The organism is Streptomyces sp. CS113, from assembly GCF_002188365.1.
Taxonomy (GTDB): Bacteria; Actinomycetota; Actinomycetes; order Streptomycetales; family Streptomycetaceae; genus Streptomyces; species Streptomyces tendae.
In genome coordinates this window covers 4,458,817-4,515,132 of record NZ_KZ195574.1, presented here as the reverse complement: position 1 = coordinate 4,515,132, position 56,316 = coordinate 4,458,817, and the positions used below count along the sequence as shown (strand labels likewise).

Below are 56,316 nucleotides of genomic sequence, written 5' to 3'. Positions count from 1 at the left end.
GTGGCGGAAGCCGCTGTAGAGCAGCAGGTAGACGAGGGTGGACAGGGCGCCTACCACGCAGAAGCCGACGAGTTGCCGGGCCAGCTCCTGCGGTACGCCGGTCAGGTCGCGGTCGCGCGGGTCGTCGCCGAAGGGACGGGCCAGCCGGTCCAGCGGCAGCGACCCGGTGGCCAGGGCCTTGCCGACCCGCCACACGCCCTTGAGGTCCTCGGTCGCCGTCCGCACGATGTGCACGGTGGAGTCCGGGTCGTCGACCCAGTCGACCGGCACCTCGTGGATCCGGCACCCGGCGCGCTCGGCGAGCACCAGCATCTCGGTGTCGAAGAACCAGCCGGTGTCCTCCACCAGCGGCAGCAGCACCTGGGCCACGTCCCGGCGGATCGCCTTGAAGCCGCACTGGGCGTCGGAGAAGCGGGCCTGGAGGGAACCGCGCAGGATGAGGTTGTAGCCGCGGGAGATGAACTCCCGTTTGGCGCCGCGCACCACCCGCGAGCTGCGGGCCAGCCGGGAGCCGATGGCGAGGTCCGAGTGGCCGGAGATCAGCGGTGCCACCAGGGGCAGCAGCGCGTTGAGGTCGGTGGAGAGGTCGACGTCCATGTAGGCGAGGACCGGGGCGTCCGAGGCCGACCAGACGGTCCTGAGGGCCCGGCCGCGCCCCTTCTGCTCCAGCCGGACCGACCGGACCGCCGCGAGGTCGGCCGCCAGCCGGGCCGCGGCCTGCGGGGTGCCGTCCGTGGAGGCGTTGTCCGCGACCGTGATGCGGAAGGCGTACGGGAACGTCCGGGTGAGGTGCTCGTGCAGTCTCCGGACGCACGGCCCGAGGTCCTTCTCCTCGTTGTAGACGGGGACCACTACGTCCAGGACAGGCGTACCGGCTCCTGCGGCCGGGAGGTGCTCCCGCGCCGGCAGGGAGCCGGGAGAAGAGTCGGTTCGCATGGGAACGACTCTTCTCAACTCCCCTGTCGCACCCGTGTGGTGAGACTGTGCTGTGCCTGTGAGCGCACCGGTGCATCCGAACGGTCGTGCGCCGCGGACAGGTCCCGGCTGTGCGCCGCGGGCAGCCGCCGGTCGTGCGCCGCGGGCAGCCGCCGGTCGTGCGCGGCGGGCAGACAAACGGTGAAGACCGTCCGGCCCGGCGCGCTGTCGACCGTCACGCCACCGCCGTGCGCGGTCGTCACGGCCTGCACGATGGCGAGTCCGAGGCCCGTCGAGCCGGTCGCGCGGGACCGCGCGGAGTCCCCGCGTGCGAAGCGTTCGAAGACGCGCGGCAGCAACTCGGCCGGGATGCCCGGTCCGTTGTCCGCCACGTCCACGCACAGCCACGGGCCGTCGCGCCGCACGCGCGCGGTGACGGTCGTACCCGGCGGGGTGTGGCTGCGGGCGTTGCCCAGCAGGTTGACCAGCACCTGCTGGAGCCGGGCCGGGTCCGCCCGCACCAGGGCCGGTTCGTCGGGCAGGTCGAGCCGCCAGGTGTGGCCGAGACCGGCCGCGCGGGCATCGCTGACGGTGTCCACGACGAGCGGTACGAGGTCGGTCGGCCCGAATTCCAGCGGGCGCCCGGCATCCAGGCGGGCGAGCAGCAGCAGGTCCTCGACCAGCAGGGTCATACGGCCGGCCTCGGACTCGATGCGGCCCAGCGCGTGCCGGGTGTCGGGGCCGACCTGCTCGCGTCCCCGGCGGGTGAGCTCGGCGTAGCCGCGGATGGAGGCGAGCGGGGTGCGCAGCTCGTGGCTGGCGTCGGCGACGAACTGCCGTACCCGCGTCTCGCTCTGCTGGCGGGCGTGCAGCGCGCCGTGGACGTGGTTCAGCATGCGGTTGAGCGCGGAGCCGACCCGGCCGACCTCGGTGTGCGGGTCGCACTCGGACTCCGGGACCCGTTCGTCGAGGTTCACCTCGCCCGCGTGCAGCGGGAGTTCGGAGACCCGGGTCGCGGTGGCGGCGACCCGGCGCAGGGGACGGGTGGCGACGCCGACGATGACGGCCCCGGCGAGGGAGGCGGCGACGAGACCGGCGGCGGTGACGCTGGCCTCCACGAGGATCAGGGTGCTGATGGTCTCGGTGACGTCGTCGGTGGGCAGGGCGGCGTAGTAGCCGTCGTGGTACTCGACGCGGTAGTCGCCGAGGCCGGGGATCTCGACGGTGTGCGCCCCGCCGTCCTGGGGGACGGTGGCCAGCGCGGTGCGCTGGGCGTCGTCCAGGGAGACCGCCGTCGTCCCGCTGGGATCCGTGCTCTCGTCGTCCTTCTCGCCGTACTTGGCGTCGACGACGGCACCGTCCCGCGTCTCGGCGACGATCGTGTCGCGCGGCTGCGGTCCGCCGTGCGTGACGAACTCGTCGAGGTCCATCCGCTGCTTCACCCCGCCGCCGGGCCCCCGTTCGCCCGGCGGCCCGAAGCCGGAGACCCGGGCCGCGACCTCGCGCACCTGCCCGTCCAGCTGCTCGTACAGGTGGGAGCGCAGCGCCACCGTCGTCACCGTGCCGATCACCGCGCACACCACCGCGATCAGCGCCACGGACGCGACGACGAGCCGCGTCCGCAGGGTCCGCGGCCGCGGTCGTCGCCGCCGGCTCATGACACCGCGGGCTTGATCAGGTATCCGGCGCCGCGCCGGGTGTGGATCATCGGCTCGCGGCCCGCGTCGATCTTCCGGCGCAGGTAGGAGATGTACAGCTCCACGACGTTGGCCTGGCCGCCGAAGTCGTAGGACCACACGCGGTCCAGGATCTGCGCCTTGCTCAGCACCCGGCGCGGGTTGCGCATGAGGAAGCGCAGCAGTTCGAACTCGGTGGCGGTGAGGTGGATGCCGTCGCCGCCGCGGGTGACCTCGTGGCTGTCCTCGTCGAGGGTCAGGTCGCCGACGACGAGTACGGAGTCGGAGCGCCGGTCGGCGGCACCGGAGCGGCGGATCAGTCCGCGCAGCCGGGCCACGACCTCCTCCAGGCTGAACGGCTTGGTGACGTAGTCGTCGCCGCCCGCGGTCAGGCCGGCGATCCGGTCCTCCACGGCGTCCTTGGCGGTCAGGAAGAGCACCGGCACGTCCGGCAGGTCGCGGCGCAGCCGGCCCAGCACGCTCAGGCCGTCCATGTCGGGCAGCATCATGTCCAGTACGACGGCGTCGGGCCGGAAGTCGCGCGCGGTCCGGACGGCACCGTGGCCGTCACCCGCGCTGCGGATCTGCCAGCCCTCGTAGCGCAGGGCCATGGACAGCAGCTCGGTGATGGACTGCTCGTCGTCCACTACAAGCACCCGGACGGGGCTCCCGTCCGGCCTCAGCAGTTCGGTGCGCCCCTGGGGCGAGGTCGTGGTCATGGCGGACACGATGTCGGGGCGCTCTGAGAAGGCCCTTTCCCCAAGCTGTGATTTCTCTGAGAAACCCACAGGCGCCGTTCGGGCACGCCGTCGGGCCCCCGCCCGGGGGTCCCCTTCAGGCTTCCCCGGTCAGCCCTTCCGCCGTGAGGGTGAGGTGCCTGACCAGCACTTTCACCGCGGTGTCGGCGTCACGGGCGAGCGCCGCCTCCTCCAGCCGGCGGTGCTCCTCGACGCCGTCCCGGCCGGGATTGCGGTGCGTGGACCAGCGTCGGGCCAGTTCGCTCGCCGTCCACAGCCGGTCGAAGGTCTCCAGCAGTACGGGGTTGCCGCAGCCCTCCATCAGGGCGCGGTGGAAGAGCCGGTGCGCCTCGGACCACGCCTCGCTGTAGTACTCGCCCTCGTCCGGTGTGTACGGGGGCGTGCGGGACAGCCGGTGGTGGGCGGCGCGCACCCGGGCCTCCCAGTCGACGTCGCCGCGCTCGACGGACATGCGCAGCAGGACCGGCTCGATGGTGCGGCGGGCCTCCGCGATCTCCTGCCAGCGGCGGTCGGAGTAGGCCGGGACGGCGAAGCCGCGGTTGGGCAGCCGGTCGGCGAGCCCGTCGCCGACCACCCGCACGAGGGCCTCGCGCACCACGGCCAGGCTCACGCCCTGCTCCCTGGCGAGGTCCTGCGGCTTGAGGGCGGCGCCGGGCGCGTGATCGCCGCGCATGATCGCGTCCCGCAGGCGTGCGTAGACCTGCTCGGAGAGCATCCGCTTGCCCGTCGGCGGGGACGACGAGGGAGGCGGCGGGGGCGACGAGGGCGGTGGCGGTGGCGCGGTGGGGCCGGTCTGAGTCATGGGGGCAGCATAGACGATCCCTTGAATAATCGATTATCAGTGTTATGGTCGATTGCAGTGGCCGACACGGCCGCACCTCACAGCACCGGCTCGGCCCGACCCGGCCCGCAGGGGCCCGGCCTGCCCGAAAGGAACGACGCGATGAGCGCCAACAACCCGTTCGCCCGCCTCCCCGAGGCGGTCTCCTTCACCCTCACCAGCACCACCGTCACCGACGGCGCCCGCTGGCCGGACGCCCAGCACTCCTCCGGCGTCCCCGGCGGCAAGGACCTCTCCCCGCAGTTGTCGTGGAGCGGCGCGCCGGAAGGCACCAGGAGCTACGCCGTCACCGTCTACGACCCCGACGCCCCCACCGGGTCCGGCTTCTGGCACTGGGCGGTCGCAGACATCCCCGCCGCCGTCACCGAGCTGCCCGAGGGCGCCGGCGACGACACCGGCTCGGGCCTGCCCGAGGGCGCCTTCCAGCTCCCCAATGACGCCCGCGCCGCCCGCTACATCGGCGCCGCCCCGCCGGCCGGGCACGGTCCGCACCGGTACTTCGTCGTGGTGCACGCCCTCGACGTCGAGTCGATCGGCGTCCCGGCCGACGCCACCCCGGCCGTCCTCGGCTTCACCATGGCCGGGCACATCCTCGGCCGCGCGGTCCTGACCGCCACCGCCGAGACCCGCGCCTGACCCACCCCGTGTCCAGACTCATCGACACCACGGAGATGTACCTCCGCACCGTCCTGGAGCTGGAGGAGGAGGGCGTGGTCCCGTTGCGCGCCCGGATCGCCGAGCACCTGGACCAGAGCGGCCCCACCGTGAGCCAGACCGTCGCCCGCATGGAACGCGACGGACTGCTGCGGATCGCCGCCGACCGGCGCCTGGAGCTGACCGACACGGGCAGGCGGCTGGCCACCCGCGTGATGCGCAAGCACCGGCTCGCGGAGTGCCTGCTCGTCGACGTGATCGGCCTGGAGTGGGAGCAGGTCCACGCCGAGGCCTGCCGCTGGGAGCACGTGATGAGCGAGGCCGTCGAACGCCGCCTGCTGCGGCTGCTGCGGCACCCGACCGAGTCGCCCTACGGCAACCCGATCCCGGGCCTGGAGGAGCTGGGCGGGACGGACGGGGCCGGCCCGCGCCGGCCGCCCGCCGGGAGCACGGTCAGCCTCGGTGACCTGCGCCCCGGGCCGGACGGCGCCGGCGCGGTCGTCCGGCGCATCGGGGAGCCGGTCCAGGCCGACCCCGGCCTGCTGTCCGCCCTGCGGCGGGCCGGGGTGCGGCCGGGCGCGGTGGTGAGCGTCCGGCCCTGGCCCGGCGGCGTGACGGTCGGCAGCGGCGACCCCACCGCCCGGCTCCCGGCACGCAGCGCCGCGCACGTCTTCGTCGCCCCGCTCTGAGCCCGCGCGTCAGCTGCCCTGGTCCTCCCGGATGCCCGGCAGCCCGAACAGCCGGGCCGCGTTGTCGTGGCACACCCCGCGCAGCCACGCGTCCCCCAACTCCAGCCGCTCCAGGGCGTGCAGCTGGTGCAGGTAGGGATAGGGGATGTTGGGGAAGTCGGTGCCGAGCAGCACCCGGTCGCCCAGGTCGGCAAGCCGGGGCAGCGCCCGGCGCGGGAAGGGCGCGAGGCGCTCGCTGAAGTCGGTGAACGCCATGGTCGTGTCCAGCCGCACCTCCCCGTACCGCTCGGCGAGGTCCAGGAAGTCCTCGTACTCGGGCATCCCGAGGTGCGCGACGACCAGCCGCAGCCGCGGGTGGCGTGCCAGGACCCGGGCGATCGGCTCGGGCCCGGTGTGCTTGCCGGGCGCCGGGCCCGAACCGCAGTGGACGACGACCGGGACCCCCGCCTCGGCGAGCACGCCCCACGCCGGGTCGAGCAGCTCGTCGGCCGGGTCGTACGCCCCCACCTGCACATGCGCCTTGAAGACCCGCGCCCCGGCCTCGACGGCCCGGCGGACATACGTCTCGACGCCCGGCTCGGGGAAGAGGGTGGAGGTGTGCAGGCAGTCGGGGGTGCGGCGGGCGAAGTCCACCGCCCAGTCGTTCAGCCACTGGGCCATGCCCGCCTTGTGCGGGTAGAGCATGGCGGTGAAGGCCCGCACCCCGAACGCGCGCAGCAGCTCCGCGCGTTCGTCCTCCTCCTGCCGGTAGGTGATCGGCCACTCGACCCCGCCGGTCAGCGGTCCGAGGGCGTCGAAGTAGGCCCAGACCTTGCGCAGCACCCGCTCGGGCATGAAGTGCGTGTGCACGTCGACCAGCCCGGGCAGCCCGAGCCCCTCCCAGAACCGGCGGACCTGCCCGGCTTCGTGATCACTCATACGCCCACGATGGCGCTCCGCACTCCCCCCGAACAAGAGGACGACGGGGCCGGGCCCTCCGCGAGGCGCGGCACCGCGAGGCGAGGCGAGGTCAGAACAGGCCCTCCTGCACCCCGGCCGCTCGTCTCAACTCACGCACGGGCACCGCGCAGGGCTCGCCCTCCGCCGCCAGCAGCTCCCACCCCGTCATCAGCCGGGTGTCGAGCACGACGACCCCGCGCTCCGTCGCCAGATGCAGATCCGGCCCGGCGGCGGCCACCAGCTCGCCCCCGATCGCCCCGCCCGCCACCAGCTCGGCCACCTCCGCCACGGCGGCAGACCCGCGCTCCGCCCCATCGATCCCGAACACGGCCGCGTGGTCGACGCCATGGAACGGCTCCGGCGTCAGCGCCTCGGGCCAGCCGCCGAGCGCCACCGCCCGCGCGTGCAGCCCGGCGATCTCGGCCGCCCGCTCCGCCGCGGACTCGGGCAGGGCCGCCCGGACGGCGCGCTTGTGGGCGTACGGGATGCGGTCGGGCACGCCCAGCGCGGCCCGCAGCAGCTCCTCGGTCCGGCGCGCGGCCATCAGCGGACCGCACCCCAGCCAGCTGAAGCACACGGCCCCCTGCTCGAGCAGCCGGGCGGACCCCCGTTCGTATGCGGTGATCCCCACCTTGACGAGGCCGGGACCGAACCACGCCAGATAGACCCGGTACGGCCGCGGATCGTCGGCCATGGTGTCGGCGGCCACGGAGTGGGCCCGGTCCAGGCGCGCGCACTCCTCGCACCGCGCCCCCGTGCTCCGCCCCGGCACACCGGCCCGCACCGGACACGCGTTCCCCCGTGCTCCCACACACGTCCGCACACCCCCCTCGGCGACCCCGAAGGCCACCCGCTTCCCCCGCGCCAGCACACTGCGCCGGCCCCCGACCCACGTCAGCACGGGACCGTCCGCCGACCACCGCAGCCCCGCGCACTTCCATGCCTGTGCCATCCCCACCGACAGTAGAGGGCACCACTGACAACGGGCGGGCACTCACTCATGGTGAGCGCCCGCCCGGACGTACCGTATGACCATGGCAGAAAGTGAACCGATGTGCCCCGAGCGCCTGCTCATGGAGCACGTCACCAGCCGCTGGGGCACCCTCGCCCTGATCGCCCTGCTCGACCGCCCCTACCGCTTCGGCGAACTGCGCCGGGAGATCGGCTCGGTCAGCGAGAAGATGCTGACCCAGACCCTGCGGACCCTGGAGCGCGACGGCCTGGTGTACCGGGACGCCAGGCCCGTGATCCCGCCCCGCGTGGACTACTCCCTCACCGAACTCGGCCGCGAGGCCGCCGAACAGGTCCGGGACCTCGCGCGCTGGACGGAGCGCCGGATGACGGCCGTCGAGCGGGCCCGGGGGGCGTACGACACGGCCAAGGCGTGACGCGCCGCCGCCCCCGACGGCGTCACGACTTCAGGACCGCCTTCATGACGCTCTTGGCGATGGGCGCGCCGAGCCCGCCACCGGAGATGTCCTCGCGGGAGATGTCCATGTCGGTCGGGTCGATGAACACGGCCACCGCGACGGAGGACCCGTCGTCCTTCTTGCCGTAGGACACGAACCAGCCGTACGGCACCTCGTCGTCGACGTTGACACCGCGCTGCGCGGTACCGGTCTTGCCGCCGACCGTGATGCCGTCGATCTGGGCGCGGCGGGCGCTGCCCTCCTTGGCGGTGAACTCCATCATCTCCTGGACCTTCTGCGCGGTCTCGGCGGAGACCGCCTCGCTCATCACCGCCGGCTCGGTCTTCTCCAGGGTGTCGAGGTCGGGGCCCTTGACCTCGTCGACGACGTAGGGCTGCATCACCTTTCCGTCGTTGGCGATCCCGGCGGTGACCAGGGCCATCTGCATCGGCGTACTGGTGAGGCTGCCCTGTCCCATGCCGGTGAGCGCGGTGCCGGGCTTGTCGAGGTCCTCGGGGTAGAGGCTCTTGGTGGCGAGCAGGTCGCCGAAGTCGTCGGAGTAGACGTCCTCGTTGAAGCCGAACTTCTCGGCCGTCTCGCGCATCTTGTCCTGCCCCAGCTTGGAGGCGGCGTCGAGGAAGACGTTGTTGCAGGAGTACTGCATCGCGGTCTTCATCGAGGCCTTGTTGCAGACCGCGTCACCGGCCTCGCTGCCGATCTTGTTGCTGGACTGCGGCAGCGGGTACGGGGAGACGGCGTCCGTGCGGGCGTCGACGTCGGTGACGACGTTGTGCTCCAGCGCGGCGGCCGCGGTGAGGATCTTGAACGTGGAGCCCGGCGGGTAGGTCTCCCGCAGCGCGCGGTTGGCCAGCGGCTTGTTCTTCTTCTTGTCCAGCGCGACGAAGCGGTCGGACTCCTTGAAGGTGCTGCCCGCGAACGTGGACGGGTCGTAGGAGGGCGCCGAGACCATCGCCAGCACCTTGCCGGTCTGCGGGTCGAGCGCGACCACGGCCCCCCGGGCGCCCTTAAGGTCGGTCAGCCCGTCCCAGGCGGCCTTCTGCGCCTTCGGGTCGATGGTGGTGACCACCGAGCCGGGCCGCCGCCCCTCACCGCTGACGACGTCGGCGAACCGCTGGAAGGCCAGCCGGTCGTCCTTGCCGGTCAGAATGGAGTCGTAGGTCTTCTCCAGCAGCGTCATGCCCTGCGCCTGCGACGCGTACCCGGTCACCGGCGCGTACATCGGACCGTCGGCGTAAGTGCGCTTGTACTTGAGGTCGGTGCTCTCGGTCTCCTTGGACCCGGTGACGGCCCGGCCGCCGACGACGATGTCACCGCGCGGGGTGGCGAACTGCTCGATCTGCACCCGCCGGTTCTTGGTGTCGGAGGCCAGCTCCGGAGCCCGGACGTACTGCAGCCAGTTCGCGCGGATCAGCAGACCGAGCACCAGCAGCCCGCAGAAGATCGCCACGGCCCTCAGCGGCTTGTTCACCGTGGGCCTCCGTCGAGGCTCGGCCGGTCGGATATCGTCCGGTCGGATATGAAGACTGGTCCTCTCAACATGGGCACACCCTAGACACAGTTGCGGGCCGTACTCACGTCCGGTCGGCCGCCGCCTCGGCCGTGTCGCCCGACTCCCGGGGCCCGTGGCCGTCGAGACCCCCGGCGACAATCCGTCGGAACCTGTCACTCACGCCCCTGGGACACCACCCGTGCCCTGCATAGCGTGCCCGCATGAACCCCGCCGGCCTCCTCCCGTACGTCATGCCGATCGGCATCGGCCTCCTCGTCGTCCTGCTGCTGTCCCTGGTCCCGGACCCGCACCGCCGGCCCCTGAACGCCCTCGGCATCGCCGGGGCCGGGGGCGTCTACTTCTCGGGCGGCGGCCTGGGCGCCTGGGAGCTCCCGTTCGGCGCGCTCATGCTGTACGTCGCCTACCGGGGCCTGACGTCCTGGACGTTCATCGGCATCGGCTGGCTGCTGCACACCGCGTGGGACGTCGTCCACCACCTGAAGGGCAACCCGATCCTGCCCTTCGCCCACGACTCGTCCCTGGGCTGCGCGATCTGCGACCCGGTCATCGCCCTGTGGTGCCTGCGCGGCGGCCCGCCCCTGCGCGAACTGCTCCCGGTCCGTCGTGCTGCCCACGAACGGGTCCTCACGACTGGTTGCAGTCGCGATACCGAAGGATCGCGGTGATCCTGGCAGTGGAGCGTCGCCGGCGCCGCAGCGTCGTGCGTCGGCGACCGTGCCGCAGTACAGGAAGGTGGCGACCATGGCAGCGATACCGAGCGAGACACGGCGAGGGCGTGGCGGGCCGGGCGACAGCGGAGGGCTCAGCGGCGCGTCCGTCTTCGCCGGCGCCGTGATGATGCTCAGCGGGCCGCTCAGCATTCTCATGGGGGCATCCGGCATCGCGAGAGACAACTTGTTCGCCGCCTCCCAGTACGCCTACCGGTTCGACCTGACCGCCTGGGGCTGGATCCACATCGTGGTCGGGCTGGCACTCGTCATCGCCGGCATGGGAGTCGTGACGAACAAGAGCTGGGGGCGCGGGGCCGGTGCGGCGGTGGCGGGCATCAGCCTGATCACCCAGTTCATGTTCGTCCCCTATTACCCACTGTGGGCCATCCCCGTGATGGCACTCGACCTCTTCATCATCTTTGCCCTCACCAGGTTCCAGGTCCGAACCGACGGCGGTGGCTGAAGGCGGATCGCGTCTGTGTGCCGTACTTCGCTGCTGTACGGCGATGAAACGACGGCCGTGAAACGACGGCCGTGAAACGCCAAAGGCCCCGGATTGCTCCGGGGCCTTCAACCTGTGTGCACTCGGCAGGATTCGAACCTGCAACCTTCTGATCCGTAGTCAGATGCTCTATCCGTTAAGCTACGAGTGCTTGTCTTGTTCAGTTTTACCGCCGCTCCCGTTCCTTCCGGCCCGTTCGCGGCGACAGGAAGAACATTACATGACTGCCGCCGTCATGTGAAATCCATTGGCCGCACCCCTTGTGACCTGGGCAAACACCTGTCTGGGCGGGCCGTCGGCAAACGCGGAAGCCCCGGCCGTGCGGGCCGGGGCTTCCGTGATCGTGCGGAGGCGGAGGGATTTGAACCCTCGATGGGGTGTAAGCCCCAAACCGCATTAGCAGTGCGGCGCCATAGACCGGACTAGGCGACGCCTCCAGACAACATCACCACCTCGCGTGCGAGCGCGAGTGGCGCGTGCCGATGATGACACAGTTGAGCGCGCTGTCACCAATCGGCCCCTACGGTACTAGGCGGGCGGGCCGCAGAGCAAAGCCCTTACGGCGTAGTCCGCGGCCCGTCGCGCAACGTCCGGGCGGCCCGCGCGTTGGTCAGGTCATGTTCCAGGTCACCCGCACCCCCGCCGCCCGCCTCCTCGGCGCCGCCGCCCTGTCGGCAGCCGCCCTCGCCTCCGTCTGCGCCGTGCCCTCGGCCGCGGCCGCCGGTCCCGGCGCTCCGGACGGCGACCACCTCACGGTCACCGTCCGCGACGCCGGCCCGGGCATGGACGGCACCTACGAGCTGTACTGCCACCCCGCCGCCGGCGACCATCCCGACGCGGCGGGCGCCTGCGCCGTCGTCGACGGCGACACCCGGTGGGGGCAGGAGGTCTTCGCGCCGGTGCCCGAGGGCAGCGCCTGCACCATGCAGTACGGCGGCCCCGCCACCGCGCACGTCACCGGCACCTGGGCCGGGCGCCCCGTCGACGCGACGTACGACCGCCGCGACGGCTGCGAGATCTCCCGCTGGGACCGCATGGTGCCGCTGCTGCCCGACCTCGGAAACCAGGCCCGGCCCTAGGGGACGGACGACGGCACGGGCTCGGCCCGACGGTCACCGGTCACACGTTCTACGTCACTTCCTCGTGCGACCTCCGTCCCATCCCACGCCGCCCGGCGGGCCCCAACCCTTAGACTCCCTCGCGTGACACGCTGCGGGCCGATTGGCAAGATGGCCCAGGCGGTCGGCAAGTGCGGTAACAGGAGGGAAGCGTCTCGTGAGCAGCAGGCCATCCCGAGGCGCTGCTCGCCTCGCAGCCATACTGGACGCGCTGCCGGACGCGTTGGTCCTGGTCAACGCCAACGGCACCGTGGTCAACGCGAACACCATCGCGCTGGAGGCGTTCGAGACGCCGGGCACCGCGCTGGTCGGGCGCGGGCTGCTCGACCTGCTGCCGCAGTTCGACTCGCGGCTCATCCCCGGCTCCATGCGGCGCCCCGACCACATCGATCCGCGGGCTCGCACCAAGCCGACGCGGATGGTCGCGCGGCGCACCGACGGCTCCGAGTTCCCCGTCGAGGTCACCAGCGCCAACCTGGAGACCGGCCAGCAGGCCTACGACACCTACGGCTACACCGGCGACGAGCTGCTGATGCTGGTCGTCCGCGACCTCTCCGGCACCGTCGACACCGAGGCCGAGCTGGCCCGTTCACAGCGGCAGACCGAGATGATCCTGCGGGCCGCCTCCGAGGGCGTCGTGGGCACCGACACCGACGGGCGGATCGTCCTCGTCAACCCGGCCGCCGCCCAGATCCTGGGCTACCGCGCCGGTGAACTGGGCGGCCGGGAGCTGCACACCCTCGTCCTGCACTCGCGCGCCGACGGCTCGCCCTTCCCGTACGACGAGTCCCCGCTCGCCGACACCCTGCGCTCCGGACGCAAGCACCGGGTGCGCGGGCAGGTGGTGTTCGCCAAGAGCGGGGACCAGCTGCCGGTCGACCTGACGACCGCGCCCGTGCGCGACGGCGACCAGCTCGTCGGCGCCGTGATGACCTTCACCGACCGGCGCCCCTACGACGCCCTCGTCAAGGAGCACGAGGAGGCGGAGCGGCGGCACGCCGAGGAACTGGAGCGGCTCGCCGAGGAGCACGCCGCCGAGCTGACCGCGCTGCGGCAGCGGCACGTCGCCGAGCTGGAGGAGCTCCAGGAGAAGCACGCGGAGGAGATCGCCGCGGACGCCGACCGCTACGCCGCCCTCGGTGAGCGGGAGAAGGACCGGTACGAGGCGATCGCCGGACGGCACGAGCAGCTGCTCACCCTCCTCGGCGACTCCCTGCGCGGCCCCCTGGACGAACTGCGCCGGGAGCTGGCCGCGCTGGCGTCGGACGACGCCGGCCAGTTGTGGCCCGAGGCCAACCAGGTGCTGCACCACCTGTCGGCCGGCTACTCGCGCATCACCACCCTCATCGACAACGTCCTCGGCTACCAGCGCCTCGACGTCGGCACCGAACAGGTCGCCCGTACGAAGGTGATGCTCGACGCCGTCGTCGCCGCGGGTGTCGACGGGGCCGTGGAGCTGATCGGGCCGGGGCGGGTCCAGTTCGCCGTGCACGCGCCGCCGATCGAGGCCGAGGTCGACGCCCGGCTGCTGGCCACCGCGCTCGCGCACCTCGTCGCGGACGTCGCGGGCGTCGACGCCACCGGCAACTCGCCCGTGTCGGCGACGGGCGGGTACCTGGACAACACCGTCGTGGTCGCGGCGGCGCAGCGCGGCGAGGTCGTGCGCATCGAGGTGCGCGGGCCGTACGCCGGGGGAGACCCGGTGCACGAGCCGATCGTCCGCGGGATCGTGCGGGCGCACGGCGGCGTACTTCAGACACACGAGGTGCCGGGCATGAGCGGCAGCGCGTACGTGCTCGAGGTGCCGATCGGGGGCGGGGCGGGTGCCGTCGCGGTCCCGGGCACCGAGCTCGCCCAGCTCGCGCCCGCCGCACCGGACGCCCAGGCCGGCGCGGCCGGTGTCGCGGGCGCGGAGACCGCGGTGGCCGTACGCGAGCCGGCTCCCGGGGGCGGGCGGCGGCGGGCGCGCCGTGCCTCCGTCGACGCGTTCCTGGAGAGCGGGGTCCCCGGGGCGCCGGGCGAGGGCGGTACCGGGCCCGAGGCGGAGAACGCCGCACCGACCGGGCGGCGCAGGCGACGTGCGGCCCAGGCCGGGAGCGAGGCGGGCGCCGGGGCAGGGACTCCGCAGCCGGGGCAGGGCGATCCGTCGGCTCCGCTGCCCGTGCCGGCGCAGTCCGGCCCCGCGCAGGCAGGGCCCGGCGAAGGCGCCGGGGCCGGTGGTACCGGGCGCCGGCGCGGACGGCCCGCGGAGGGTGCGGGCGCCGAGGTCACCGGAGTGCCCCAGGGGGAGCCCGGCGGGGTGTCCGAGGGTGCCGTCGTCATGGCCGGCGAACACGGTGGCGGGGCCGCCGCGTCCAACACCGGTCTGGGCGGGACCGTACCGCCGCAGGGCGTGCCCGCGCCCAGCGGACGCCGGGGCGGGCAGGACGGCGGCGAGCAGCACGCGCTGCCCCCGGCGCTGCCCGTGCAGGCCGGCGAGTCGGACCCCGCGGACGCGGACCGGCCGACGGGGCGCCGACGCCGTGCCCTGGCCTCGGCCAACGAGCGCGCCGCGGCGCAGGAGGCGGCTCCGCGCCAGGTGTTCGCCCTGCCGCCCGCCGAGGTCGACCGTCCGTCCGACGAGGCGGCGGAGGCGACGGCACTCGGTCACGCGCAGGGACAGGTCCAGGCACCGGTACAGGCACCCGTCCTGGGACAGGGACAGGTCCAGGCGCAGGCGCAGGTCCAGGCGCAGGGGCAAGTCCAGGCGCAGGCACAGGTCCAGGCACAGGCACAGACGCACGGTCAGGCACAGGGGCAAGGAGAACCCGGTCGGGTCCAGCTGCCCGGTCCCACCGCTCCCGGTGACGCCCGGACCGACGAGGGCCGGCACGACGCCGTACCGCACGACCAGGCGGCGGACCACACGCCGCCGCAGCCCCACCCGGCCGAGGCGCCCACGGGACGCCGCCGCCGCGCCGGAGCCGCCCGCGCGGCCGACGAACCGGCGCCGGTTCCGACGCAGAGCGCGCCCGCGCAGAGCATCCCGGTGCAAGGTGCGCCGCCGGTGCACGGAGCGCCGCCGGTGCACGGTGCGCCGCCGGTGCACGGAGCCCCCGCGCCCGCCCCGGGCGCCGCCCGCGACGAGGCGCGGGCACCCCGGACCGCCGAGCCCGGCGCCGACGCCGCCCGCCCCGGCACCGCGGCCCCCGCGGCCGTCGGTCGACCCGCCCCCGCGGCGCAGCCGTGGCCGGCCGCCGGGGACACCCAGGGTGCGGGCACCCCCGTACCGCCGGGCACCCCCGCGCCTGCGGCCCCGGCGGCCCCTTCCGTCCCGGCCGCCCCGGCCGCCCCTGCCGCCCCGCAGGGCGTTCCCGCTTCCACGCCGAGCCGGGGTACGCCGCTGCCGCCCGAGAACGCGCCCGCTCCGCGCGCGGCGCAGCCGCTGCCCGCCGAGGCGTCGGCGCCCGTCGACCCCAACTCGACGCAGGGACGGGCGATCAGCGTGCGGACCCTGGGCCAGGGGCTGCCGTTCAACCGGCAGGCGGTCCAGGTGCAGCAGCCGTCGGCCACCCCCGCCCCGCACCAGCCGGGCGGCGGCGGCCGGCGCCGCAAGCTGGGCACGCCGCCCGACCCGGCCGTGCCCCGCGCGGAGCAGCCGGCCCGCCCGCACCCGCCCGCCGAGCAGCCGCCGAGCACGCCGCCCCGCACCGCGCAGCCGCCCACCGGGCAGCCGAAGCAGCAGGTTCCGCCGCAGTCCCAGGAGCAGCCGTCCCTGGCCGGCGGTCAAGGACGGCTCGCGCCCGTCACCGAGGGTGCCGGACGGTCGTACGCCATAGGGGCGCCGGACCGGAACGCCGCCGAGGGGCCGGAGCCGCTGGACGGGCCCGGCGGGGCCGTCGAGGTGGCCGACCCGCCGCGTCCGCAGCCGATGGACGACGAGCTGCCGCCGGAGCCGCTGGACAATCCGCGCCGGCTGCTCGTGTGGCCCGCGCCGGACGTCTCCACGCAGCAGGCGCTCAGCGACCGCGGCTACCGGCCGGTGATCGTGCACTCGCGCGAGGAGGTCGACGCGCAGATCGCGGCGTTCCCGGCCGCCCTGTTCGTGGACCCGCTGACCGGGCCGATCACCCGTACGGCGCTCCAGTCGCTGCGGCAGGCGGCGGTGGCGGCCGAGGTGCCGGTGCTGGTCACGGCCGGACTCGGACAGGCCTCGCGGGACGCCGCCTACGGTGCCGATCCGGCCGTCCTGCTGAAGGCGCTCGCGCCCCGCGACAGCGAGCAGCACCCGCCGCGCGTGCTGCTGATCGAGGAGCACGCGGAGATCGCGCTGGCGCTGACCTCGACGCTGGAGCGGCGCGGGATGCAGGTGGCACGGGCGGCGAGCGACGCCGACGCGGTGACGCTGGCCGGGCAGTTCCGGCCGAACCTGGTCGTGATGGACCTGATGCGGGTGCAGCGGGGTCAGCAGGGGTCCGCCGGGATCGTCGACTGGCTGCGTGCCAACGGGCAGCTCAACCGCACCCCGCTGGTCGTCTACACCGCCGCCGTCGACCAGGACGACCTGCCGCGGCTGGCCTCGGGCGAGACGGTGCTGTTCCTGGCGGAGCGTTCCACCAGCGGTGAGGTGCAGTCCCGGATCGTCGAGCTGCTCTCGCGGATCGGGACCAACTGACGTCCGGTGTCCGCGGCGGCACCGGCCGACGACGCCCTCCGGGTCAGCGGTCGACGATCCGCCGGGCCGCCTGCTTGATCGAGTCGCGCAACCGGTCGGCGTCGCCGTCCCCGCCGCCGACCAGGATGCGTTTCATCTGCGGCACGACGACCGCCCAGTTCGCCATGGCGACCAGCAGGAACAGAAGGTCCGGCGCCGGGATGGCGTCGGTGATCACGCCGCGCTCCTGGCCGTCCCGCACGGCGGCGACCTTGCGGGCGTAGTGCGCCTGGCGTTCCGCCTCGTGGGGCAGCTCGGCGGTGCCGTACTCCATGCCCTCCCAGAAGAGCAGGCGCAGCAGCTCGGGGTGGGCGGCGTGGTAGTCCAGCAGTCGGTCTATCCAGCCCTCGATGTCGTCCGGGTCGACGGGGACGGAGATCGCGAGGTCGAGCATCTTCTTCTCGAGGACGGACGCGAACAGCTCGCCCTTGTTGCCGTAGTAGGCGTAGATCAGCTGCTTGTTGGCCTTTGCCTCGGCCGCGATGCGGTCGATGCGCGCGCCGGCGATGCCGTGGCGGGCGAACTCCGCCACCGCCGCCTCGAAGATCCGGGCCTTGGTGGCCTCGGGGTCCCTTGCTGCCATGGGGCAAGGGTAGCGGGGCGGGGAGGTAACCAACTGTTTGGTTGACAGGCTTGGGGAATGGGGGCCAGACTCCCGGAGTTACTCCCAACCAACCAGTTAGTTACTTGTGTGCGTCGCTCGAAGGGGTCGCTCCGCTCATGCCGTCATCGCCGTCCGCTTCCGCAACCACCCCGCAGGCCGGGCTCGAACCCGGTCCCGTGCATCCGCCCGCGCGCACGGCGCCCGGGACCGGCCCGTCCGGGGCCGCCGCCCGCCTCTTCCTCCCCCTGATCGCGCTGTGCACCGCCGTGACGGCCGCCAACATCTACCTCGCGGCGCCGCTGCTCCCCCTCATCGCGCACGACATGGGCTCCACCCCGTCGGCGGTCGCCTGGCTCGCCTCGGTCGCGCAGCTGGGCTATGCGGCCGGCCTGCTCTTCTTCGCCCCGCTCGGGGACAGCGTGAACCGGCGCCGGCTGGTCGCCGGCCTCTCGCTGGTCGCCACGGCCGCCCTGCTCGCCGCCGCCGCGTCGGCCGGGACCGGCGCACTCGCGGGCGCCGTCCTGGTCGCCTCGGCCGCGACCGTCGTACCGCAGCTGCTCGTCCCGCTGGTCGCCGAGCGCGCCCCCGCCGACCGCCGGGCCCGGCACGTCGCCGCCGTCATCGCGGGCCTGTTCACCGGCGTCGTCGCGGCCCGGGTGCTCGGCGGTCTCGCCGGGCAGGCCTTCGGCTGGCGCGCGGTGTTCGTGGGCGCCGCCGTCCTGACCGCCGTACTGGGGCTGGCGACCGCGTACATCCTGCCCGTGGAGCGGCGGCAGCGGCGGGGCCCGCTGTTCGCGGGGCTCGTCGCGATACCCGGCCTGGTGCGCCGCTCGCCCGACCTGTGGCGGGCGTGCGTGCGACAGGCGGGGATGTACGGCGCCTGGAGCGCCCTGTGGACCTCGCTCGCGCTGCTGCTCACGGAGGACGAGGGGTACGGCATGACCACCGCCGCGGCCGGGCTGTTCGGCCTGTTCGGGCTGGCGGCGAGTGTCGTCGCGCCGCTCGCCGGCGGCCTGGTCGACCGGTTCGGCGCCGCGAAGGTCGTACGGTCCGCGTACGGGCTGGCCGCCCTTTCGGTACCGCTGTTCTGGCTGGGCGGCCAGGCGATGGCGGCCCTGTGCGCGGCGGCCGTCCTGGTGCACGCCGCCCTGGTCGCCTCCCACGTCGCCAACCAGACGCTGGCCCTGACCACCACCTCGGCACCGGCCACCGCCAACACGGCGTACGTCGTCGCCGGTTTCGCGGGCGGCGCGCTGGCCTCGGCCCTCGCGGGGCCCGCCTTCGGCCACTGGGGCTGGGGCGGCGTGTGCGCGGTGGCGGGGGCCTGGCTGGTGCTGGGGTGGACGGCCACGGCCGTACGCCGGGCGCGGTGAGACGCACCGCCACGGCTGTACGCCGGGTGCGGTGAGGCGCCCCGCGCCGGCCGTACGCCCGGTGCCGGGGGGGCGGCCACGGCCGTACGCCCCGGTGCGGGGCGGAGCTACGACCGCACGCCGGTGCGAGGCGGCAGCCACGGCCGTACGCCCGGTGCGGTGAGGCCTCAGGGGGCGCCGGGAGGGATGGAGGCCGTGACGCCCGCCGCCCGGCATCGTCGAGGGGCGGGCATCGTCGGGGGGCGGGCTTCGTCGGGTTCGCCCCGGTCAGAGCCGGGTGACGTCGAGACCGCCGTCGGCGTACTGCCGGCGCAGCACCTTCTTGTCGAACTTGCCGACACTCGTCTTCGGCACCGTCTCGATGACCGTCCAGCGCTCCGGGAGCTGCCACTTGGCGATCTTGCCGTCCTCGGCGAGGAAGGTGCGCAGGGCGGCGAAGTCGACGCCGGCCCCCTCCCTGAGGACGACGGTGGCCAGCGGACGCTCGCCCCACTTGTCGTCCGGAACGGCGACGACGGCGGCCTCGGCGACGTCCGGGTGGGACATGAGCGCGTTCTCCAGCTCCACGGAGGAGATCCACTCGCCGCCGGACTTGATGACGTCCTTGGCCCGGTCGGTGAGGGTGAGGAAGCCGTCGGGGGAGATCGTGCCGACGTCGCCCGTCTTCAGCCAGCCGTCCTCGCTGAACTTGTCCTCGGGACGCAGCGGCTCGACGCCGGGACCGTTGTAGTAGGCACCGGCGATCCAGTTGCCGCGCACCTCCAGCTCACCGGCGGACTCGCCGTCCCAGGGCAGGCGCTCGCCGCCGGGACCGGTGAGGCGGGCCTCGACGCCGGCCGGGAAACGGCCCTGGGTGAGGCGGTAGGCGAACTCGTCCGGCGTCCCGACGGCGTGGGCCGGCGGCCGGGCGACCGTGCCGAGCGGTGAGGTCTCCGTCATGCCCCAGGCGTGGCAGACCCGCATGCCGAGCGCGTCGAACGCCTCCATCAGCGAGGGGGGACAGGCCGAGCCGCCGATGGTGACCTGGGTGAGGGAGGAGACGTCGCGGGGCTTGGCGGTCAGCTCGGCGAGCAGGCCCTGCCAGATGGTGGGGACGGCGGCGGCGTGCGTCGGCCGCTCCCCCTCGATCATCGCGGCGAGGGGCGCGGGCTGAAGGAAGCGGTCCGGCATCAGCATGTTCACGCCGGTCATGAAGGTGGCGTGCGGCAGTCCCCAGGCGTTGACGTGGAACTGCGGGACCACGACCAGTGAGGTGTCCTGGTCGGTCAGGCCCATCGACTGGGTCATGTTGACCTGCATGGAGTGCAGGTAGACGGAGCGGTGGCTGTAGACCACGCCCTTGGGGTCGCCGGTGGTGCCGGAGGTGTAGCACATGGCGGCCGCGGCCCGCTCGTCCAGCTCGGGCCAGTCGTAGGACGTCGGCTTCCCGGCGATCAGGTCCTCGTACTCGTGCACCCGGACGGACGCCTCGGCCAGCAGGGAGCGGTCGCCCGGCCCGCTCACGACGACGTGCTCGACCGTCTTGAGGTGCGGCAGCAGCGGGGCGAGCAGCGGCAGCAGCGATCCGTTGGCGATCACCACCCGGTCGGCGGCGTGGTTCACGATCCAGGCCAGCTGCTCGGGCGGGAGGCGGAGGTTGAGGGTGTGGAGGACCGCGCCCATGGAGGGGATCGCGAAGTAGGCCTCGACGTGCTCGGCGTTGTTCCACATCAGGGTCGCCACGCGTTCGTCGTCGCCGACGGCGAGGTCCTCGCGCAGTGCGTGCGCCAGCTGGGCGGCGCGGGCGCCGATCTCGGCGAAGGAGCGGCGGTGCGGCTCGTCCTCACCGGTCCAGGTGGTCACCTGCGAGCTGCCGTGGATGGTCGACCCGTGGGTCAGGATCCTCGATATCAGCAGCGGTACGTCCTGCATCGTGCTCAGCACGGTGTCCTCCCGGGGCGACATTGCCTACGCGGCGGTAAGGGTTGCGCTGATTCTGCGCACATACCGCGCGGTATGTCACTACTCCCGGGTGATCGATCAGTGGGCGGGTCCGCCCGCGCGACCCGACCGGGGGTTCACGTACCGGCTCATTACCGGACGAACCCCAGCTCAGGATCCTCGCGGAGCTTGCCGAGGGCCCGGGAGACCGCCGACTTCACGGTGCCCACGGAAACTCCGAGCACTTCGGCCGTCTGGGCCTCGCTGAGGTCCTCGTAGTACCTGAGGACGACCATCGCGCGCTGCCGCGCGGGCAGCTTCATGATCGCCCGCCACATCGCGTCGTGCAGGGCCTGCCGCTCGGCCGGGTCGTCACCGCCGGGCACCGGCTCGGGTTCGGGCAGCTCGTCGCAGGCGAACTCGTCGACCTTGCGCTTGCGCCACTGCGAAGTCCGGGTGTTCAGCAGCGCCCGGCGCACATAGCCGTCCAGGGCGCGGTGGTCCTCGATGCGCTCCCAGGCCACGTACGTCTTGGTGAGCGCGGTCTGGAGCAGGTCCTCCGCGTCACTCGGGTTCGCGGTGAGCGACCGGGCGGTACGCAGCAACACCGGCTGGCGGGCCTTCACGTAGGACGAGAACGACGGGTACGGAAAGGTCTGCGTCCGTGCGGTGGCCGTGGCCGGCGCGGCGGCCCTCGCCGTGGCCGGCGCCATGGCTGTGGCGGCGTTCGAAGCGCTGGTGCAGACGGGTGTGGTCATGTCTCAACGCTATGAGCGAGGGGGTGCCCGGCGGATCGGCCGCAGGTCCCGAAGCAGAGTCCGCCTCAGGTTGTAGGGGTGGTGGTGGCCCCACCTCCTGTAGGTGGAGTGGGGGAGGAGAGGTACTGCGGGATGACCCCTGCGGGTCTCCGCGAGACCGGGCCCTTCCGGTGCCGGAGCACCGCCGCCCGGAAACGGCCGGACGACGATACCGAAGCACCACCACCCGAAAACGGCCGGACGACAGTACCGAAGCACCCGCCACCCGAAAACGGCCGGGCGACGGTACCGAAGTACCGCCGCCCGGACGCACTGCGACCCCATGAAGCAATCCCGCACAAGGAACCGAGGGGCCGGCCGCGGCAGCGCACCCGCGCCGGCCCCTCAGCTCACCACCACAGCGGCGAGAAGGTGACGGCCACGTTGTCGTTGCCCTGGTTGATCGACGTGAAGGCGGAGCCGTCCACCTGCGCGGTGTTGCTCTGGTTCGAGGCCCCCGAGCCGACGGCCTGCTGCTGCGTGGTGGACGAGTTGCCGTTGTTGTCGTCGCCGACACCGCTGCCGAGGATGCCGGCGTTGGCGCTGGCGGCGGTCGCGCTCGATCCGTCGTCCGCGAAGGCGCCGTTGTCCGCCGTCGCCACCCCGCCGAAGAGCGCGGCGGCGAGCGGAAGGGCGACGACGGCGGCGACGACACGGGCGGTACGGATGCTTGCCATGTTGTTCCTCCAGAACAAGTGCGCACCGGCTTCCAGCCGACAACGCGAGAAGTATGTGAACTAGGGCTTATGCCAAGGCAGTTGGCCGACCGCCTCGACGCTGTGCACGACGTCGCGTGATCAGAATTGCCCACCGAATCCCCGGCGAACCACCCCGGAAGCCCTGATTCGCCCTCAAGCGTGAGGACAAGTCGATAAACCCCTTTGCTGCCCTTCCGCCCCACCACGGGACAGCACGGACGACTCCCCCTCAAGCCCCGCAAGGGGTGAAGCGTTCCGCCACTTTTTCCCGCCGCCCCCGCCTCCCCGGCGTGTCGCACCCCCGCCCTTCCCTTTCTCGAACATACGTACGAACATAGACCCATGGCCACCACCGACCGGCAGGCCACGACGCTGGCCCTCGCACACGCCCTGTCAGCCGCGGAACGCGGGCTGGCCGTCATCCCGCTGGCCCGGACCAAGCTCCCCGCCCTGCGCTCCCCCCACCGCGACGCCCCGACGGCGGAGCCGTTCACCTGCCACGGCGAGTGCGGCCGCTTCGGCCACGGCGTCCACGACGCCTCCACCGACCCGGCCCGCGTCCGCGCGCTCTTCGCCGCCGCGCCCTGGGCCACCGGCTACGGCATCGCCTGCGGCCTGCCGCCGCACCACCTGATCGGCATCGACCTGGACACGAAGCCGGAGACGGACTCCTCGGCCGCCCTGCGCGAACTGGCCCTGCGCCACCTGTTCACGATCCCGCCCACGGTCGTCGTCCTGACCCCGAGCGGAGGCCGCCACCTCTGGCTGACCGGCCCGCCCGACCACGTCGTCCCCAACTCGGCCGGCCGCCTCGCCCCCGGGATCGACGTCCGGGGCGCCGGCGGCTACCTGGTCGGCCCCGGCTCCCGCACCCGGCACGGCGCCTACACCACCGCCAACGGCACGGCCCACCTAGCCCCGGCCCCTTGCCCGCCCGCCCTCCTGCGCCTGCTGCTGCCGCCCCCCGTGCGGCGTGCGAGGGCCGGAACGACGGGCGGCGACGGCCGGGGCCTGGTCCAGTTCGTCCTCGCTGCGCACCGCGGCCAGCGCAACACCCGCCTCTTCTGGGCGGCCTGCCGCGCCTACGAGAACGGCATCGCCGCGGCCCTGCTGCCCGCCCTGCTGGACGCCGCCCGGACCACCGGCCTGACCGAACGCGAGGCCCGCGCGACGATCGCGTCGGCGGCCCGCATGACCGGCGGACACCCCGCATGACCGGCTGGCGAACGCCCCGAGTGACCGGCCGGGCGGCGCCCCGCACGACCGAACGGCGAACACCCCGCGTGACCGAGCGGCAGGCGCACCGCAGGCCGGGCCGACGCCCCCACGCGACCGCCCGACGCCCCAGATGACCGGCCAACGCTCCACGTCACCGCCTCCCCCTCTCTCCTTTCCCCTCCCTCCCCGGCCACCTGGGTGCCTGCCCCACCCGGCACGAAACCGAAAGACGCCGATGCACGACCGTCCCAGAGTGCCGACACTGTCGCTGACCCGGATCGTCCTGACCTGCGGCCGCAACGTCGACCTGACCGAACTTCGCCTGACCCCGACCTACGACGCGATGTCGGAGAGCTACCCGTGCCGCCCCGTCAACGACCTGCGCATCCGGGCCCTCCTGCACACCGCCGCCCGGATGTCCCCCACCGTGCCGGTCCACCTGATCCCGCCGCCGCGCGCATACCCGGACCAGTACGCGGGCGCGTTCGGCCCGGTCGAGACACTGCCGCGCGTCGCCTGCGTCGGCCGTTTCTCCTCGATGCCGCTGACCCCCGCCAACGACCCCGTCGCCTACCGCTCCGGCCTGACCGTCATCTGGTTCCAGCCGACGACCCGGATCCCGGACCCGTACGACACGGACCCCGCCCTGCTCGACGTCGACTGGGCGGCCCTGGCCCTGGACTACGAACTGCGGGACCCGTCAGCCGGGCCCCACAATCCGTCAGCCAGGCCCCGGAACCCGCCCGCCGGATGCTAGGAGCCGGGCCGCCCGGCCCCCGTTCCGCTCTCGTCCTTCCGCCACGCCCGGACACCGAGTTCACCGGTGGTGCCGAGGTCGAGGTGCGGCGCGACCATCACGGGGTCGGAACCGGCCTCGGCCCGGACCCTGACGTAGGGCACGGTCACCGCCTCGCCGAACTCGGTGGTGTTGCGCCACGCCAGCCCCGACACGGCGGCCTCGCCGGGCCGCAGCGTCACCGGCCGGGGCGCCCCGCCGTCCCCGCCCGCCATCGGGATGCCCTCGGTACCGCGCAGGATCTCGACCCCGTCCACCGCCTGGTGCTCCGCATCGAGCAACTGCAGTACGGGATACCCCTCCAGGGAGTACGTGCGGCTCCCGCAGTTCTCCAGGTGGAGGCCCACGACACGCAGCCCCATGGCCGCGTCACCCTGGTCGGCGGTCAGCCGCAGCCCGGACGCCGGACACGTACCGGCGGGCACCGGAGCCTCGTCGGAGGGCACCCGCTCCACGTCGAGAATCCGCACCCGCCCGGCGTCGACGGCCCCGCCGCCCGCGTACGTCCCGGGCTCGAGAGTCCGCCGCACGGTCTTCCCCGCCCCCACGGACGCGACCCTCTCCTCGACGTTGGACATCGCCCGGCCCTGCTCGTCCATCAGGGAGAAGGTGATGGTGTACGTGAACGGCTCGGACTCCGGGTTGGTCACGTCGTACTGGACGACACACGGCCCCGCCGATGCCCCGAACCCCGGCAGGCTGTCCGCCGTGACCGACACCCCGGGCCGCTCACTCGCCCGCCCGCTGGGCGACGCGCTTTCCCGGGCCCCGGCCCGCTCCACCACCCCGACGACCCGAACCCCGTCCCGCTCGGCACCGCTGCCGGCGGTGCCGCCGGAAACCCCGCCACCGGTGGGAGCGCCCGCACAAGGCCCCTTCGTCTCCTCATCGCCGCCCGCCTCCGAGGCGGCGGTCTGCGTCCCGCAGCCACCCAGCACGAGACCGGCCACAAGAGCACTGGATACCGCCAACGACAAGCGGAACGGGGGGATTCGCATCGCCCCACCCCACCAGCCCCACCCCATTCCGACCGTGGCGGAAGCCACACCTCCGGTCACAGCCCTGTCACAGCCGGAACGACGAAACCGTTCTGCGACCACCGACCACCGACCACCAGGCAACGCCTGGTCAGCCGACCATTGCACCGCGCGATCGTTCAAGAGAACAAGGCACCCACCACGAGCGCGCCGTAGTGCAGGCACTGGTGCCATCGCTTGCAGTAGCGCTTCGCCCGCCACATCGAACGGCCAGGGCCGGCCCGTCGAGACGGCGGACATCGTGGTGCCCACCGCGCACTACGAGATCTTGTACGGGATTCCGATCAGCCGCGCGTAGGTGACGGCGTGGCCGGTAGGTCGCTCACGCGGTAGACCGCCGTCACTCACCCGGGCGAGTTCTGACCCGCGCCACCAGGCAACGAGCGTTGAAGCCCCGCATGCTGATGGAGCCCCCACGTACCTTGCGGACGGACGAGCGCCCGCTCTCCCCTGGCACGGTCCGACAACGCGACCGAAGAACGGAGCCCGACTCATGCAAGCAACTGTCGGCGACAGAATCCGAATGCGCAGCCAGTCGGGCGCCTCAGCGGACGGTGAGATCGCGAGGTGAAAGGGCAGAACGGCGAACCGCCGTACCTGGTGATGTTCGATGACGGTCACCAAAGCCTGATTTACCCCGGGCCCAACTCCGACTGGGAAATCAACCCCGAGGCTTAAAGATCGACCGGGCACGCCCCAGGCGGCAGGCCCCTCAGAGCATGCCCCAGCCGTGCCCCTTCCGTGCCCGAACGGCCGGGAAGTCGCGGGGAACGGCGGGGTTCGGCGGGTAGCGCGTACGGCGACGGCCCCTGACCGTCGTACCTGGTCAGGGGCCGTCAACACCTGCGGTGGGTGTGGGATTTGAACCCACGGTGACTCGCGCCACGACGGTTTTCAAGACCGTTCCCTTAGGCCGCTCGGGCAACCCACCCCCGCGCCGTCCCGCCTGGGGCGGAGCGGGTACAGCCTACCGGCCCCGTCCGGCGGGCGGGGGTCACGTGGGGTGTGGAGGGCGGGCCGCGGCCCAGGCGGCCTCGATCATCGGGAAGATCTCGTCTAGGGCGGCCTCGGGATCGGGGGACTCGCGGGACAGGGAGTAGGCGTCGATCACGAACCTCGCGAGGGTGCGGGCGACGGTTTCGCTCCGGGTCAGGGCGGGGTCGGCGGCGATGGCCGTGGCCAGGGCTTCCGCGTGGCGCAGGCGGACCGACTCGTCGTACTTCCGCAGGGCGGGAGACCCGTCGATCATGCGCCAGATCGGGGCGGCGCTGTCCGCGGTGCAGTGCCGGACCAGGGCCAGGACCTCGCGGCGCAGCGCGGGGATGAGCGGCTCGTGCGGGGCGCGGTCGGTGACCGCGCGCGTGAGGCGGTGCTCGAAGTCCTCGTCCTGCTCGAAGACCAGGGCCTCTTTCGAGGCGAAGTGGGAGAAGAGCGTGGTGACGGCCACGTCGGCCTCGGCGGCCACGTCACGGATGCCCACCGCGTCGTATCCGCGTTCCAGGAAGAGCCGCAGCGCGGTGTCGGCGATCTTCTGGCGGGTCGCGGCCTTCTTGCGCTCACGGCGACCCGACTGCTGCACGGTCATGAGCCGCAGGCTAGCAGGTACAAAACAATAACCGTTATGAAACACTATCCGTTAGTGCTACGTTCGGCGGCATGAGGAAAGTGAGCTTCGCCGAGTTCGGCGGTCCGGACGTTCTGAAGTTGGTCGACGCCGAGGAGCCCCACGCCGGGCCCGGCCGCATACGCATCGCCGTGCGGGCGGCGGGCGTGAATCCCGTCGACTGGCGGGTCAGGGAAGGGCAGGTGCTGGGGGCCCACCCGATCGAGTTGCCCTCCGGGGTCGGGCTGGACGCCGCCGGAGTGGTGGACGAGGTCGGCGAGGGGGTCACCGGGGTCGAGGTCGGGGACCGGGTCTTCGGGGAGGGATCCGACACCTACGCCGAGTTCGCCGTGCTCGGGGCCTGGGCGCGGATGCCCGAGGGGCTGACCTTCGAGGAAGCCGCCGGGTACCCCTCCGTGGTGGAGACCGCGCTGCGCATCCTTCGCGAGGTCGGCGTGCGGCCGGGGCAGACGCTGCTGGTCAGCGGGGCATCGGGAGGAGTCGGGTCGGCGGTGCTGCAAATCGCCCGCGACCGGGGCATCAGGGTGATCGGTACGGCCGGTGCCGCCAACCAGGAGTACCTGCGCGGACTCGGTGCCGTCGCCACGACGTACGGCGAAGGCTGGGTCGAGCGGGTGCGGCGGCTCGGCGAGGTCGACGCCGCTCTCGATCTGGCCGGCTCGGGGGTGATCCGCGAGTTGGTCGAGCTGGCCGGGGCGCCGGAGAAGGTCGTCAGCATCGCCGACCTCGGGGCGCCCGAGTTCGGCGTCCGCTTCTCCGGTGTGGCCGGGAGCGTGCCGGCGGCGCTCGCCGAGGCCGTCGACCTGATCGCGCGGGGGAAGCTGCACATCCCGGTCGAGAAGTCGTACGCGCTCACCGAGGCCGCGGCCGCGCACGTCGACAGCCAGGCCGGTCACACGCGCGGGCGCCGGGTCGTCGTCATCTGAACATCTGAACCGGTGGCCCGAGTCGGGATCCCCGCCTCCCCGAACGCACTTCGCCACCGGGCTGTCCCCGGTGGCGAAGTGGGCCGTTCCTGACGTGCGTCCTGACGGGCGTCCTGACGGGCATGCCGCCAGGCGTCCCGACGGGCGCGGCAGCGAGGATCAGTCGTCGCCGAGCTTCGAGCCCAGGGTGACCTCGGTCGTGTGCTGCTTGCCGCCGCGCTCGTAGGTGACGGTGACCTCGTCGCCGGGCTTGTGGGTCCAGATCTCGCCGATCAGGGTCGGACCGCTGTCGATCACCCGGTCGTCGAGCTTGGTGATGACGTCACCGGGCTTGAGGCCCGCGTCGGCGGCGGGGCCGCCCTTCTCGACCGGGTCGGAACCGCCCACGCCCTGCTCGGTGAGCTTGGCGCCGTTCGTCGTCTCCTCCAGGGAGACGGAGGCACCGATCTTCGCGTACACCGGCTTGCCGGTCTTGATCAGCTGCTGGGCGACGAACTTCGCCTGGTTGACCGGGATCGCGAAGCCCAGGCCGATGGAGCCGGCCTGGCCGGTGCCGAAGCTGCCGTTGCTGCTCGACTGGATCGCGGAGTTGATGCCGATGACGTTGCCCTGCGCATCCAGCAGCGGGCCGCCGGAGTTGCCCGGGTTGATCGACGCGTCGGTCTGCAGGGCGCTCATGTAGGACGCCTTGCTGTCGGCGCTGCCGTCGCTGGAGGCCACGGGGCGGTTCTTGGCGCTGATGATGCCCGTGGTCACCGTGTTGGACAGGCCGAAGGGGGCGCCGATGGCGATCGTCGAGTCGCCCACGGCGACCTTGTCGGAGTCGCCGAGGGGGAGGGGGTTCAGGTCCGAGGGGGCGTTCTCGAGCTTGATGACCGCGACGTCGTAGCCCTGGGCGTGGCCGACCACCTCGGCGTCGTACTTCTTGCCGTTGGGGAAGGTCGCGCTGAGCTTGCCGCCGTCGACCGCCTCCGCCACCACGTGGTTGTTGGTGACGATGTGGCCTTCCTTGTCGAAGACGAACCCGGTGCCGGTGCCGCCCTCGCCGTTGCTTCCCTCGGCCTGGATGGTGACCGTGCTCGGCAGCGCCTTGCCGGCCACACCGGCGACGGTGCCCGCGTCGCGCTTGACGGAGCCACCGGTGTCGGAGGCGGAGACCGTGGTGGAACCGCCCCCGTCGTTGTTCTTGGCCAGGGTGTAGCCGAGACCGCCGCCCAGACCGCCCGCGACCAGCGCGGCGATCAGGACACCGGCGACCAGACCGCCCCGCCCGCGGCCCGGCTTCGGCGCGGGCTGCTGGTACGAGGCACCCCAGCCGCCCGCTCCGCCACCGGCCCCGTCACCGGGACCTTCACCGAAACCGCCGCCGTAGCCATTGCTGTTGCCGGGGCCGCTGCCATAGCCGTAGCCGTTGCCGTTGCCGAAGTCGTTGCCGAAGTCGCTGCCGGTGCCGTTGGGGCCGCTTCCGCCGTACGTCGGGGTCTGGGCGGCCGTCGGAGCCTGGGCGGCCGGGGTGCCCGGCGGCGCGGGCGGGGGCCACGAGGCGTCGGGAGCCGTGGAGCCCTGCGGGACCGCACCGCCGCCCTGGGGTGCCTGGTGGCTGTGCGGCGACGCGTCCTGCGGCGCCGCCGGGGCCTGGGCGGGGGGAGCCGCCGCGGCCTCGGGAGTGGCGGCGGGTGCCTGGTCCGGGGAGGGCGGCGCGGGAGGCTGGGCGGAGGCAGCGGGAGCATCCACCGGCACGGGAGGTGCGGACGGGGCCGGGGGTACCGCGGTGCCCTCGTTCTCGGTGCTCACAGCTTCTCTCCTAGTTCCACGGCTGTTGGTCGCTCACCCTGGTCGCGCTCAGCGACGCTCCCGCGCTGCTCCACGGTCCGGCGCGATGCGGATGTGCTGGTGATTTTGTATGCCATCAGCTTTTCCCACGGGCCGTCAGAGCACCATAAGCGGTAGCTGTGGGTCCCCGACCGTCCTTTACACAGGTCATCCAAGACTAAACGGACACGTTGCCGTTTCCGCCGATGGCACGTCTACCCGCCCACGGTGGCACCATGACGCGGTGACCCACGCACGACAGCACCGGATTCAGGTCGTCGCCCACCGGGGCGCCTCCGAGGACGCCCCCGAGCACACCCTGGCCGCGTACCGGAAGGCGATCGAGGACGGGGCGGACGCCCTGGAGTGCGATGTGCGCCTGACCGCCGACGGCCACCTGGTCTGCGTCCACGACTGGCGCGTCAACCGTACGTCGAACGGCCGCGGCGCGGTGTCGGCGCTGGAGCTCGCCGACCTCGCCGCGCTGGACTTCGGCGCCCGCCGGACCCGGGAGTTCTGGCGCACGCGCGACGAGCAGCCCGACTGGGAGCACCGGCCCGAGGACCGGGAGGAGACCTCCGTCCTGACCCTGGAGCGGTTGCTGCAACTGGTCGCCGACGCGGGGCGGCGCGTCGAGCTGGCCATCGAGACCAAGCACCCGACGCGCTGGGCGGGGCAGGTGGAGGAGCGGCTGCTGCTGCTCCTGAAGCGGTTCGGACTCGACGCCCCGGCCTCGGCCGAGGAGTCCCCGGTGCGCGTGATGAGCTTCTCGGCCCGGTCGCTGCACCGGGTGCGGGCCGCGTCGCCGACGCTGCCGACGGTCTACCTGATGCAGTTCGTCTCGCCCCGGCTGCGGGACGGGCGACTGCCCGCGGGTGTCCGGATCGCGGGCCCCTCGATCCGGATCGTGCGCAATCACCCCGCGTACATCGAGCGCCTGAAGCGGGCCGGTCACCAGGTGCACGTGTGGACAGTGAACGAGGCCGCCGACGTGGATCTCTGCTCCGACCTGGGCATGGACGCCATCATCACCAACCGGCCGCGCGCGGTACTGGACCACCTGGGCCGCTGATTCGTCCCCGGCCCTTGACCCGGCGGCCCGGCTGCCCCATTCTCCGTTCTCGGCCACACCGACCAGATCCAGCCATGCGACTACGGGGAGTGCACCGGCGCGTTCGGTACGTGTTCGACCGTGTCGAATGCGTCACCGTGCGGGGACCGGCCGGTTTCCGGCTCAGGGCGATGGGGCATCCACACCGTGGCGTGGGGCGAAGGAGGTCTCGGGGGTGGCGTTGGTGGTGGCACAGGAGGTGCCCACGTCGTCGAGCATGGCCGTGCCCCATGGCCCTGCGGGCGTGGGGGAAGCGAGACACCGCATGCGTGATCAGTTGCGCAGAGGCGGAGTGGCGGAATCGGTCATCGACGACGCTGTACTGGTCCTTTCCGAATTGCTGAGCAATGCGTGCAAGCACGGCCGACCGCTGGGCGACGCCCTGGCCGGGGACGGCGACGTCCGGGCCGCGTGGCAGGTGGACCCGGGCGGCCGGTTGCTGGTGGAGGTCACGGACGGCGGCGGCCCGACCCGCCCGGCTCCGGCGACCCCCTCGGTCACCGCGCACGGCGGCCGCGGGCTGAACATCATCGCGGCGCTCGCCGACGACTGGGGCGTACGGGACGACGCCCGCGGTGAGGTCACGGTCTGGGTCGTCGTCCACGACGACGTGCACGACCCGGACGCCGGACACCGGCGCGACGACTTCGCCACCCGGATCTCGGCACCGGCGGTGTCGGAGATCCCCGGCCTGGACTTCGCGGACGCCTTCGAGGACCTGGGCTGAACCGGGTCCGACGCGAGGGTGCGGCCGACCCGGCCGACGCGGCCGACGCGCCCCGGGCGATCCCTACGGCGCCCACCTGGCGATCCGTACGACGCCCACCCGGCGATCCGTACGACGCCCACCCGGTGATCCGTACGACGCCCACCGGCGATCCCTACAAGGCCCACCCGGCCGATCCTCACGACCACTGGGCCGACCTCCCGGGCACCCGGACCGCGCCAACCCGCACGGCCGCGGCAGCCCCGCGACAGCCCCGCGCCAGCCCTGTGGCCGCCACCGAGCCGGGCGGCACCGCGAGTTGTCCACAGGCGGCCCGTCGTCCACAGGGTCCCGACGGGCGGGGTGGGAACGGCTAGGCTCGCGCCCGTACGAGTAGAGCCGTAACCGGGAGACACCCACGATGGCCAAGAAGCGACCCCAGACGAAGGCCAAGCGGCCCCAGCTCGACGATGCCGAGGTCCCGGTCGTCGGTGCCCGCGAGCCCTGCCCCTGCGGCAGCGGCCGCCGGTACAAGGCCTGCCACGGCCGGACCGCCGCACAGGCCACGACCGCGCTGGTGCAGCGCCCGTTCGAGGGGCTGCCCGGCGAGTGCGACTGGGTGGCGCTGCGGGAGCTGGTGCCGGCGGCCACGGTCGGGCTGACCCTGCGGGACGGCCTGCCCGAGGGCGTCCCCTCCGTCACGCTGGCCACGGTGCTGCCGATGGCCTGGCCGGCCCTGCGCCGCGACGACGGCTCGGTCCTCCTCGGCCTACAGAACGACACGGCGTCGGGCGACATCAGCCGCGACCTCGCCGACACCCTCGCGCGGGCACTGACCGCCGACCCGGGCACCCCGGTGCAGGGCCGCCGCGCGCCGGCCGACGGCCCGCGATTGCAGGACCTGCTCGCGCCCGAGGGCGCGTTCGAGCCGGAGGTGCACTCGGGCTTCGAGTTCTGGGTCCCGGACCCGGAGAACGCCACGCCGGACGTCACCGCCTCCCTGGAGCGGGCCAACGCCGCGGCGATTCCCACCGTCCGGCTACAGGGCGTCGACGCCGCCTACTGGTGCGAGACTCCGGACAAGAACCACCTGCGCTGGGTCATGCCGCACGACGAGGAGCGGCTTCTGGACGCTCTTGCCCGGCTGCACGCCGCGGGCCGGTCGTCCCTCGGCGAAGGCACCCGCCTCGTCGGCTCCTTCCGCGCCCACGGACTCACCGTGCCGGTGTGGGACCTGCCGAGCGAGATCACCGCGCAGGACATCGAGAAGCCGGCCGCGGAGTTCGCCGAGCGGCTCGCCGAGGCCCTGGCCACGGACGCTCCCCTCACGCACGACGAGCGCCGGGCACGCGGCGGCCTCACCAACCGGCAGGTCACCCTCAGCTGACGCACAGCAGTGCGGGCCGCCCCCGGCTGACCGACCGGTCAGCCGGAGCGGCGGCTCGTGGACGGGTGACTCCGGTCACAACTCCCGGTGCGGACAGGCCAGTCGGTGACCGGAAAGCAAGAGATCGAATTTGCTAACCGCCGATCTCTTGTTACCGTTCCAGTAGCCCGGTTGCTGGTGCATCCCCCGTCGCCAGCAACCGGGTCTTTCCATGCGCCAGATCGCGCACGCGCCGCAGTCGCCGGTCAACTCCCCGTACCCACAAGGCTTTTGGCGTCGCCGTGCCCGCTGTCGCCGCCCGCACCGGCCCCACCGCTCCCGGCGCGCAGCAGCAGCGGCCCGTACCCGGCCCGGCGGGCGAACTCCGCGACCGCGGTGTACCCCTCCAGCCCGCCCCTGTTCGCGTCCCCGGTGTCCTCCGGCGGTGTCTCGCAGGTGCCCGGCGCGTCCTCGACGCTCACCGCACAGCTCGTCCGCACGCTGCGTCCGTCGGGTCCCATGAGGCTCAGTACGGATTCGAGCGGGCCGCCGGTGGCGTTGCGGTAGTAGGTCCGCGCCCAGGTCTCCGCCCCCCGGTTCAGGACACAGGTCTGCGCCTCGACGCCCGCGGGCGAGGTGAGTTCGGGGCCGCAGCGCGCGGCCAGGGCGGGGCCGGGCGGCAGCGGTGAACGGGCCGCCCCGGAAGCGGCTTCGGCGGCGGCCGAGGAGGGGACGGAGGCCGAGGACGCGACTGAGGACGCGACCGAGGGCGAGGCCGCCTTGTCGTCACCGCCCCGCGCGAGCAGCGGCACGGCCGTCGAAACCTCGGCGTCCGCGTCGCCCGAGGGCCCCGCGGACGCCACCGCGAACGGCAGTACGACCGCGCACACCACGACGCCCGCGAGCCCGTACAGACGGATCCGCCGACGGTCCGGCGCACCGCGGCGTGACCCGGTGCGACGTGACCCGCCCCGTCGTGACCCGGCGCGGCGTGACCGGGCGCGGCGCGGCCCGACGGCGCGGTGCTCCCCTGCGTGAAGCGGCATGGTCGGACGATAACCACCGGGGGCGGGCGCGGACTTCCGCCCGCGCCGACACCCCCTACAACTCGGGCGCGCTCACACCCGTACGAGTGAGGGCGTCGACCACCGCGTCCACCACGGCCTCCACGTCGGGCACCCAGGGCGAGGCGGAGCCGGGCAGCGGCGCCCGCTCCCAGCGGACGGCACCGTCCCCGGTCTCCGACGGGGGCAGCGCGAGGTAGCCGCCCTCGCCGTGGAAGCGCAGCGAGCCGGGGACGAAGTCCTTGGCGTAGAGCAGCTCACCCAACTGCTCCAGGGAGTACGGCCTGACCAGCAGCGACCAGCGGGTGGGCGAGGCGACGACCGGGCCGAGCCGCAGCGCGGCGCGGTCGAGCGCGGCGAGGGCGTGGGCGGCCGGCAGGGCGGGCAGGGAGACGGCACACGGGGCACCGCCTCCGGTGGCCATGACGATCGGCGCGGTCGGCCGGTTGGTCCACCACCAGCGCACCATGCGCGCGTCGGTGGTCGCCGCGAGGAGACCGGGGTCGAAGGGGTGCGCGCCCGGCACCGTGCACTCGGGGTCCGGACAGCCGCAGCGCGACCGCGCCCGCGGATCCGCCACCGCGCCCGGGAGTACGGGCCACTGCCATTGTGCCGCGTAGGTGAGGGCCGCGCCGATCAGCTCAGGCCGCCCGTCGTCGTGCTGGGACAGGAGCCTGCGTCGCCTTCCGAGGATCTCGCGCATGAGCGCTCGTTCCTTTCCGTTGCACGCCTGGCAACACCGTGGTCTCTTCACACCATGTGTCGATCACTTCGCTGTGCGTTGCTGGTGGCGCATCACACCCCTGCCGAGAAACGTCCCCCCGGGGCACGCCTCCGCCAAGGGCAAGGGAAACCCCTGTGGGTCGAGCACTGACTGCGTCCGTGACGGTACCGGCCACTGCGTCTATCAAAAGCAAGGCGTGGCGCGGGGGTGGCGAAGTCTGGCGTTTTGCCGTCGCGCGTATTTCTCTCCGCCTCCGCCACGGGAGGATGGGGCACGGTCGTCGGTGGATAGGACGCCCGGGTCCGTCGCCAGGTTCCCGGTGGCCCCCAACCACCCCCGGCTTTCTCCGAGTACGTACCCATCACGACCGCTGTGACGCTCCGTGAAGCACCCCCAGTCGACCGCAACAAGGCGTCCTCTGGGGCAGTTTCAAGCCAATTTCGCTTTTACGCAAGAGGTCGAGAGGAAGGCCGCTCACACCCCACGGACACCAGGAATCCCGGCAGGACAATGCTGGACATCCCCTTACGAGTGCGTGTACATGTGGAGACACTGCTAGCGGCGCAGAATGACATGGGGGTTTGCGATGCTTTTGAGCAGTAAGCGCCGGTCGGAAGGCCGGACGCCATGAACGCCCCGCACCCTGCGAAAGTGGCCGGAATCGATTCAACGGTTCCGTCCCCCGCACACACTGTCGCGTCCGCCGCCACGGGCACCCCCCAGGCGGCCGAGCCCCCCACGACGGACGCCGCGACCGTCACGGACGCCTCGGGCACACCCTGTGCCCCCGGGGCCCTGCTCCAGGACCGGCTCGCCGGCTGGGTCTCGGACCTCACGACCCTGCACGAACTGACCGAACGCCTGGTCCGCACGGACACCCTCGCCGACGGCCTCCAGGAAGTACTGCGCGCCGGAGCCGCTCTGGTCGGCGCCCGGCGCGGACTCGTCGTGCTGGAACCGGCCGACGGACTCGGCCCCACCAGCACCGTCGGCCTCGGTCTCGCCCGCGCCGACCTCGGCCACATCGAGACGGTGCCCCGCAGCTCCCTGTCGTACGGGCGGATCCTGGACGGGCTGCCGGTCGCGGAGGACGGCATCGCGGAACCGGACCTGCTCGCCGAGAAGGCCCTCGACCCCCGCCACCGCGAGGTCGCCGCCCGCCTCGGCTACGCCGCCAGCTACGCGCTCCCCCTGTCCGCCGAGGGCACCGGGCGCCTCGGCGCCGCCGTCTGGCTCTACGACGAACCCGCCGAACCGGGTGAACGGCAGCGCCACCTCGCCGGCCTGTACGTCCGGTACGCCACCGGGCACCTGGCGCGTCTCCTGGAGGTCGAGCGCACCCGCGCCTCCATGGCGACGATGACCGAGGAGCTGCTGCCCTCCCGCCTGCCCCGGGTGCCCGGCGTGCAGCTCGCCGTCCGGCACCGCACCGGTCCGGCGGGCGGGGGCGACTGGTACGACGCCCTGCCGCTGCCGGACGCCGCGCTCGGCCTCTCCGTCGGATCGGTCACCGGGTCGGGGCCCAGCGCGGTCGCCGCGATGGGTCGGCTGCGTGCCTCGCTGCGCGCGTACGCCGTGATGGAGGGCGAGGACCCCGTCGCCGTCCTGTCCGACCTGGAGCTGCTGCTGCGGCTGACCGAACCGGCCCGCTCGGCCACCGCGCTGTTCGGCTACTGCGAGCCCGCGCTGCGCCGGATCACCCTGGCCGGCGCCGGGCACAGCCCGCCCCTGCTGATCGGGCAGCGGCGCACGGAGTTCGTCGAGACCTCCGTCTCCGCGCCGCTCGGCATGCTCGCCTGCTGGGAGGCGCCCAGCGTGGAGCTACAGGCCGAGCCGGGAGAGACGGTCCTGCTGTACACCGACGGGCTGCTGCACCGCACCGGCGACCCGGCCGACCGCGCCTTCGCCCGGCTGCACGCTGCGGCGGCCGGTGTCCCCCGGGCCGCACGGCAGGACCCGGAGGCGGTCGTCGAGCACGTCCTGCGCACCGTGCTGCCCGACGGGAAGCCGGAGGCGCACTCCGAGGAGGACGTCGTCCTGCTGGCGGTCAGGTTCGAATAACGGTCACTGACGCCCCGCACGCCCCGCATAACGGACGGTAGTGCACCGGCGTAACAGGTCCTTCGCCCCTGGGCCCCCTTCCGTACGACCGTACGATGGGGGTGGTCCAGTGCCGTATCGAGGAGGATGACCGTGGCGGAGGAGCTCACCCCGGAGAACCCGGAGAACCCGGACGAGACCGAGGAGCCGATCAAGCAGCGCAAGAACGGCCTGTACCCGGGCGTGTCCGACGAGCTGGCCGAGAACATGAAGTCCGGCTGGGCCGACACGGAGCTGCGCGACCTGGAGCCGATCGCCCAGGCCGCCGAGACCGCCGCCCGCCGCGCCGCCCTGTCCGCCCGCTTCCCCGGCGAGCGCCTGGTGATCCCCGCCGGCAACCTGAAGACCCGCTCCAACGACACGGAGTACCCCTTCCGCGCCTCGGTCGAGTACACGTACCTGACCGGCAACCAGACCGAGGACGGCGTCCTGGTCCTGGAGCCCGAGGGCGACGGCCACACCGCGACGCTCTACCTCCTGCCGCGCTCGGACCGGGAGAACGGCGAGTTCTGGCTGAACGGCATGGGCGAGCTCTGGGTCGGCCGCCGCCACTCCCTCACCGAGGCCGGAAAGCTGTACGGCATCCCCGCCTCCGACGTCCGCGAGCTGGCCGACGCCCTGCGCGAGGCCACCGGCCCGGTGCGCGTCGTGCGCGGCTACGACGCCGGCATCGAGGCGGCCCTGACGGACAAGGTCACCGCCGAGCGCGACGAGGAACTGCGCGTCTTCCTCTCCGAGGCCCGCCTGGTCAAGGACGAGTTCGAGATCGGCGAGCTTCAGAAGGCCGTCGACTCCACCGTGCGCGGCTTCGAGGACGTCGTGAAGGTCCTCGACAAGGCCGAAGCGACCAGCGAGCGCTACATCGAGGGCACCTTCTTCCTCCGCGCGCGCGTCGAGGGCAACGACGTCGGCTACGGCTCCATCTGCGCCGCCGGCCCGCACGCCTGCACCCTGCACTGGGTCCGCAACGACGGCCCGGTCCGCTCCGGCGACCTGCTGCTGCTGGACGCGGGCGTGGAGACGCACACGTACTACACCGCCGACGTGACGCGCACGCTGCCGATCAACGGCACGTACAGCGAGCTCCAGAAGAAGATCTACGACGCCGTGTACGACGCCCAGGAGGCCGGGATCGCGGCGGTGCAGCCCGGCGCCAAGTACCGCGACTTCCACGACGCGTCCCAGCGCGTGCTGGCCGAGCGGCTGGTCGAGTGGGGTCTGGTCGAGGGCCCCGTCGAGCGGGTCCTCGAGCTGGGCCTTCAGCGCCGCTGGACGCTGCACGGCACCGGGCACATGCTCGGCCTGGACGTCCACGACTGCGCCGCGGCGCGCGTGGAGTCGTACGTCGACGGCACGCTGGAGCCCGGCATGGTGCTCACCGTCGAGCCGGGCCTGTACTTCCAGGCCGACGACCTGACCGTGCCCGAGGAGTACCGGGGCATCGGCGTGCGCATCGAGGACGACATCCTCGTCACCGCCGACGGCAACCGGAACCTGTCCGCCGGGTTGCCGCGCCGGTCGGACGAGGTCGAGGAGTGGATGGCGGCGCTGAAGGGCTGACCCCCACCTGCCGTACGACGGCCGCGCACCCGTGCGGGTGCCCGGCCGTCGGCGTGTCCGGGCCTGCCGACCGGGCCTGCCGGGGGCTGCCGGCCGGGACTGTCGTCAGACCGCCACCAGCGGAGCGTTCTCCCGCCACTTGAGGACCTTGTCGAAGCTCACGACGGCCCCGGCCCGTCCCGGCGTGCTGCCGATGTGGACGTGGTCGGCCAGCTCCCGGATGAGACACAGGCCGCGACCGCTCTCCGCCTCCGGGGGCGCCGGGCGGGTCACGCCGTGCGGCCCGCCCGGGGCGTGAGCGGGAAACCCGGGGCCCGCGTCGGCGACCTCGATCCGGCACCGCTCGCCGTCCAGGTAGGCGGTGACGCGGTACGCCTCGCCGGGACCGCCGGACCCGTCGTCGCCGCCGTGCTCGACGGCGTTCGCGCAGGCCTCGCTCAGGGCGACGGAGAGGTCGAAGGAGATGTCGGGGTCGACGCCCGCGGTCTCCATGGTGCCGATCAGCAGCCGGCGGGCCAGGGGCACGCTCGCAGCCTCGCGCCGCAAATGGAGTGACCACCAGATGCTCATGCTCCAGCCTCCCGGCCGCGGCTCGACATACCGATACGTATTGCCCCTGACACCCGGGCGTAAGCGCGTCGCGCCCGTGACACCGCTCATCTGGCGGATGTGTCGCCCTCGGCGACCGGTGTATGCGGGGCGACTCGTACCAGAGGGTGACCTTCCGCCCCGTACCTCGTCTTCCGGTCGTACGGCATCTTGCGGACCTGCCGTACGGCACCCCGGCCGCGGGTGCGATGATGAGCCCGCCATGACTGCCCCCCACCCGCCAACGGCGCGCTCCGGACACGATCTCCGGATCCTGCGGGCCGCGGTGTTCGCCGCGGTCTGTGTCGTGCTGGCCGCGGCGGGGCACACCCTGGCCTCCTGCGCCACCGTTCCGCTGTGGTCGCTGGGCGCGGGATTCCTCGGGGCGGTCCTGGTCGCCGTGCCGCTCGCCGGCCGCCGGCGCTCACTGCCCGGCATCGCGATGCTGCTCACCGCCGGACAGACCGCGCTGCACGCCTTGTTCGGTCTCGGCCAGCACGGCACCGCCGCGGCCACCGCGTCCAGTACGGCCGCCGCGTCCGGCGGCGGGGCGGGCGCGCTGTCCGACGCCTCCCTGGTCCAGCAGGCCGCACGGCTGGTCTGCGGGACCACCGCGGCGGCGATCAGCCCGGCCCAGGCCGAGCGCATCCTCACCGACGCGCGGATCGCCCCGGACGTCACCACCGGCGCGGCGCACCACCCGGCCGACGCGCTGGCCACCGCCGGTACCTCCGCCTCGCTGCTGCCGTCGCTGCCGATGCTGCTCGGCCACGTCCTCGCGGCCCTGGCCGCCGGCTGGCTGCTGCGGCGCGGGGACCTGGCCCTGGCCCGGCTCGTCGAACTGTCGGCGCACTCGGCCCAGTCCATGGCCGAGGCGGCGTTCGTACGCGCCCTGCGCGCGGCGCTCTCCCTGGTGCGCGCCCTGCACGCCGGGCTGGCCGGCGCCCCCGGTACGGGTCCGCGTCCGCCGCGGCCCGCCCTGTGGGTGCCGCCCCGGCCCCGTACCACCGCGCTCCAGCACACGGTCGTCCGGCGCGGCCCGCCGAGTGACGCGTTCGCCCTCGCCGCCTGACACGACGCGACCGCCGTCCCGCTTCGGGAGGGGCCGCCGTCGTGCGGCACGCGCGCGTGTGCGCGCATCCCTCCTGTCACTCGGCACCGGCTGCTCGGCACCGGTGTCCACACGAAGCGGAGCACTCCGTCCATGAAGGCTTCCCGTATCGCCGCCGCCGGCGCCGTCTCCGGCATCGCCGTCCTCGCCCTGTCCGCCCCCGCCTTCGCGCACGTCAGCGTGCAGCCGGAGGGCACGGCCGCCAAGGGCGGCTACGCGGTCGTCGACTTCAAGGTCCCCAACGAGCGTGACAACGCCTCCACCACCAAGCTGGAGGTCAGCTTCCCGACCGACCACCCGCTGGCATCCGTCATGCCGCAGCCGGTTCCCGGCTGGAAGGCCGTGGTCACCAAGGCCAAGCCGGCCAAGCCGCTGGAGTCGCACGGCAAGCAGATCACCGAGGTGGTCACCAAGGTGACCTGGACCGCCGACGGCAAGGGCGTCGAGCCCGGCTACTTCCAGAAGTTCCCGGTCTCCATCGGCGCCCTGCCCGAGGACACCGACCAGCTGGTGTTCAAGGCGATCCAGACGTACTCCAACAAGGAGGTCGTGCGCTGGATCGAGGTGCCGCAGGAGGGCCAGGAGGAGCCCGAGACCCCGGCGCCCGTGCTCCAGCTGGCCGCCGCCGAGGACGACGCCCACGGCGCGGCGGGCTCCTCGGACGCGAAGGCCGAGGACACCGGGGCGGACGCGCAGAACACGGCCGCCGACGCCTCGGCGTCGGACTCCGGCTCGGGCGACGGGAGTGACACCACCGCCCGGGTCCTCGGCATCGTCGGCATCGTCGTCGGCGCGGCGGGCGTCGGGTACGGCGTGCTGGCCGGCCGCCGGCGCGACTCCGGCACGGCGGCGTAACAACGCCGTGCCGGTGCGCCGGCACCCCTCGTCGGCGCATCCTCTCGTCCGGTGCGCGCCGGACACCGCCCGTCGGACCTCCGACGGGCCCCGGCGCGCACCGGAGCACCTCACATCTGGGACATTTTTCTATGCGCAAGAAGACGTTCGCCATGGCCGCCCTGCTCGCCGCCGCCGCTCTGACGCTGTCCGCCTGCGGCAGCGGCGCCGACAGCGACAAGCCCGTGACCGTGGTCTCCGAGGACAACAGCCAGCAGGCCGCCACCGTCCTCGACAAGCCCTTCGAGAAGCCCGACCTGGTCCTCACCGACACCCAGGGCAAGAAGTACGACCTCCGCGAGCAGACCGCGGGCAGGCCCACGCTGATCTACTTCGGCTACACCCACTGCCCCGACGTCTGCCCGCTGACCATGAACAACATCGCCGTGGCCAAGAAGCAGCTCTCCCAGGCGGAGCAGGACAAGCTCCGCGTCGTGTTCGTCAGCACCGACCCGGAGCGCGACACCCCGGCCGCGCTCGGCAAGTGGCTCAAGGGCATCGACTCGCAGATCGTCGGCCTGACCGGCGAGTTCGACACCATCCAGGCCGGTGCCCGCACCCTCGGCATCTCGATCGACCCGCCGACCAAGGACAAGGACGGCAAGATCGTCTCGACCCACGGCACCCAGGTCGTCGCCTTCTCCCCGAAGTCCGACGCGGGCTACGTCCTGTACGGCGAGGACGCCACGGTCGACGACTACACCAAGGACCTGCCCAAGCTCATCAAGGGGGAGAACCCGTGAGGCGCCGGGCCGGAAAACCCGTGCGGCGCCCGGCGGGAGGTCCCGTGCGGCGCCGTCCCGCCCTGGCCGCCGTCGCGGTGATCGGCGCCCTGGCCCTGGCGGGGTGCGGCGGCTCGGACTCCGGGTCCGACTCCGCCTCCTCCGGCGCCGAACTCTCGGTCGACGCCGCCTACATACCGCAGCCGGTCTCCGACTCGATGGCGGCCGGATTCCTCACGATCACCAACGAGGGCGGTGCCGCGGACGAACTGACCTCCGTCACCAGCGGGGCCGGCGAGGTCACCGTGCACGAGACCGTCGACGGGACCATGAAGGAGGTCGACCGCCTCGAGGTCCCCGCGCACGGTCAACTCGTGTTCAAGAGCGGCGGAAACCACCTGATGTTCGAGAAGCTGAAGCAGCAGCCGAAGCAGGGACAGTCCGTCACCGTCGAACTGCACTTCGCCCACTCCGGCCCCGTCGCGGTCACGTTGCCCGTGAAGGCGGCCACCTACCAGCCCACCGCCGGACACTCCGGGCACTCCGAAGACTCCGGACACTGAGGGAGGGACCACCTTGACGCAGACCATCGCCCCGCGCGTCCGGACCCTGGTGCTGCTGCTCCTGGCCGCGGCCTGCGCGCTGCTGGCCGGCGCCGGACCGGCCTCCGCGCACGCCGCGCTGACCGGCAGCGACCCCCGGGAGGGGGCGGTGGTCGACAAGGCTCCGGCCCAGGTGTCGCTCACCTTCTCCGAGTCGGTCTCCATGGACGACGACTCGCTGCGCGTGCTCGACCCCAAGGGCAAACGCGTCGACGACGGCAAGCCGTCCGGCACGGGCGGCACGACGTACTCCGTGAAACTGCACGCCGGGCTGCCCGACGGCACCTACACGGTGACCTACCAGGTCGTCTCCGCCGACAGCCACCCGGTCTCCGGCGCCTACACCTTCTCCGTCGGCGCCCCCTCCGAGACCTCGGTCACCGTCTCCGGGCAGGGAGCCGGCGGCGGCTTCGTCGGCGGGCTGTACGGCGTCGGGCGGTACGTGTCGTACGCCGGGTTCGCCGTGCTGGTGGGCGGCGCCGCCTTCGTGCTCGCCTGCTGGCCGCGCGGCTCCGGGGTGCGTGTCGTGCAGCGGTTCGTCGTCTCCGGCTGGCTCTCGCTGACCGCCGCCACCCTCCTGCTCCTCCTGCTGCGCGGCTCCTACACCGGTTCCGGGAAGGTCGCCGACGTCTTCGACCTCGGCCTGCTCGGCGAGGTGCTGCAAACCAAGGCCGGAGCGGCGCTGGTCTCCCGGCTGCTGCTGCTGGCGGCGGCCGCGCTGTTCATCGCCGTGCTCTTCGGCGCGTACGACAAACGGAAGGACGAGGAGAAGCGGGACCTCACCTTCGGGCTCGCGGTCGGCGGCAGCGTCGTGGCGGTGGGCCTCGCGGCGACCTGGGCGATGTCCGAGCACGCCTCCGTCGGCCTCCAGGCCGGTCTCGCCATGCCGGTCGACGTCGTCCACCTGATCGCCGTCGCCACCTGGCTCGGCGGACTGACCGCGCTGCTCGTCGCCCTGTACCGCGGCCCGGCGGACACGCCGGTCCCCGGCCTCGCCGTGAGCCGGTTCTCGCGCGTCGCCTTCACCAGCGTGATCACGCTGGTGGTGACCGGCACGTACCAGTCCTGGCGCCAGCTCGGCTCCTGGACGGCCTTCACCGACACCCGCTACGGACAGCTGCTCCTGGTGAAGATCGGGCTCGTGGCGGTACTCGTCGGCGTCGCCTACTTCTCGCGCCGGTGGACGGCACAGCTGGCGGCGGCGACACCCGCCGCGGGTGCTTCGGCCGCCCGGCGCGCGGAGAAGGGGGCCGGGAAGGCGTCCACGAAGGCCGGCACGAAGGCGTCCACGAAGACCTCCGGAAACGCGTCCACCAAGGCGGCCTCGAAGGCATCCGGAAACACGTCCGCGAACGCGTCCACGAAGGCGGCCTCGAAAGCGTCCGCGAACGCCGGCACGGAGGCCTCCGGAAACGCGAAGGTCGCCGAGAAGGCGTCCGGCACCGCGAAGGGCACCGGCGGCTCCCCGCGGGCCGCACAGCTCGCCCGGCAGCGCGCGGCCGTGGACGCCGCCCGGCAGAAGCGGCAACGGGACGCCGACCCGAACCGGTTCGGACTGCGGCGCTCCGTGCTCGCCGAGGCGGGCATCGCCGTCGTCCTGCTCGTGGTGACCACCGTCCTGACCCAGACCGAGCCGGGCCGCACCGAGGAGGAGGCCAAGGCCGCCGGCACGTCCTCCGTCGGCAACTCCGCACCCGCCACGGGCGCGGTCACCCTGGACATGCCCTTCGACACCGGGAGCCAGAACGGCAAGGGCGTCGTACGCGTCGAACTCGACCCCGCCCGGGTCGGCGCCAACGACCTGCACCTCTACGTCGAGCGCCCGGACGGGACCGCCTTCGACATCCCCGAGGTGAAGGTGGCCCTCACCCAGAAGGCCAGGGACATCGGGCCCCTGCCCGTCGCCCCCGACCACATCACCACCGGGCACTGGTCGGCGAGCGGAGTACAGATACCGATGGCCGGCGACTGGGAGGTCGCCGTCACCGTGCGCACCTCCGACATCGACCAGGTCACCATCTCCAAGAACACGCAGATCGGCTGAACCGCACCATGCCTGACCAGTCCAACCAGGCGAGCCCCTCGGACCCCGAGGTCCCTGGGAACGCCACCGCCCCCGAGGGCATCTCGCGACGGCGACTGCTCGGCACCGCGGGTGCCACCGGGCTCGTCCTCGGTACGGCGGGGGCCGCCGCGGGCTACGCCTCCGCGCCCTCCTCCGCCGCCACGCCCCTCACCTCGCTCGGTGGCGAGCAGGCGATGTTTCACGGGAAACATCAGCCCGGCATCACCACCCCGATGCAGGCCCGCGGCCATCTCATCGCCTTCGACCTCGCGGCCGGGGCCGGCCGCAAGGAGGCCGCCGCGCTGCTGCGCCGCTGGTCGGAAACGGCCCGGCGGCTGATGGCGGGCGAACCGGCCGGAACCCGGGACACGGACGTGGCCCGGGACGCCGGGCCCTCCTCGCTGACCGTCACCTTCGGGTTCGGGCACAGCTTCTTCGGCCGGACCGGCCTCGACAAGCAGCGCCCGGTCGCCCTCGATCCGCTCCCCGACTTCTCCTCCGACCACCTGGACAAGAACCGCAGCAACGGCGACCTGTGGGTGCAGATCGGCGCCGACGACGCCCTCGTGGCCTTCCACGCCCTGCGCGCGGTCCAGCGGGACGCCGGGACGGCCGCCCGCATCCGCTGGCAGATGAACGGCTTCAACCGCTCGCCCGGCGCCACCGCCCATCCCATGACCGCCCGCAACCTCATGGGCCAGGTCGACGGCACCCGCAACCCGAAGCCCGCGGAGGCCGACTTCGCCGAGCGGATCTTCGTGCCGGAGGAACCCGGGTCCGGCACGGGCGGGCCGGCCTGGATGGCGAACGGCTCCTACGTCGTCGTACGCCGCATCCGCATGCTCCTCGACGACTGGGAGGAGCTGTCCCTCAAGGCCCAGGAGGAGGTCATCGGGCGCCGCAAGTCCGACGGGGCACCGCTGTCCGGAGGGAACGGAGCCACCGAGACGACGGAGATGGACCTGGAGAAGACGGACGCCGCCGGGAAGCTCGTCGTCCCGATCAACGCCCACGCCCGGATCACCCGGCCCGACCAGAACGGCGGCGCGGCCATGGTCCGCCGCCCGTTCTCGTACCACGACGGCTTCGACGCCGACGGCGTGCCGGACGCCGGGCTGCTCTTCATCTGCTGGCAGGCCGATCCGCTGCGGGGCTTCGTACCGGTGCAGCGCAAGCTGGACCGGGGCGACGCGCTGTCCCAGTTCATCCGTCACGAGGCGAGCGGGCTGTTCGCGGTGCCGGGCGGGGCGGCGGAGGGAGAGTACGTGGGGCAGCGGCTGCTGGAGGGGTGAAACCGGCGACGCGTCACCCCCGGGAGGGGCTTGTGCGAGACGCGTGAGCCGGGTGCCCCCGGGCCCATTAGGGTGAGGACATGTCAGCCAGTTACGCGTATCTCGGCCCTGAAGGCACCTTCACCGAAGTCGCTCTGCGCACCCTCCCGGAGACGGCGACCCGGGAACTGGTCCCGTACGTCTCCGTGCAGTCCGCGCTCGACGCGGTCCGCACCGGCGAGGCCGAGGCCGCGTTCGTGCCGATCGAGAACTCCGTCGAGGGCGGCATCACCACCACCCTCGACGAGCTGGTCGCCGGGCAGCCGCTGATGATCTACCGCGAGGTGCTGCTCTCCATCACCTTCGCGCTGCTGGTCCGGCCCGGCACCAAGCTGTCGGACATCAAGACGGTCACGGCCCACCCGGCCGCACAGCCCCAGGTCCGCAACTGGATCAAGGCGCACCTCCCGGACGTCGCCTGGGAATCGGCCGCCTCCAACGCGGACGGCGCCCGTCTGGTGCAGGAGGGCCGGTACGACGCCGCCTTCGCCGGTGAGTTCGCCGCGGAGCGCTACGGCCTGGAGGTGCTGGAGGCCGACATCCACGACGCGGAGAACGCCCAGACGCGCTTCGTGCTGGTGGGCCGCCCGGCCCGGCCCGCGGCACCGACCGGGGCGGACAAGACGTCCGTCGTGCTCTGGCAGCGCGACGACCACCCCGGCGGCCTGCGCGATCTGCTGGGCGAGTTCGCCACCCGGGGCATCAACCTGATGCTGCTGCAATCCCGGCCCACCGGTGCCGGTATCGGCAACTACTGCTTCTGCATCGATGCCGAGGGGCACATCTCCGACCGCCGGGTGGCCGACGCGCTGATGGGCCTGAAGCGGACCTGCCTCCAGGTGCGCTACCTCGGGTCGTACCCCCGCGCGGAGGTCGAGCCCGCCGACGTGGACGCTCTGCGGCCGGGAACCTCGGACGAGGCGTTCGTGGCGGCGGCGGACTGGGTGGCCCGCTGCCAGGACGGCCGGTTCTGACCACCGGGCCTATCTGCCGATTTTCGTTGTCCACAGAAGTTATCCACAGGTCCGCTTCTCGACCTGGGGACAAGTCGACAACGAAGCGGCATTTGGTCGACATATCCCCCTACGGCACCTCTCTTCGCCCACAGGTGTCCAGGTCACCCTTCGTCCACCTGTTTCTTGCACCCCATCCTCCGGAGTGACACCCAGTGCCCCGTTTCCACTCGAAAGTGCGGGCATGAAGGGTTTGGGCAGCCCGCCTCCAAGAATTGGGAAGGATCACTTCCGTGCATCCACAGATCTTTCGCACACCCTGTGGATAACTTTTCCGGGCTGTGGATTCCTGTGGACAGTCACGCCTCAAGTCCCGTTCTGCACAAGGAAATCCGGTCAACCCGACGCCCACCCGGCGCCTCGATCCGGGCATTCCGCACCACTCCATTGACCAGTCGAACGGGGTGTCCGGACCGCGTACGGCAATAGTGGGTCGAGACCCGACACCACGCACCGGTAGCCTTGACCGCGTGATTGACCTTCGCCTGCTCCGTGAGGACCCCGACCGTGTGCGCGCGTCGCAGCGCGCCCGTGGAGAGGACGTCGCGCTCGTCGACTCCCTCCTGTCCGCCGACGAACGGCGCAGGTCGTCCGGCGTCCGCTTCGACGAGCTGCGCGCCGAGCAGAAGGGCCTCGGCAAGCTCATCGGCAAGGCCACCGGCGACGAGAAGGCCGAGCTCCTCAAGCGGGCCGAGCAGCTGAAGACCGACGTCAAGGCCGCCGACACCGAGCGTGACGCGGCCGACGCCGAGACCCAGCAGCTGCTCCAGCGGCTCGGCAACCTCGTCCACCCCGACGTTCCCGTCGGCGGTGAGGAGGACTTCGTCACGCTGGAGACGCACGGCACGCACCGCGACTTCGCCGCCGAGGGCTTCGAGCCCAGGGACCACCTGGAGCTGGGCCAGCTGCTCGGCGCCATCGACGTGGAGCGCGGCGCGAAGGTCTCCGGCTCGCGCTTCTACTTCCTGACCGGTGTGGGCGCCCTGCTGGAGCTGGCCCTGGTCAACGCGGCGATCGCGCAGGCCACGGCGGCCGGCTTCACGCCGATGCTGACCCCGGCGCTGGTGCGGCCGCAGTCGATGGCCGGCACCGGCTTCCTCGGCCAGGCCGCCCAGGACGTCTACCACCTCGACAAGGACGACCTGTACCTGGTCGGCACCTCCGAGGTGCCGCTCGCCGCGTACCACATGGACGAGATCCTGGACGCCGACCGGCTGCCGCTGCGCTACGCCGGCTTCTCGCCCTGCTTCCGCCGCGAGGCGGGCTCGCACGGCAAGGACACCCGGGGCATCTTCCGCGTGCATCAGTTCGACAAGGTCGAGATGTTCTCCTACGTCCTGCCCGAGGACTCGCAGGCCGAGCACCAGCGGCTGCTGGAGTGGGAGAAGCAGTGGCTGACGTCGCTGGAGCTGCCGTTCCGGGTGATCGACGTGGCCTCGGCCGACCTGGGCTCCTCGGCCGCGCGCAAGTACGACTGCGAGGCGTGGATCCCGACGCAGGGCAAGTACCGCGAGCTGACCTCGACCTCGGACTGCACCGAGTTCCAGTCCCGCCGGCTGTCGATCCGCGTCCGCGAGGGCAAGAAGGTGCGTCCGCTGGCCACGCTCAACGGCACCCTGTGCGCCGTACCGCGCACGATCGTGGCGATCCTGGAGAACCACCAGCAGGCCGACGGTTCGGTCCGGGTGCCCGAGGTGCTGCGCCCGTACCTGGGCGGCCGGGAGGTCCTGGAGCCGGTGGCCAAGTGACTGACACCGGCACCGCCACGGTCCCCGGCAGCGGATCCGCCGGGGGCTTCCCCTACCGGCTGATCGCCACCGACCTCGACGGCACACTGCTGCGCGGCGACGACACGATCTCGCGGCGCACCCGTGACGCGCTCGCCGCGGCCACCGCTGCGGGCGCCGCCCACATCGTGGTCACCGGGCGGGCGGTGCCGTGGACCCGGCACATCCTGGACGACCTCGGCTACGAGGGACTGGCCGTCTGCGGTCAGGGCGCGCAGGTCTACCACGCCGGGGAGCACCGGCTGCTGACCTCCGTGACCCTGGACCGGCAGCTGGCCGGGGTGGCTCTGGCCAAGATCGAGGCGGAGACCGGCCCGCTGTACCTGGCGGCCAGCCGGGACGGCCTGGAGGGCGACGTGCTGGTCGGCCCGGGATACGCGGTCGGGGGCGACCTGCCGGCCGTGCCGTTCACCGACGCCTCGGACCTGTGGTCGGCGCCGCTGAACAAGATCTACATCCAGCACCCGACCCTGTCCGACGACGAACTGGCCGAGGCGGCCCGACGCGCCGCGGGCGGCTTCGTCACCGTCGTCATGGCCGGCGCGGGCGTCGTCGAGCTGCTGCCCCTGGGGCTGTCCAAGGCCACGGGTCTGTCGCTGGCGGCCCGTCGGCTCGGTCTGAAGGCGGCTGACACGATCGCCTTCGGTGACATGCCCAACGACATCCCGATGTTCGGCTGGGCGGCCCGGGGCGTGGCGATGGCCAACGCCCACGAGGAGCTGAAGGCGGTGGCCGACGAGGTGACGTCCTCCAACGACGAGGACGGCATCGCGGTGGTGCTGGAGCGCCTGGCGGCCTGAGGCAGGCCCGCGGCTCTGCTGCCCGGCCCTGACAGCGCACGGTCCGGACGGCGCCGGCGTCCCCGTCGGTCGGCCCACGCGAGGCATCCCGCGTGCTCGAAGCGGCCTCCCGATGCACCGTCGCCGTCCGGCCTCGTGCATCCCCCACAGTGCCGTCACCGGAAGCCGGGCGCCACCGATTAAAAGGGGACGTACGCCGCGTTACCGACGGCTCGCGGTCACTCCTCCCCGGCGAGCGTCAGCGACCGCAGCTTCTGGCCGGCGTACCAGGTGGCGAGCACGGTCACCACGGCGAGCAGCACCGTCGCGGTCGGCAGGCCGACGTCGGAGGTCACCAGGTTCCCGTCGGCGACCTTCTGGGCCACCGCCAGCGACCACTGCTGGACGCTCAGCGTGCGGGCGCCCGGCACCAGGGAGCCGAACAGCGCCTCCCAGACCAGGGCGTAGACGAGCCCGAAGACCACGGCGTGCCGGGACACGGTGCCCAGCAGCAGGAACAGCGCGGCGTAGGCGATGGAGGCGACGAGCGCGGCGACGGTGAACGCGACGGCGACCTGCTGGCCGTTGCCGTTGAGGATCAGGCCGGCGAGCAGCGTGGGCACGGCGGAGAAGACCATCGTCACGGCTATGGCGACGATCAGCTTGGTGAAGATGATCGTCGGTCGCTTGATCGGCTTGGACAGCAGGTACACCACCGAGCCGTCGTCGATCTCGGGGCCGATGGCACCGGTGCCGGCGATGACGCCGATGATCGGCACCATGGTGGCGAGGGCGAAGCCGCCCAGCACGTCCGTGGCGGTCTGGTCGTCGACTCCGGCGAGCGCGCGCACCGCGACGGCGATGACGAGCAGCAGCAGCGGGAGCACGCCCAGGATGAGGGCCCGGCGGCGGCCGAGCAGGGCCCGGTAGGTGAGCCGGGCGACTGTGGGGTCGTACATTCTTCGGCCTCCTACGCCGCGACGAGATACGAGAAGACGGACTCGAGGGACTCGTCGGACGGCGAGACCGTGAGCAGCCGGATGCCGTGGTCGCGGGCGACCTTCGGCAGCAGGGCCGTGAACCGGCCGAAGTCGACGGCCTGGATGCGCAGGGCGCCCTCGGCGAGGTCGACCTCGATGCCGGACGTCGACGGGTCGGCGATCAGCGCCGCCGCGAGGGCCCGGTCGTCGCTGGAGCGCACCAGGTAGCGGTGGGGCCGGTCGGTCATCAGGCGGCGGATCTTGCGGAAGTCGCCGCTGGCCGCGTGGCGTCCGGCGACGATGACCTCGATGTGCCAGGCGAGCTGTTCGACCTCTTCGAGGATGTGCGAGGAGAACAGCACGGTGCGGCCCTCGTCGCCCATGCGCCGCAGCAGGTCCATCAGCTGCATGCGCTGACGGGGGTCCATGCCGTTGAACGGCTCGTCGAGCAGGAGCAGCGACGGCTGGTGGACGAGGGCGGAGGCCATCTTCACCCGCTGGCGCATGCCCTTGGAGTACGTGGCGATCTTGCGGTCCTGCGCGTAGGCCATCTCCACGGTGGCGAGGGCCTCGTCGGCCGCCTTGGCACCCAGGCCGTGCAGCTCGGCGTTGGCGAGAACGAACTCGCGGCCGGTGAGGAAGTCGTACATCGCCTCCCGCTCGGGGACGATGCCAATGTGCTGGTAGATGCTCTCGTTGCGCCAGACCGGCTGGCCGTCGAGGGTGACGCTGCCGGTGGAGGGGGCGAGGAAGCCGCCCATCATGTTGATGAGGGTGGACTTTCCCGCGCCGTTCGGGCCGAGCAGGCCGGTGACGCCGGGGCCGATCGTCATGGTGATGTCGTTGACGGCGACCACGTTGCCGAACCAGCGGGAGACGTGGTCGATGTTCAGCGTGGTCACAGTCCCACCTTCTTGTAGCGGCGCATCAGCAGGCCGTAGCAGCCGGCGATCAGGCCGAGGGTGACGAGGACGTAGACGGCGCCCACGCCGTTGCCCGGTCCGTCCCCGCCGGGGAAGGCCGAGGTGGCGCCCAGGAAGGCGGACTGCACTCCGTCGATGAGGGTGATCGGCGAGAACAGGCCGATCCAGGCGACGGCTGCGGAGCTGCTCTGGACGTCCGCGATGGCCTGGAGCGTGGAGACCGCACCGTAGGTGATGGTCAGGACGGCGATGACGGCCGCGATGCCGAAGCCGCGGCGCGGGGTGACCGAGGCCACGACCAGGCCGAGGCCGGCGAAGAGCAGGGAGAGCAGTGCCACGGAGACCAGTCCCTGGGCGAACCCCTTGGTCTGGTCCGCGAAGTCGAGTTTGGCGAGCAGCGCACCCACGTAGAGCACCAGCAGCGGTGCGGCGGTGAGGATGAACAGGGCGGAGGCCATCGACGCGTACTTGGCGCGGACGTAGTCGGCGGTCTCGATCGGCCGGGAGAAATACAGCGGCACGGTCTTGAAGCGCAGGTCGCGCGAGACGGACTGCGGGGCCTGGGCCGCGACGTAGAGGCTGATGACGGCTTGCAGGACGACCGCGTAGCGCGTGTAGTCCACGGGCAGGTCGTTGGCCTTGGTGGCGACCGCGACGGCGACCATGATGCCCGCCGGGAGGCACATCACCACGAACAGCAGCATCGGCAGCACCTTCGACTTGGCCGAGCGGCCGAGGCCGTAGGCGCCGCGCAGGGACTGCGAGTACAGCGAGCGGCGGGCGTAGGCGCGGCCGAGGCGGGGGCCGTCGTAGCTGCGGTAGCCGATGTTGTGGATGCGGGTCTGGTCACCCGGCACCGTGGCTGCGGGCTGTTCAGCTGCCATGGCCGACCGCCTCCTTCCGTTCTGCGTCGCTGTCGGTGAAGACCTCCGAGATGTGGTGCCGGCGCTGCTCCATGCGGACCAGGCCGAGGCCGAGGTCGGCTATGACGTCGCGGACCAGGTCGTAGGTCTCCTCACCCGCCGAGGTGAGCAGCAGGACGTGGCCGGCGCCGGGCAGGCCGCTGCCGTCCTGGACGGTGACTCCGCGCGCGTCGAGCGCGTCGCGCACCGCGCGGGTGCCGTCGGGGTGCTCGTCGGTGTCGGTGACCTCGATCGCGAGGGTCGTCGTGGTCTGGGTGAAGTCCGTGGTGGAGCTGGAGCGCAGCAGCTTGCCGCCGTCCACGACGACGACGTGGTCGCAGGTGCGTTCCAGCTCGCCCAGCAGGTGCGAGGTGACCAGGACGGAGATGCCGAAGTCGGTGTGGATGCGGCGGATGAGGCCGAGCATCTCGTCGCGGCCGACCGGGTCGAGGCCGTTGGTCGGCTCGTCGAGGAAGACCAGCTGCGGGTCGTGCACGAGGGCCTGCGCGAGCTTCACGCGCTGCTTCATGCCCGTCGAGTAGCCGCCGATGGGGCGGTAGCGCTCCTCGTACAGGCCGACGTGACGCAGGGTGTCGGCCGTGCGCTCGCGAGCGGCGGTGGGCGGCAGGCCGGACATGCGTGCCATGTGGACGACGAACTCGGTGGCCGAGACGTCGGGTGGCAGGCAGTCGTGCTCCGGCATGTAGCCGACCCGCTCGCGGATGTCGGCGCCCTTGGTGGCGACATCGAGTCCGAGCACTTCGGCCCGGCCCTCGGTGGCGGGAGACAGACCCAGCAGGATCTTGATCAGGGTGGATTTGCCGGCGCCGTTGGCACCGACGAGTCCGGTCACACCGGGTCCGACGTCCACGGAGAGCCGGTCGAGCGCGGTCACCCGGGGGAACCGCTTGCTCAGGCTTTCGGTCGCGATCACAGTCACATCCATGACAGTAGTGACGCCCGCCACTGCGGTCGTCAGACCGCAGAGCCGTCTTCGCGTCCGACTCGAGTAGTACGGGCCCGTAGGGGACGCCGTACCTGAGAGCCACGGAGCGGCCTTCCGAGGCGGTTCCGACCGCCCTATTGACGTTGGGTCTAACAACTGGGAGATTCGGCGACGTCACGTTACGGGCGAGTAGCACGGTCGGCGGATGAACGGCACGGTCCGCCGGCGAATGGCACGAGCGGCGCGCACCGCGCCGGAGCGGCGGAGCGGCGGAACGGGGGTGGCACGGCATGGGTGGCACGACGACGGCGGTGGCCGGGCTCCGCGCGGAACTGCGCGGATTCCGCAAGGTGCGGCGACTCGCCCACGACTGCGCCGAGGCCGTCGCCGCCCGCCCCGCCCGGGGCTGTGGGCGGTCGAACCCCATCCCGGTTTCCCGGGTACGGGCGCGAAGTTCGAGGAGATCCGGGTCGTGTTCGAGGAGATCCGGGTCGTGACCGACTCCGCGGATCCCGAGGTGAGCGGCTTCTGGCTGGACGACGATCTGCCGTCGGGGTCCCCCCGCGCTCGTTTTGTCGAGTGTGGGCAAGTGCGGCTCTGGACGGACTGGACGGAGGGGACATGACGGTGCTGAACGGTGCGCGGGAGCGCTGGGTGCGCACGGGCGGGGTCGAGCTGTGCGTGGCGGAGCTGGGCGATCCGCGGCGGCCCACGGTCGTCCTGGTGCACGGCTACCCGGACAGCAAGGAGGTCTGGTCCGAGGTCGCCGCCCGCCTGGCCGACGCCTTCCACGTGGTCCTCTACGACGTCCGCGGCCACGGCCGGTCCACCGCGCCGAGCCCGCTGCGGGGCGGGTTCACGCTGGAGAAACTGACGGACGACTTCCTGGCCGTGGCCGACGCGGTCAGCCCGGGCCGTCCGGTGCACCTGGTGGGCCACGACTGGGGCTCGGTGCAGTCCTGGGAGTTCATCACGGTCAAGCGCACCGAGGGCCGCATCGCCTCCTTCACCTCGATGTCCGGGCCTTCCCTTGACCACTTCGGGCACTGGATCAACAAGCGCCTCAGGCGGCCCACCCCGCGCCGGGTCGGACAGCTCCTCGGCCAGGGCGCCAAATCCTGGTACGTCTACCTGCTGCACACCCCCGTCCTCCCGGAGCTGGCCTGGCGCGGCCCCCTCGGCAAGCGCTGGCCGGGCATCCTGGAGCGCGTCGAGAAGGTGCCCGGCGGCGACTACCCGACCGCCTCCCTCCCCTCGGACGCGGCCCACGGGGCGTGGCTGTACCGGGACAACGTGCGGCCCCGGTTGCGCAGGCCGCGCGAGGACGCCTACGCGCACGTGCCCGTGCAGCTCATCACGCCCCTGGGTGACGCGTTCCTGTCGGAGCGGCTCTACGACGGGCTGGAGCTGTGGGCGCCGCGGCTCACCCGGCGCACGCTGCCCGCGAAGCACTGGGTGCCGCGCACCCGGCCGGACCGGCTGGCGGACTGGATCACGCAGTTCGTCACCGCCACCGAGGACGGCCGCTCCGGGAGCGGAGCGAAGGGCAAGTACGCCGACCGCTTCGGCGGGCAGCTGGTCCTGGTCACCGGTGCGGGCAACGGCATCGGGCGGGCGACGGCGTTCGCGTTCGCCGAGGCCGGCGCGCGCGTGGTGGCCGTCGACCGGGACGCCGAGGCCGCCGCCCGGACCGCGGAGCGGTCCCGGCTGATCGGTGCGCCGGACGCCTGGGCGGAAACCGTCGACGTCTCCGACGAGCAGGCCATGGAGAAGCTGGCGGCCCGGGTCGCCGCCGAGTACGGCGTCGTGGACGTGCTCGTGAACAATGCCGGGATCGGCCTGTCGGGCTCGTTCTTCGACACCACGCCGGAGGACTGGAAGAAGGTTCTCGACGTCAACCTGTGGGGTGTGATCCACGGTTGCCGGCTGTTCGGCCGGCAGATGGCCGAGCGCGGGCAGGGCGGCCACATCGTCAACACCGCGTCGGCCGCCGCCTTCCAGCCCTCCAGGGCGCTGCCCGCCTACGGCACCTCCAAGGCGGCCGTGCTGATGCTGAGCGAGTGCCTGCGTGCCGAACTGGCCGATCAGGGGATCGGCGTCACGGCGATCTGCCCCGGCCTGGTCAACACCAACATCACCGCCACCGCGCACTTCGTGGGTGTGGACGCCGGGGAGGAGCAGCGCCGGCAGCAGCGCACCGCCCGGCTGTACGGGGCGCGCAACTACCCGCCGGAGAAGGTGGCGGACGCCGTCCTGGAGGCGGTCGTGCGCAACAGGGCGGTGGTCCCGGTGACGCCGGAGGCGCGCGGCGCTCACCTGATGTCCCGCTTCGCGCCACGCGTACTGCGCCGCCTCGCCCGGGTGAATCCGCCTCTGTAGTTTCCACAGGAACACCCAACCAGCCTGTGGATAACTGCACTTGACTGTGGATCAAACCTCGGCGGCAAAATCGATCGCGTGATGCCCGTCTCACCGTGCAGGCTGGTGGCATGCAACAGGAACGCTCGGTGAAGGTGTCCAAGTACCTGTCGAAGCATCTGCGCCACCAGCCGGAGAGGATCGGGCTCACGCTCGACGAGGGCGGCTGGGTCGAGATCGACACGCTCATCGCCGCCGCGGCCGAGCACGGCTTCCGCTTCACCCGTGAAGAGCTCGACGACGTCGTCGCCACCAACGACAAGCGGCGCTTCGCCGTCGAGGGCGCCCGTATCCGGGCCAGCCAGGGCCACAGCATCGACGTGGATCTCCAGCTGCCGGCGGCGACCCCGCCGCCGTACCTCTACCACGGGACCGTGGCCCGGCACCTGGAGGCCATCCGCGCCGAGGGCCTACGGCCGATGAACCGGCACGACGTGCATCTCTCGCCGGACCGCGAGACCGCGACCCGGGTGGGAGCCCGCCGCGGCCGGCCGGTCGTGCTCCCGGTGGACGCCGCCGCCATGCACCGCGACGGTCACGTCTTCCGCGTCAGTGCGAACGGGGTCTGGCTGACGCAGCACGTCCCGTCCCGCTATCTGCGCTTTCCCGCTCCGCACTGACCCCGCATGATCGAAGGCATGGAGCACCTGCCCACCACCCAGTCCGCCGTCACCGCCCTCCGTGCCGTCGCCGAGGAGTACGCGGTGGAGATCGAGGTCACCGACGACATCGGCGCCGACCAGACCTCCCGCCGCATGGCCGCGGGCGTGGGGGTGACCACTGACGCCGACGGTTCCCTCCCGCACGAGGCGTTCGTCGAATTCGGCGGCGTTCCCCGGGTGAGCGTCCGGCTCTTCCACGAGGGCGATGCCCTGATCACCGTCGAGAACGTGGAGTTCCCCGACGTGGAACGCGATGACGTGCCCGCGTTCCTGCGCTCCGTCTTCGGGGGCCTCGCCTACGTGCATGGGCGCCGGTTCCCACCCGGATACCGCCTGATCGTGCCGCTGCCGGGCGACCGGGCGCACAAGGAGCACGTGTCGATGCTGCTCCTCACCCCGTGGCTGAGCGGTCGCGTACGGTGACGCCTCATGCTGTTTCACGTGAAACCGACCAGGGCCGCATAGGCTCGGTGGCATGAGTCTGCGTCTGAGCACCGTGATCCTTCCGTACCGCCGCTGGCACGAAGGCGGCCGTTCGGCCTGGACGCGCGCCGAGCAACTCGGCTTCCATACCGCGTACACCTACGACCACCTCTCCTGGCGCAGCTTCCGGGATGGACCGTGGTTCGGTGCCGTGCCGACCCTCACCGCCGCCGCGGCCGTGACCGAGCGGCTGCGTCTGGGCACCCTGGTCACCTCGCCGAACTTCCGGCACCCGGTGA

Annotated in this window: 51 protein-coding genes, 3 tRNA genes and 1 pseudogene (2 of these 55 cut by a window edge); 31 read left to right on the top strand and 24 right to left on the bottom strand. The window is 72.6% G+C overall.

Annotated features, from left to right (window positions below):
• The 4 genes from B9W62_RS20000 to B9W62_RS19985 all read right to left on the bottom strand — a co-directional run.
• Window positions 1-936 carry the 5' portion of a bifunctional glycosyltransferase family 2/GtrA family protein gene (locus B9W62_RS20000; RefSeq protein WP_087808473.1) on the bottom strand. It extends 384 nt beyond the left edge of the window, so 936 of the gene's 1,320 nt are visible here — the first part of the coding sequence; its start codon is at window positions 934-936; its stop codon lies beyond the left edge, outside the window.
• 14 nt (window positions 937-950) lie between these two features.
• Window positions 951-2,573 (bottom strand): sensor histidine kinase, encoded by a 1,623-nt coding sequence (locus B9W62_RS19995; RefSeq protein WP_087808472.1) that lies wholly within the window; start codon window positions 2,571-2,573, stop codon window positions 951-953.
• A complete protein-coding gene (locus B9W62_RS19990; protein WP_179235568.1) occupies window positions 2,570-3,310 on the bottom strand; it encodes a response regulator transcription factor in 741 nt (246 codons plus the stop codon). Before B9W62_RS19990 ends, B9W62_RS19995 begins: the two co-directional genes overlap by 4 nt.
• Before the next feature lie 115 nt (window positions 3,311-3,425).
• Entirely contained in the window at window positions 3,426-4,151 is a 726-nt protein-coding gene (locus B9W62_RS19985) for a GntR family transcriptional regulator (RefSeq protein WP_373433694.1), read from the bottom strand.
• A gap of 141 nt (window positions 4,152-4,292) precedes the next feature.
• Here B9W62_RS19985 and B9W62_RS19980 point away from each other — a divergent pair, with 141 nt between their 5' ends.
• Together B9W62_RS19980 and B9W62_RS19975 are read left to right on the top strand one after the other, a co-directional pair.
• Window positions 4,293-4,826: a YbhB/YbcL family Raf kinase inhibitor-like protein gene (locus B9W62_RS19980; protein ID WP_087808469.1), complete on the top strand. Its 534-nt coding sequence runs from the start codon at window positions 4,293-4,295 to the stop codon at window positions 4,824-4,826.
• Window positions 4,827-4,834: 8 nt separating this feature from the next.
• The gene (locus tag B9W62_RS19975; protein WP_087808468.1) at window positions 4,835-5,533 is read left to right on the top strand and encodes an iron-dependent transcriptional repressor DtxR; all 699 of its coding nucleotides are present in this window, start codon (window positions 4,835-4,837) and stop codon (window positions 5,531-5,533) included.
• Window positions 5,534-5,542: 9 nt separating this feature from the next.
• On the opposite strand, the gene B9W62_RS19970 is transcribed toward B9W62_RS19975, so the two are convergent.
• Together B9W62_RS19970 and B9W62_RS19965 are read right to left on the bottom strand one after the other, a co-directional pair.
• Window positions 5,543-6,451, bottom strand: coding sequence for an amidohydrolase family protein (locus B9W62_RS19970; RefSeq protein ID WP_087808467.1), 909 nt, complete (start codon window positions 6,449-6,451; stop codon window positions 5,543-5,545).
• A 91-nt stretch (window positions 6,452-6,542) separates the two neighbouring features.
• Window positions 6,543-7,424 (bottom strand): DUF2797 domain-containing protein, encoded by an 882-nt coding sequence (locus tag B9W62_RS19965; protein WP_179235567.1) that lies wholly within the window; start codon window positions 7,422-7,424, stop codon window positions 6,543-6,545.
• A 76-nt stretch (window positions 7,425-7,500) separates the two neighbouring features.
• Between B9W62_RS19965 and B9W62_RS19960 the strand changes: the two genes are divergently transcribed.
• A complete protein-coding gene (locus B9W62_RS19960; RefSeq protein WP_087808465.1) occupies window positions 7,501-7,860 on the top strand; it encodes a winged helix-turn-helix transcriptional regulator in 360 nt (119 codons plus the stop codon).
• A gap of 22 nt (window positions 7,861-7,882) precedes the next feature.
• Here the strand turns inward: B9W62_RS19960 and B9W62_RS19955 are convergent, their stop codons facing one another.
• Entirely contained in the window at window positions 7,883-9,370 is a 1,488-nt protein-coding gene (locus B9W62_RS19955) for a peptidoglycan D,D-transpeptidase FtsI family protein (protein ID WP_087808464.1), read from the bottom strand.
• 242 nt (window positions 9,371-9,612) lie between these two features.
• Between B9W62_RS19955 and B9W62_RS19950 the strand changes: the two genes are divergently transcribed.
• Together B9W62_RS19950 and B9W62_RS19945 are read left to right on the top strand one after the other, a co-directional pair.
• Complete coding sequence (locus B9W62_RS19950; protein WP_087808463.1) at window positions 9,613-10,077, top strand: DUF6010 family protein; 465 nt, start codon at window positions 9,613-9,615, stop codon at window positions 10,075-10,077.
• Window positions 10,078-10,153: 76 nt separating this feature from the next.
• On the top strand, window positions 10,154-10,585 hold the full coding sequence (locus B9W62_RS19945) for a DUF7144 family membrane protein (protein WP_256976516.1): 432 nt from the start codon (window positions 10,154-10,156) through the stop codon (window positions 10,583-10,585).
• A 117-nt stretch (window positions 10,586-10,702) separates the two neighbouring features.
• On the opposite strand, the gene B9W62_RS19940 is transcribed toward B9W62_RS19945, so the two are convergent.
• Window positions 10,703-10,775 (bottom strand) — tRNA-Arg (locus B9W62_RS19940).
• A 195-nt stretch (window positions 10,776-10,970) separates the two neighbouring features.
• Window positions 10,971-11,061, bottom strand: a tRNA-Ser gene (locus tag B9W62_RS19935).
• A 180-nt stretch (window positions 11,062-11,241) separates the two neighbouring features.
• Here B9W62_RS19935 and B9W62_RS19930 point away from each other — a divergent pair.
• Window positions 11,242-11,703, top strand: a complete 462-nt coding sequence (locus tag B9W62_RS19930) for an SSI family serine proteinase inhibitor (protein WP_087808462.1) — start codon at window positions 11,242-11,244, stop codon at window positions 11,701-11,703.
• Window positions 11,704-11,899: 196 nt separating this feature from the next.
• Window positions 11,900-16,396: a PAS domain-containing protein gene (locus tag B9W62_RS19925; RefSeq protein WP_087808461.1), complete on the top strand. Its 4,497-nt coding sequence runs from the start codon at window positions 11,900-11,902 to the stop codon at window positions 16,394-16,396.
• A gap of 43 nt (window positions 16,397-16,439) precedes the next feature.
• Here the strand turns inward: B9W62_RS19925 and B9W62_RS19920 are convergent, their stop codons facing one another.
• The gene (locus B9W62_RS19920; protein ID WP_087808460.1) at window positions 16,440-17,018 is read right to left on the bottom strand and encodes a TetR/AcrR family transcriptional regulator; all 579 of its coding nucleotides are present in this window, start codon (window positions 17,016-17,018) and stop codon (window positions 16,440-16,442) included.
• A 137-nt stretch (window positions 17,019-17,155) separates the two neighbouring features.
• Here B9W62_RS19920 and B9W62_RS19915 point away from each other — a divergent pair, with 137 nt between their 5' ends.
• A complete protein-coding gene (locus tag B9W62_RS19915; protein WP_087808459.1) occupies window positions 17,156-18,412 on the top strand; it encodes an MFS transporter in 1,257 nt (418 codons plus the stop codon).
• A gap of 267 nt (window positions 18,413-18,679) precedes the next feature.
• Here B9W62_RS19915 and B9W62_RS19910 read toward each other — a convergent pair whose 3' ends face one another.
• The 3 genes from B9W62_RS19910 to B9W62_RS19895 all read right to left on the bottom strand — a co-directional run bounded on the left by B9W62_RS19910 (window position 18,680) and on the right by B9W62_RS19895 (window position 21,806).
• Entirely contained in the window at window positions 18,680-20,356 is a 1,677-nt protein-coding gene (locus B9W62_RS19910) for a long-chain fatty acid--CoA ligase (protein WP_087808458.1), read from the bottom strand.
• Window positions 20,357-20,484: 128 nt separating this feature from the next.
• Window positions 20,485-21,090 (bottom strand): SigE family RNA polymerase sigma factor, encoded by a 606-nt coding sequence (locus B9W62_RS19905; protein WP_179235566.1) that lies wholly within the window; start codon window positions 21,088-21,090, stop codon window positions 20,485-20,487.
• 389 nt (window positions 21,091-21,479) lie between these two features.
• Window positions 21,480-21,806: a hypothetical protein gene (locus B9W62_RS19895; protein WP_087808455.1), complete on the bottom strand. Its 327-nt coding sequence runs from the start codon at window positions 21,804-21,806 to the stop codon at window positions 21,480-21,482.
• A 363-nt stretch (window positions 21,807-22,169) separates the two neighbouring features.
• Here B9W62_RS19895 and B9W62_RS19890 point away from each other — a divergent pair, with 363 nt between their 5' ends.
• Together B9W62_RS19890 and B9W62_RS19885 are read left to right on the top strand one after the other, a co-directional pair.
• Window positions 22,170-23,042: a bifunctional DNA primase/polymerase gene (locus B9W62_RS19890; RefSeq protein WP_087808454.1), complete on the top strand. Its 873-nt coding sequence runs from the start codon at window positions 22,170-22,172 to the stop codon at window positions 23,040-23,042.
• Window positions 23,043-23,280: 238 nt separating this feature from the next.
• On the top strand, window positions 23,281-23,802 hold the full coding sequence (locus tag B9W62_RS19885; protein WP_256976514.1) for a hypothetical protein: 522 nt from the start codon (window positions 23,281-23,283) through the stop codon (window positions 23,800-23,802).
• Here the strand turns inward: B9W62_RS19885 and B9W62_RS19880 are convergent.
• Window positions 23,799-24,791, bottom strand: coding sequence for a DUF4232 domain-containing protein (locus tag B9W62_RS19880; protein ID WP_256976513.1), 993 nt, complete (start codon window positions 24,789-24,791; stop codon window positions 23,799-23,801). The genes B9W62_RS19885 and B9W62_RS19880 overlap by 4 nt on opposite strands.
• Window positions 24,792-25,481: 690 nt before the next feature.
• On the opposite strand from B9W62_RS19880, the gene B9W62_RS40785 reads away from it, so the two are divergent.
• The gene (locus tag B9W62_RS40785) at window positions 25,482-25,556 is read left to right on the top strand and encodes a DUF1918 domain-containing protein (protein WP_256976773.1); all 75 of its coding nucleotides are present in this window, start codon (window positions 25,482-25,484) and stop codon (window positions 25,554-25,556) included.
• 168 nt (window positions 25,557-25,724) lie between these two features.
• Here B9W62_RS40785 and B9W62_RS19870 read toward each other — a convergent pair.
• A tRNA-Ser gene (locus B9W62_RS19870) sits at window positions 25,725-25,809 on the bottom strand.
• 63 nt (window positions 25,810-25,872) lie between these two features.
• Window positions 25,873-26,463, bottom strand: coding sequence for a TetR/AcrR family transcriptional regulator (locus B9W62_RS19865; RefSeq protein ID WP_087808453.1), 591 nt, complete (start codon window positions 26,461-26,463; stop codon window positions 25,873-25,875).
• A gap of 71 nt (window positions 26,464-26,534) precedes the next feature.
• Here B9W62_RS19865 and B9W62_RS19860 point away from each other — a divergent pair, with 71 nt between their 5' ends.
• Complete coding sequence (locus tag B9W62_RS19860; protein ID WP_179235565.1) at window positions 26,535-27,428, top strand: NADP-dependent oxidoreductase; 894 nt, start codon at window positions 26,535-26,537, stop codon at window positions 27,426-27,428.
• A gap of 159 nt (window positions 27,429-27,587) precedes the next feature.
• Here the strand turns inward: B9W62_RS19860 and B9W62_RS19855 are convergent, their stop codons facing one another.
• Entirely contained in the window at window positions 27,588-29,222 is a 1,635-nt protein-coding gene (locus B9W62_RS19855; RefSeq protein WP_087808451.1) for a S1C family serine protease, read from the bottom strand.
• A gap of 262 nt (window positions 29,223-29,484) precedes the next feature.
• Here B9W62_RS19855 and B9W62_RS19850 point away from each other — a divergent pair, with 262 nt between their 5' ends.
• From B9W62_RS19850 to B9W62_RS19840, 3 genes are all read left to right on the top strand, one after another.
• The gene (locus B9W62_RS19850) at window positions 29,485-30,312 is read left to right on the top strand and encodes a glycerophosphodiester phosphodiesterase (protein WP_087808450.1); all 828 of its coding nucleotides are present in this window, start codon (window positions 29,485-29,487) and stop codon (window positions 30,310-30,312) included.
• 127 nt (window positions 30,313-30,439) lie between these two features.
• Window positions 30,440-31,078, top strand: coding sequence for an ATP-binding protein (locus B9W62_RS19845; protein ID WP_087808449.1), 639 nt, complete (start codon window positions 30,440-30,442; stop codon window positions 31,076-31,078).
• A 400-nt stretch (window positions 31,079-31,478) separates the two neighbouring features.
• Entirely contained in the window at window positions 31,479-32,444 is a 966-nt protein-coding gene (locus B9W62_RS19840) for a DUF5926 family protein (protein WP_087808448.1), read from the top strand.
• A 245-nt stretch (window positions 32,445-32,689) separates the two neighbouring features.
• On the opposite strand, the gene B9W62_RS19835 is transcribed toward B9W62_RS19840, so the two are convergent.
• Window positions 32,690-33,469, bottom strand: a complete 780-nt coding sequence (locus B9W62_RS19835; RefSeq protein ID WP_087808447.1) for a hypothetical protein — start codon at window positions 33,467-33,469, stop codon at window positions 32,690-32,692.
• A 55-nt stretch (window positions 33,470-33,524) separates the two neighbouring features.
• Window positions 33,525-34,190, bottom strand: a complete 666-nt coding sequence (locus tag B9W62_RS19830) for a bifunctional DNA primase/polymerase (RefSeq protein WP_087808446.1) — start codon at window positions 34,188-34,190, stop codon at window positions 33,525-33,527.
• A gap of 648 nt (window positions 34,191-34,838) precedes the next feature.
• On the opposite strand from B9W62_RS19830, the gene B9W62_RS19825 reads away from it, so the two are divergent.
• On the top strand, window positions 34,839-36,272 hold the full coding sequence (locus B9W62_RS19825; protein WP_087808445.1) for a PP2C family protein-serine/threonine phosphatase: 1,434 nt from the start codon (window positions 34,839-34,841) through the stop codon (window positions 36,270-36,272).
• 132 nt (window positions 36,273-36,404) lie between these two features.
• Entirely contained in the window at window positions 36,405-37,871 is a 1,467-nt protein-coding gene (locus B9W62_RS19820) for an aminopeptidase P family protein (RefSeq protein WP_087811987.1), read from the top strand.
• A 105-nt stretch (window positions 37,872-37,976) separates the two neighbouring features.
• Here the strand turns inward: B9W62_RS19820 and B9W62_RS19815 are convergent, their stop codons facing one another.
• Window positions 37,977-38,441, bottom strand: coding sequence for an ATP-binding protein (locus tag B9W62_RS19815; RefSeq protein ID WP_087808444.1), 465 nt, complete (start codon window positions 38,439-38,441; stop codon window positions 37,977-37,979).
• A 241-nt stretch (window positions 38,442-38,682) separates the two neighbouring features.
• Here B9W62_RS19815 and B9W62_RS19810 point away from each other — a divergent pair, with 241 nt between their 5' ends.
• The 9 genes from B9W62_RS19810 to B9W62_RS19770 all read left to right on the top strand — a co-directional run bounded on the left by B9W62_RS19810 (window position 38,683) and on the right by B9W62_RS19770 (window position 48,784).
• Window positions 38,683-39,531 carry a hypothetical protein gene (locus B9W62_RS19810; RefSeq protein ID WP_087808443.1) on the top strand — a complete coding sequence of 283 codons (849 nt, stop codon included), beginning with the start codon at window positions 38,683-38,685 and terminating at the stop codon, window positions 39,529-39,531.
• 132 nt (window positions 39,532-39,663) lie between these two features.
• Window positions 39,664-40,425 carry a YcnI family copper-binding membrane protein gene (locus tag B9W62_RS19805; protein ID WP_087808442.1) on the top strand — a complete coding sequence of 254 codons (762 nt, stop codon included), beginning with the start codon at window positions 39,664-39,666 and terminating at the stop codon, window positions 40,423-40,425.
• Between the two features lie 131 nt (window positions 40,426-40,556).
• Complete coding sequence (locus B9W62_RS19800) at window positions 40,557-41,207, top strand: SCO family protein (RefSeq protein ID WP_087808441.1); 651 nt, start codon at window positions 40,557-40,559, stop codon at window positions 41,205-41,207.
• A gap of 44 nt (window positions 41,208-41,251) precedes the next feature.
• Window positions 41,252-41,749: a copper chaperone PCu(A)C gene (locus B9W62_RS19795; RefSeq protein WP_256976512.1), complete on the top strand. Its 498-nt coding sequence runs from the start codon at window positions 41,252-41,254 to the stop codon at window positions 41,747-41,749.
• Between the two features lie 13 nt (window positions 41,750-41,762).
• The gene (locus tag B9W62_RS19790) at window positions 41,763-43,832 is read left to right on the top strand and encodes a copper resistance CopC/CopD family protein (protein ID WP_087808439.1); all 2,070 of its coding nucleotides are present in this window, start codon (window positions 41,763-41,765) and stop codon (window positions 43,830-43,832) included.
• An 8-nt stretch (window positions 43,833-43,840) separates the two neighbouring features.
• A complete protein-coding gene (gene efeB / locus B9W62_RS19785; protein WP_087808438.1) occupies window positions 43,841-45,145 on the top strand; it encodes an iron uptake transporter deferrochelatase/peroxidase subunit in 1,305 nt (434 codons plus the stop codon).
• 80 nt (window positions 45,146-45,225) lie between these two features.
• On the top strand, window positions 45,226-46,158 hold the full coding sequence (gene pheA / locus B9W62_RS19780) for a prephenate dehydratase (RefSeq protein WP_087808437.1): 933 nt from the start codon (window positions 45,226-45,228) through the stop codon (window positions 46,156-46,158).
• A gap of 509 nt (window positions 46,159-46,667) precedes the next feature.
• Complete coding sequence (serS, locus tag B9W62_RS19775; RefSeq protein WP_087808436.1) at window positions 46,668-47,945, top strand: serine--tRNA ligase; 1,278 nt, start codon at window positions 46,668-46,670, stop codon at window positions 47,943-47,945.
• Window positions 47,942-48,784, top strand: a complete 843-nt coding sequence (locus tag B9W62_RS19770; protein ID WP_087808435.1) for an HAD family hydrolase — start codon at window positions 47,942-47,944, stop codon at window positions 48,782-48,784. The genes serS and B9W62_RS19770 overlap by 4 nt, the downstream gene beginning before the upstream one ends.
• 218 nt (window positions 48,785-49,002) lie before the next feature.
• Here B9W62_RS19770 and B9W62_RS19765 read toward each other — a convergent pair whose 3' ends face one another.
• Genes B9W62_RS19765 through B9W62_RS19750 form a run of 4 tightly spaced genes read right to left on the bottom strand, consistent with a single transcriptional unit; the run spans window position 49,003 to window position 52,502 of the window.
• On the bottom strand, window positions 49,003-49,722 hold the full coding sequence (locus tag B9W62_RS19765) for an ABC transporter permease subunit (protein ID WP_087808434.1): 720 nt from the start codon (window positions 49,720-49,722) through the stop codon (window positions 49,003-49,005).
• A gap of 11 nt (window positions 49,723-49,733) precedes the next feature.
• Window positions 49,734-50,645 carry an ABC transporter ATP-binding protein gene (locus B9W62_RS19760; protein ID WP_087808433.1) on the bottom strand — a complete coding sequence of 304 codons (912 nt, stop codon included), beginning with the start codon at window positions 50,643-50,645 and terminating at the stop codon, window positions 49,734-49,736.
• Window positions 50,642-51,550 (bottom strand): hypothetical protein, encoded by a 909-nt coding sequence (locus B9W62_RS19755; protein ID WP_087808432.1) that lies wholly within the window; start codon window positions 51,548-51,550, stop codon window positions 50,642-50,644. The genes B9W62_RS19760 and B9W62_RS19755 overlap by 4 nt, the downstream gene beginning before the upstream one ends.
• Window positions 51,540-52,502 carry an ABC transporter ATP-binding protein gene (locus tag B9W62_RS19750; RefSeq protein WP_087808431.1) on the bottom strand — a complete coding sequence of 321 codons (963 nt, stop codon included), beginning with the start codon at window positions 52,500-52,502 and terminating at the stop codon, window positions 51,540-51,542. Before B9W62_RS19750 ends, B9W62_RS19755 begins: the two co-directional genes overlap by 11 nt.
• A 403-nt stretch (window positions 52,503-52,905) precedes the next feature.
• Between B9W62_RS19750 and B9W62_RS40215 the strand changes: the two are divergent.
• The 5 genes and pseudogenes from B9W62_RS40215 to B9W62_RS19725 form a co-directional block, all read left to right on the top strand.
• Window positions 52,906-53,139: pseudogene (locus B9W62_RS40215) on the top strand (hypothetical protein); the annotation flags it as partial.
• On the top strand, window positions 53,136-54,893 hold the full coding sequence (locus B9W62_RS19740; RefSeq protein WP_087808430.1) for an SDR family oxidoreductase: 1,758 nt from the start codon (window positions 53,136-53,138) through the stop codon (window positions 54,891-54,893). The pseudogene B9W62_RS40215 and the gene B9W62_RS19740, both read left to right, overlap by 4 nt.
• A 110-nt stretch (window positions 54,894-55,003) precedes the next feature.
• Entirely contained in the window at window positions 55,004-55,552 is a 549-nt protein-coding gene (locus tag B9W62_RS19735; protein ID WP_087808429.1) for an RNA 2'-phosphotransferase, read from the top strand.
• A gap of 6 nt (window positions 55,553-55,558) precedes the next feature.
• A complete protein-coding gene (locus B9W62_RS19730) occupies window positions 55,559-56,017 on the top strand; it encodes a hypothetical protein (RefSeq protein ID WP_087808428.1) in 459 nt (152 codons plus the stop codon).
• Window positions 56,018-56,069: 52 nt separating this feature from the next.
• Window positions 56,070-56,316: the start of an LLM class flavin-dependent oxidoreductase gene (locus B9W62_RS19725; RefSeq protein ID WP_087808427.1), read on the top strand. Its footprint extends 659 nt past the window's final position; only the first 247 of its 906 coding nucleotides appear in the window; it begins with the start codon at window positions 56,070-56,072; the stop codon falls past the right edge of the window.

Bases quoted from the DNA above. Each gene is read 5' to 3' on its own strand.
- B9W62_RS19995 (WP_087808472.1), bottom strand. From the start codon at position 2,573: ATGAGCCGGCGGCGACGACCGCGGCCGCGGACCCTGCGGACGCGGCTC.
- B9W62_RS19990 (WP_179235568.1), bottom strand. From the start codon at position 3,310: ATGACCACGACCTCGCCCCAGGGGCGCACCGAACTGCTGAGGCCGGAC.
- B9W62_RS19985 (WP_373433694.1), bottom strand. From the start codon at position 4,151: ATGACTCAGACCGGCCCCACCGCGCCACCGCCACCGCCCTCGTCGCCC.
- B9W62_RS19980 (WP_087808469.1), top strand. From the start codon at position 4,293: ATGAGCGCCAACAACCCGTTCGCCCGCCTCCCCGAGGCGGTCTCCTTC.
- B9W62_RS19970 (WP_087808467.1), bottom strand. From the start codon at position 6,451: ATGAGTGATCACGAAGCCGGGCAGGTCCGCCGGTTCTGGGAGGGGCTC.
- B9W62_RS19965 (WP_179235567.1), bottom strand. From the start codon at position 7,424: ATGGCACAGGCATGGAAGTGCGCGGGGCTGCGGTGGTCGGCGGACGGT.
- B9W62_RS19960 (WP_087808465.1), top strand. From the start codon at position 7,501: ATGACCATGGCAGAAAGTGAACCGATGTGCCCCGAGCGCCTGCTCATG.
- B9W62_RS19950 (WP_087808463.1), top strand. From the start codon at position 9,613: ATGAACCCCGCCGGCCTCCTCCCGTACGTCATGCCGATCGGCATCGGC.
- B9W62_RS19945 (WP_256976516.1), top strand. From the start codon at position 10,154: ATGGCAGCGATACCGAGCGAGACACGGCGAGGGCGTGGCGGGCCGGGC.
- B9W62_RS19930 (WP_087808462.1), top strand. From the start codon at position 11,242: ATGTTCCAGGTCACCCGCACCCCCGCCGCCCGCCTCCTCGGCGCCGCC.
- B9W62_RS19920 (WP_087808460.1), bottom strand. From the start codon at position 17,018: ATGGCAGCAAGGGACCCCGAGGCCACCAAGGCCCGGATCTTCGAGGCG.
- B9W62_RS19915 (WP_087808459.1), top strand. From the start codon at position 17,156: ATGCCGTCATCGCCGTCCGCTTCCGCAACCACCCCGCAGGCCGGGCTC.
- B9W62_RS19910 (WP_087808458.1), bottom strand. From the start codon at position 20,356: ATGTCGCCCCGGGAGGACACCGTGCTGAGCACGATGCAGGACGTACCG.
- B9W62_RS19905 (WP_179235566.1), bottom strand. From the start codon at position 21,090: ATGACCACACCCGTCTGCACCAGCGCTTCGAACGCCGCCACAGCCATG.
- B9W62_RS19895 (WP_087808455.1), bottom strand. From the start codon at position 21,806: ATGGCAAGCATCCGTACCGCCCGTGTCGTCGCCGCCGTCGTCGCCCTT.
- B9W62_RS19890 (WP_087808454.1), top strand. From the start codon at position 22,170: ATGGCCACCACCGACCGGCAGGCCACGACGCTGGCCCTCGCACACGCC.
- B9W62_RS19885 (WP_256976514.1), top strand. From the start codon at position 23,281: ATGCACGACCGTCCCAGAGTGCCGACACTGTCGCTGACCCGGATCGTC.
- B9W62_RS19865 (WP_087808453.1), bottom strand. From the start codon at position 26,463: ATGACCGTGCAGCAGTCGGGTCGCCGTGAGCGCAAGAAGGCCGCGACC.
- B9W62_RS19860 (WP_179235565.1), top strand. From the start codon at position 26,535: ATGAGGAAAGTGAGCTTCGCCGAGTTCGGCGGTCCGGACGTTCTGAAG.
- B9W62_RS19845 (WP_087808449.1), top strand. From the start codon at position 30,440: ATGCGTCACCGTGCGGGGACCGGCCGGTTTCCGGCTCAGGGCGATGGG.
- B9W62_RS19840 (WP_087808448.1), top strand. From the start codon at position 31,479: ATGGCCAAGAAGCGACCCCAGACGAAGGCCAAGCGGCCCCAGCTCGAC.
- B9W62_RS19835 (WP_087808447.1), bottom strand. From the start codon at position 33,469: ATGCCGCTTCACGCAGGGGAGCACCGCGCCGTCGGGCCGCGCCGCGCC.
- B9W62_RS19830 (WP_087808446.1), bottom strand. From the start codon at position 34,190: ATGCGCGAGATCCTCGGAAGGCGACGCAGGCTCCTGTCCCAGCACGAC.
- B9W62_RS19825 (WP_087808445.1), top strand. From the start codon at position 34,839: ATGAACGCCCCGCACCCTGCGAAAGTGGCCGGAATCGATTCAACGGTT.
- B9W62_RS19815 (WP_087808444.1), bottom strand. From the start codon at position 38,441: ATGAGCATCTGGTGGTCACTCCATTTGCGGCGCGAGGCTGCGAGCGTG.
- B9W62_RS19810 (WP_087808443.1), top strand. From the start codon at position 38,683: ATGACTGCCCCCCACCCGCCAACGGCGCGCTCCGGACACGATCTCCGG.
- B9W62_RS19805 (WP_087808442.1), top strand. From the start codon at position 39,664: ATGAAGGCTTCCCGTATCGCCGCCGCCGGCGCCGTCTCCGGCATCGCC.
- B9W62_RS19800 (WP_087808441.1), top strand. From the start codon at position 40,557: ATGCGCAAGAAGACGTTCGCCATGGCCGCCCTGCTCGCCGCCGCCGCT.
- efeB (WP_087808438.1), top strand. From the start codon at position 43,841: ATGCCTGACCAGTCCAACCAGGCGAGCCCCTCGGACCCCGAGGTCCCT.
- pheA (WP_087808437.1), top strand. From the start codon at position 45,226: ATGTCAGCCAGTTACGCGTATCTCGGCCCTGAAGGCACCTTCACCGAA.
- B9W62_RS19765 (WP_087808434.1), bottom strand. From the start codon at position 49,722: ATGTACGACCCCACAGTCGCCCGGCTCACCTACCGGGCCCTGCTCGGC.
- B9W62_RS19755 (WP_087808432.1), bottom strand. From the start codon at position 51,550: ATGGCAGCTGAACAGCCCGCAGCCACGGTGCCGGGTGACCAGACCCGC.
- B9W62_RS19740 (WP_087808430.1), top strand. From the start codon at position 53,136: ATGACGGTGCTGAACGGTGCGCGGGAGCGCTGGGTGCGCACGGGCGGG.
- B9W62_RS19735 (WP_087808429.1), top strand. From the start codon at position 55,004: ATGCAACAGGAACGCTCGGTGAAGGTGTCCAAGTACCTGTCGAAGCAT.
- B9W62_RS19730 (WP_087808428.1), top strand. From the start codon at position 55,559: ATGATCGAAGGCATGGAGCACCTGCCCACCACCCAGTCCGCCGTCACC.